The sequence below is a fragment of the Sandaracinobacteroides saxicola genome (genome assembly GCF_014117445.1).
Classification (GTDB): Bacteria; Pseudomonadota; Alphaproteobacteria; order Sphingomonadales; family Sphingomonadaceae; genus Sandaracinobacteroides_A; species Sandaracinobacteroides_A saxicola.
On the sequence record NZ_CP059851.1, the window covers coordinates 2,841,464 to 2,897,500 of the forward strand.

At 67.4% G+C, this 56,037-nt stretch carries 48 protein-coding genes (2 of these 48 only partly in view); 15 read left to right on the forward strand and 33 right to left on the reverse strand.

Features of this window, described 5'->3' with window-relative positions; genetic code table 11:
* Nucleotides 1–414, forward strand: the 3' portion of a protein-coding gene (locus H3309_RS14280; protein ID WP_182295431.1) for an FdhF/YdeP family oxidoreductase. Its footprint begins 1,806 nt before the window's first position; 414 of the gene's 2,220 nt are visible here — the last part of the coding sequence; its start codon lies beyond the left edge, outside the window; its stop codon occupies nucleotides 412–414.
* A gap of 58 nt (nucleotides 415–472) precedes the next feature.
* Here H3309_RS14280 and H3309_RS14285 read toward each other — a convergent pair whose 3' ends face one another.
* The 7 genes from H3309_RS14285 to H3309_RS14315 all read right to left on the reverse strand — a co-directional run bounded on the left by H3309_RS14285 (nucleotide 473) and on the right by H3309_RS14315 (nucleotide 6,007).
* Complete coding sequence (locus H3309_RS14285) at nucleotides 473–799, reverse strand: type II toxin-antitoxin system RelE/ParE family toxin (protein ID WP_182295433.1); 327 nt, start codon at nucleotides 797–799, stop codon at nucleotides 473–475.
* A complete protein-coding gene (locus H3309_RS14290; protein ID WP_182295435.1) occupies nucleotides 799–1,056 on the reverse strand; it encodes a type II toxin-antitoxin system Phd/YefM family antitoxin in 258 nt (85 codons plus the stop codon). Before H3309_RS14290 ends, H3309_RS14285 begins: the two co-directional genes overlap by 1 nt.
* Nucleotides 1,057–1,351: 295 nt before the next feature.
* Nucleotides 1,352–1,729 carry a hypothetical protein gene (locus H3309_RS14295; protein ID WP_182295437.1) on the reverse strand — a complete coding sequence of 126 codons (378 nt, stop codon included), beginning with the start codon at nucleotides 1,727–1,729 and terminating at the stop codon, nucleotides 1,352–1,354.
* A 104-nt stretch (nucleotides 1,730–1,833) separates the two neighbouring features.
* Complete coding sequence (locus H3309_RS14300; RefSeq protein ID WP_243453746.1) at nucleotides 1,834–2,631, reverse strand: sterol desaturase family protein; 798 nt, start codon at nucleotides 2,629–2,631, stop codon at nucleotides 1,834–1,836.
* 102 nt (nucleotides 2,632–2,733) lie between these two features.
* The gene (locus H3309_RS14305; RefSeq protein ID WP_182295439.1) at nucleotides 2,734–3,762 is read right to left on the reverse strand and encodes an AraC family transcriptional regulator; all 1,029 of its coding nucleotides are present in this window, start codon (nucleotides 3,760–3,762) and stop codon (nucleotides 2,734–2,736) included.
* Nucleotides 3,759–4,793, reverse strand: coding sequence for an SO2930 family diheme c-type cytochrome (locus H3309_RS14310; protein ID WP_182295440.1), 1,035 nt, complete (start codon nucleotides 4,791–4,793; stop codon nucleotides 3,759–3,761). The genes H3309_RS14305 and H3309_RS14310 overlap by 4 nt, the downstream gene beginning before the upstream one ends.
* Entirely contained in the window at nucleotides 4,790–6,007 is a 1,218-nt protein-coding gene (locus H3309_RS14315) for a parallel beta-helix domain-containing protein (RefSeq protein WP_243453747.1), read from the reverse strand. Before H3309_RS14315 ends, H3309_RS14310 begins: the two co-directional genes overlap by 4 nt.
* Nucleotides 6,008–6,106: 99 nt before the next feature.
* On the opposite strand from H3309_RS14315, the gene H3309_RS14320 reads away from it, so the two are divergent.
* Nucleotides 6,107–6,688 (forward strand): Uma2 family endonuclease, encoded by a 582-nt coding sequence (locus H3309_RS14320; RefSeq protein WP_182295441.1) that lies wholly within the window; start codon nucleotides 6,107–6,109, stop codon nucleotides 6,686–6,688.
* Here H3309_RS14320 and H3309_RS14325 read toward each other — a convergent pair.
* From H3309_RS14325 to H3309_RS14370, 10 genes are all read right to left on the reverse strand, one after another.
* Nucleotides 6,663–8,843, reverse strand: coding sequence for a ribonuclease R family protein (locus H3309_RS14325; RefSeq protein WP_182295442.1), 2,181 nt, complete (start codon nucleotides 8,841–8,843; stop codon nucleotides 6,663–6,665). The two genes, H3309_RS14320 and H3309_RS14325, sit on opposite strands and share 26 nt — an antisense overlap.
* Complete coding sequence (gene topA / locus H3309_RS14330) at nucleotides 8,840–11,374, reverse strand: type I DNA topoisomerase (RefSeq protein WP_182295443.1); 2,535 nt, start codon at nucleotides 11,372–11,374, stop codon at nucleotides 8,840–8,842. The genes H3309_RS14325 and topA overlap by 4 nt, the downstream gene beginning before the upstream one ends.
* A gap of 72 nt (nucleotides 11,375–11,446) precedes the next feature.
* Nucleotides 11,447–12,520, reverse strand: a complete 1,074-nt coding sequence (gene dprA, locus H3309_RS14335) for a DNA-processing protein DprA (RefSeq protein ID WP_182295444.1) — start codon at nucleotides 12,518–12,520, stop codon at nucleotides 11,447–11,449.
* A 95-nt stretch (nucleotides 12,521–12,615) separates the two neighbouring features.
* Entirely contained in the window at nucleotides 12,616–13,221 is a 606-nt protein-coding gene (gene plsY, locus H3309_RS14340) for a glycerol-3-phosphate 1-O-acyltransferase PlsY (protein ID WP_182295445.1), read from the reverse strand.
* On the reverse strand, nucleotides 13,218–13,574 hold the full coding sequence (locus H3309_RS14345) for a hypothetical protein (RefSeq protein WP_182295446.1): 357 nt from the start codon (nucleotides 13,572–13,574) through the stop codon (nucleotides 13,218–13,220). Before H3309_RS14345 ends, plsY begins: the two co-directional genes overlap by 4 nt.
* Entirely contained in the window at nucleotides 13,571–14,797 is a 1,227-nt protein-coding gene (locus tag H3309_RS14350; protein ID WP_182295448.1) for a class I SAM-dependent methyltransferase, read from the reverse strand. Before H3309_RS14350 ends, H3309_RS14345 begins: the two co-directional genes overlap by 4 nt.
* A gap of 38 nt (nucleotides 14,798–14,835) precedes the next feature.
* Nucleotides 14,836–15,879 carry a nitrilase-related carbon-nitrogen hydrolase gene (locus H3309_RS14355; RefSeq protein WP_243453748.1) on the reverse strand — a complete coding sequence of 348 codons (1,044 nt, stop codon included), beginning with the start codon at nucleotides 15,877–15,879 and terminating at the stop codon, nucleotides 14,836–14,838.
* Nucleotides 15,876–17,432 carry an FAD-binding oxidoreductase gene (locus H3309_RS14360; protein WP_182295450.1) on the reverse strand — a complete coding sequence of 519 codons (1,557 nt, stop codon included), beginning with the start codon at nucleotides 17,430–17,432 and terminating at the stop codon, nucleotides 15,876–15,878. The genes H3309_RS14355 and H3309_RS14360 overlap by 4 nt, the downstream gene beginning before the upstream one ends.
* Nucleotides 17,433–17,443: 11 nt before the next feature.
* On the reverse strand, nucleotides 17,444–18,673 hold the full coding sequence (locus H3309_RS14365) for an MFS transporter (RefSeq protein WP_182295452.1): 1,230 nt from the start codon (nucleotides 18,671–18,673) through the stop codon (nucleotides 17,444–17,446).
* Between the two features lie 83 nt (nucleotides 18,674–18,756).
* Nucleotides 18,757–21,264, reverse strand: a complete 2,508-nt coding sequence (locus H3309_RS14370) for a TonB-dependent receptor (RefSeq protein WP_182295454.1) — start codon at nucleotides 21,262–21,264, stop codon at nucleotides 18,757–18,759.
* Nucleotides 21,265–21,418: 154 nt separating this feature from the next.
* Between H3309_RS14370 and H3309_RS14375 the strand changes: the two genes are divergently transcribed.
* Together H3309_RS14375 and H3309_RS14380 are read left to right on the forward strand one after the other, a co-directional pair.
* On the forward strand, nucleotides 21,419–21,748 hold the full coding sequence (locus tag H3309_RS14375) for a DUF1330 domain-containing protein (protein ID WP_182295456.1): 330 nt from the start codon (nucleotides 21,419–21,421) through the stop codon (nucleotides 21,746–21,748).
* Nucleotides 21,749–21,751: 3 nt separating this feature from the next.
* Entirely contained in the window at nucleotides 21,752–22,426 is a 675-nt protein-coding gene (locus H3309_RS14380) for a hypothetical protein (RefSeq protein ID WP_182295458.1), read from the forward strand.
* A 4-nt stretch (nucleotides 22,427–22,430) separates the two neighbouring features.
* Here the strand turns inward: H3309_RS14380 and H3309_RS14385 are convergent, their stop codons facing one another.
* The gene (locus tag H3309_RS14385; protein WP_182295460.1) at nucleotides 22,431–23,264 is read right to left on the reverse strand and encodes a hypothetical protein; all 834 of its coding nucleotides are present in this window, start codon (nucleotides 23,262–23,264) and stop codon (nucleotides 22,431–22,433) included.
* Nucleotides 23,265–23,374: 110 nt separating this feature from the next.
* Here H3309_RS14385 and H3309_RS14390 point away from each other — a divergent pair, with 110 nt between their 5' ends.
* Both H3309_RS14390 and H3309_RS14395 read left to right on the forward strand, forming a co-directional pair.
* Nucleotides 23,375–24,901 carry a class I adenylate-forming enzyme family protein gene (locus H3309_RS14390; RefSeq protein ID WP_182295462.1) on the forward strand — a complete coding sequence of 509 codons (1,527 nt, stop codon included), beginning with the start codon at nucleotides 23,375–23,377 and terminating at the stop codon, nucleotides 24,899–24,901.
* 11 nt (nucleotides 24,902–24,912) lie between these two features.
* Nucleotides 24,913–26,592 (forward strand): N-acyl-D-amino-acid deacylase family protein, encoded by a 1,680-nt coding sequence (locus H3309_RS14395; protein ID WP_182295463.1) that lies wholly within the window; start codon nucleotides 24,913–24,915, stop codon nucleotides 26,590–26,592.
* On the opposite strand, the gene cysN is transcribed toward H3309_RS14395, so the two are convergent.
* From cysN to H3309_RS14420, 5 genes are all read right to left on the reverse strand, one after another.
* Nucleotides 26,589–28,484: a sulfate adenylyltransferase subunit CysN gene (gene cysN / locus H3309_RS14400; protein WP_182295465.1), complete on the reverse strand. Its 1,896-nt coding sequence runs from the start codon at nucleotides 28,482–28,484 to the stop codon at nucleotides 26,589–26,591. The genes H3309_RS14395 and cysN overlap by 4 nt on opposite strands.
* A complete protein-coding gene (gene cysD, locus H3309_RS14405; RefSeq protein WP_182295467.1) occupies nucleotides 28,484–29,377 on the reverse strand; it encodes a sulfate adenylyltransferase subunit CysD in 894 nt (297 codons plus the stop codon). Before cysD ends, cysN begins: the two co-directional genes overlap by 1 nt.
* 47 nt (nucleotides 29,378–29,424) lie before the next feature.
* A complete protein-coding gene (locus H3309_RS14410; protein ID WP_182295469.1) occupies nucleotides 29,425–32,565 on the reverse strand; it encodes an efflux RND transporter permease subunit in 3,141 nt (1,046 codons plus the stop codon).
* Nucleotides 32,562–33,701 (reverse strand): efflux RND transporter periplasmic adaptor subunit, encoded by a 1,140-nt coding sequence (locus H3309_RS14415; RefSeq protein ID WP_207791516.1) that lies wholly within the window; start codon nucleotides 33,699–33,701, stop codon nucleotides 32,562–32,564. Before H3309_RS14415 ends, H3309_RS14410 begins: the two co-directional genes overlap by 4 nt.
* A 150-nt stretch (nucleotides 33,702–33,851) precedes the next feature.
* Nucleotides 33,852–35,573, reverse strand: coding sequence for a class I adenylate-forming enzyme family protein (locus H3309_RS14420; protein ID WP_182295473.1), 1,722 nt, complete (start codon nucleotides 35,571–35,573; stop codon nucleotides 33,852–33,854).
* Nucleotides 35,574–35,724: 151 nt separating this feature from the next.
* Here H3309_RS14420 and H3309_RS14425 point away from each other — a divergent pair, with 151 nt between their 5' ends.
* Nucleotides 35,725–36,546 (forward strand): helix-turn-helix transcriptional regulator, encoded by an 822-nt coding sequence (locus H3309_RS14425; protein ID WP_182295474.1) that lies wholly within the window; start codon nucleotides 35,725–35,727, stop codon nucleotides 36,544–36,546.
* Here H3309_RS14425 and H3309_RS17400 read toward each other — a convergent pair.
* The 3 genes from H3309_RS17400 to H3309_RS14440 form a co-directional block, all read right to left on the reverse strand.
* Nucleotides 36,533–37,177: a PEPxxWA-CTERM sorting domain-containing protein gene (locus H3309_RS17400; RefSeq protein ID WP_243453749.1), complete on the reverse strand. Its 645-nt coding sequence runs from the start codon at nucleotides 37,175–37,177 to the stop codon at nucleotides 36,533–36,535. The genes H3309_RS14425 and H3309_RS17400 overlap by 14 nt on opposite strands.
* A gap of 108 nt (nucleotides 37,178–37,285) precedes the next feature.
* Nucleotides 37,286–38,425 carry an acyl-CoA dehydrogenase family protein gene (locus H3309_RS14435; RefSeq protein ID WP_182295476.1) on the reverse strand — a complete coding sequence of 380 codons (1,140 nt, stop codon included), beginning with the start codon at nucleotides 38,423–38,425 and terminating at the stop codon, nucleotides 37,286–37,288.
* Between the two features lie 36 nt (nucleotides 38,426–38,461).
* Complete coding sequence (locus H3309_RS14440) at nucleotides 38,462–39,646, reverse strand: acyl-CoA dehydrogenase family protein (RefSeq protein WP_182295478.1); 1,185 nt, start codon at nucleotides 39,644–39,646, stop codon at nucleotides 38,462–38,464.
* 76 nt (nucleotides 39,647–39,722) lie between these two features.
* Between H3309_RS14440 and lgt the strand changes: the two genes are divergently transcribed.
* From lgt to H3309_RS14455, 3 genes are read left to right on the forward strand one after another with little or no spacing between them, the layout of a single operon-like run.
* Nucleotides 39,723–40,556, forward strand: a complete 834-nt coding sequence (gene lgt, locus H3309_RS14445; protein ID WP_182295480.1) for a prolipoprotein diacylglyceryl transferase — start codon at nucleotides 39,723–39,725, stop codon at nucleotides 40,554–40,556.
* Nucleotides 40,553–41,563, forward strand: coding sequence for a class I SAM-dependent methyltransferase (locus H3309_RS14450; RefSeq protein ID WP_243453750.1), 1,011 nt, complete (start codon nucleotides 40,553–40,555; stop codon nucleotides 41,561–41,563). Before lgt ends, H3309_RS14450 begins: the two co-directional genes overlap by 4 nt.
* Nucleotides 41,560–42,327: an SDR family NAD(P)-dependent oxidoreductase gene (locus H3309_RS14455; protein WP_243453751.1), complete on the forward strand. Its 768-nt coding sequence runs from the start codon at nucleotides 41,560–41,562 to the stop codon at nucleotides 42,325–42,327. The genes H3309_RS14450 and H3309_RS14455 overlap by 4 nt, the downstream gene beginning before the upstream one ends.
* A 115-nt stretch (nucleotides 42,328–42,442) precedes the next feature.
* On the opposite strand, the gene H3309_RS14460 is transcribed toward H3309_RS14455, so the two are convergent.
* The 5 genes from H3309_RS14460 to leuA all read right to left on the reverse strand — a co-directional run bounded on the left by H3309_RS14460 (nucleotide 42,443) and on the right by leuA (nucleotide 48,575).
* Nucleotides 42,443–44,251 (reverse strand): ATP-dependent nuclease, encoded by a 1,809-nt coding sequence (locus H3309_RS14460; protein ID WP_182295482.1) that lies wholly within the window; start codon nucleotides 44,249–44,251, stop codon nucleotides 42,443–42,445.
* A 189-nt stretch (nucleotides 44,252–44,440) separates the two neighbouring features.
* Nucleotides 44,441–44,890 (reverse strand): PIN domain-containing protein, encoded by a 450-nt coding sequence (locus H3309_RS14465; RefSeq protein ID WP_243453938.1) that lies wholly within the window; start codon nucleotides 44,888–44,890, stop codon nucleotides 44,441–44,443.
* Nucleotides 44,891–44,892: 2 nt separating this feature from the next.
* The gene (locus tag H3309_RS14470; protein ID WP_182295486.1) at nucleotides 44,893–45,159 is read right to left on the reverse strand and encodes a hypothetical protein; all 267 of its coding nucleotides are present in this window, start codon (nucleotides 45,157–45,159) and stop codon (nucleotides 44,893–44,895) included.
* 571 nt (nucleotides 45,160–45,730) lie between these two features.
* Nucleotides 45,731–46,846, reverse strand: a complete 1,116-nt coding sequence (locus H3309_RS14475; RefSeq protein ID WP_182295488.1) for a patatin-like phospholipase family protein — start codon at nucleotides 46,844–46,846, stop codon at nucleotides 45,731–45,733.
* A gap of 76 nt (nucleotides 46,847–46,922) precedes the next feature.
* Nucleotides 46,923–48,575, reverse strand: a complete 1,653-nt coding sequence (gene leuA, locus H3309_RS14480) for a 2-isopropylmalate synthase (protein ID WP_182295490.1) — start codon at nucleotides 48,573–48,575, stop codon at nucleotides 46,923–46,925.
* 208 nt (nucleotides 48,576–48,783) lie between these two features.
* Here leuA and H3309_RS14485 point away from each other — a divergent pair, with 208 nt between their 5' ends.
* A complete protein-coding gene (locus H3309_RS14485; RefSeq protein ID WP_182295492.1) occupies nucleotides 48,784–50,013 on the forward strand; it encodes an aspartate kinase in 1,230 nt (409 codons plus the stop codon).
* A 9-nt stretch (nucleotides 50,014–50,022) separates the two neighbouring features.
* Here the strand turns inward: H3309_RS14485 and H3309_RS14490 are convergent, their stop codons facing one another.
* Nucleotides 50,023–50,409, reverse strand: a complete 387-nt coding sequence (locus H3309_RS14490) for a VOC family protein (RefSeq protein ID WP_207791517.1) — start codon at nucleotides 50,407–50,409, stop codon at nucleotides 50,023–50,025.
* Nucleotides 50,410–50,629: 220 nt separating this feature from the next.
* On the opposite strand from H3309_RS14490, the gene H3309_RS14495 reads away from it, so the two are divergent.
* Genes H3309_RS14495 through ptsP form a run of 4 tightly spaced genes read left to right on the forward strand, consistent with a single transcriptional unit; the run spans nucleotide 50,630 to nucleotide 54,590 of the window.
* Nucleotides 50,630–50,893, forward strand: coding sequence for an AbrB/MazE/SpoVT family DNA-binding domain-containing protein (locus tag H3309_RS14495; RefSeq protein ID WP_182295494.1), 264 nt, complete (start codon nucleotides 50,630–50,632; stop codon nucleotides 50,891–50,893).
* A gap of 21 nt (nucleotides 50,894–50,914) precedes the next feature.
* Nucleotides 50,915–51,307 carry a PIN domain-containing protein gene (locus tag H3309_RS14500; protein WP_182295496.1) on the forward strand — a complete coding sequence of 131 codons (393 nt, stop codon included), beginning with the start codon at nucleotides 50,915–50,917 and terminating at the stop codon, nucleotides 51,305–51,307.
* Entirely contained in the window at nucleotides 51,304–52,323 is a 1,020-nt protein-coding gene (locus H3309_RS14505; protein ID WP_182295505.1) for an NAD(P)H-dependent flavin oxidoreductase, read from the forward strand. The genes H3309_RS14500 and H3309_RS14505 overlap by 4 nt, the downstream gene beginning before the upstream one ends.
* On the forward strand, nucleotides 52,323–54,590 hold the full coding sequence (gene ptsP, locus H3309_RS14510; RefSeq protein ID WP_182295508.1) for a phosphoenolpyruvate--protein phosphotransferase: 2,268 nt from the start codon (nucleotides 52,323–52,325) through the stop codon (nucleotides 54,588–54,590). The genes H3309_RS14505 and ptsP overlap by 1 nt, the downstream gene beginning before the upstream one ends.
* Before the next feature lie 44 nt (nucleotides 54,591–54,634).
* Here ptsP and H3309_RS14515 read toward each other — a convergent pair whose 3' ends face one another.
* Nucleotides 54,635–56,037: the 3' portion of an Rne/Rng family ribonuclease gene (locus H3309_RS14515; RefSeq protein WP_243453752.1), read on the reverse strand. It continues 1,114 nt past the right edge of the window; only the last 1,403 of its 2,517 coding nucleotides appear in the window; its start codon lies beyond the right edge, outside the window; the stop codon is at nucleotides 54,635–54,637.

The window sequence follows — 56,037 nt, forward strand, 5'->3', positions numbered from 1 at the left end:
TGCCCACTCCCCTCCCCTTCAGGGGAGGGGCGACTCGCGCAGCGAGCGGGGGTGGGGCCGGGCCCGGAGGTGGGGCAGGGCGCAATCCCCCTCACCCTCGCCACCATCCGCTCCGAAGGCCAGTTCAACAGCATCATCTATGAACGCACCGACAGCTACCGCGGCCACGCCCCGCGCAACGCGCTCCTCATGCACCCCACCGACATCGCCGCCCACGGCCTGACGCCCGGCAGCACCGTCACGCTCGCCAGCCCCCACGGCCGCCTCCCCGGCCTGGTCATCCACCCCTTCGATGTCCACCCCGGCAACGTCCTCGCCTACTATCCCGAAGCCAACGCCCTCACCGCCACCACCACCGACCCCCGCAGCAAAACCCCCGCCTTCAAATCCGTCCCCGTCTGGATCGAACAATAATCCTCCCTTGGCAAAGCCGGAGGAGGTGGCACGAGCGCAGCGAGTGACGGAGGGGGCACTACCCGGTCAGCAGCCGCCGGCTCAGCAGCGTCCGCATGTCCCGCCGTCCATCGGCGATCAGCACCACGAAAACCACCTGGCCCTCAACCCGATAGATCAGCCGATAGGGGTGATGCAGCAACTGCCGATAGCGCCGGATGCCGAGCGTCAGCAATTCGGGCGGAAAGGCGCCCCGCTCCGGAAATTCCGCCAGCCGCTCGGCCAGCGCGCCGAGCGTTTCGATCAACCGATCAGCATCCTCCTCATCGCGCACCGAGGCCATCCAGTCCCGGATCGCCCGCAGATCGGCCTTGGCACCCGCGGTCAGCCGAACCTCGTGGCGCATCAGCGCGCCAATTCCGCCAATGCCTCCGCCAGCGGCTGCGTCCGCCCCGCCTCGATATCCTGCTCGCCCAGCGCGAGCAGCTTCAGCAACGCCAGAGTCTCCTGCGTTTCTTCCCAACTGCGGATGTCCTGCACCACCGCCCGCGCCTCGCCATTCTGCGTCACAATCAACGGCTCCCGATCCTCCGCCAGCCGTTTCAGCAATGTCGCGGCATCAGCCTTCAACCGGCTGATCGGCGTCACTTGGGAACTCAGCATTAACAACCTCCACCGAACCTTATTCGAACCGAATATAGATCGACCCGAACAGGCCCGCAATAACGCAAATGCTCAGGCACCCTCCCTCACCGGCTCCACCGATCCCCTCAGCAAGGCCTCGGCGTTCAACTCGGCGGCCGCGTCCATCGAATCGCAGGATGGGCCGTGTTGTGCCGATATCCAAATGTTGGCCAAACGCGCTTGAAAGCCGGTGAGCGAAGAGCACTCACCGGGCGATTTTATTGAGGGAGCTGACTGTTTGTCTTTGTTCAAATGGTTGGGAGTATCTGCGAATCTACTCGTCTCTAACCGGCATGGTTTTCAAAGCATTTCGGGCGCTTTCCCTTACAGCATCCCACCGAGGATCAGAATGCAAAGCACCACGTCGCCAGAAGTCAGCATTTTGCCTTCCGCTCCAAAGATCCAAGACCATGTCTAACCCCCTGAGTGCCTCAGCCTGTTCGGCAGACAGCTCGCCTGCAGCAACCATATGCTCAACTGCGATGTAATAATCATTAAACTCAAGGGCTAGTTCATCGCAATTATATTCCGACCTAGCTTTGTCTGCTGTGTCCGGAAACAGTGTTTTTTGCAGATATAAATCCTGCTCGGCTGCCGCCGCTGCAAGGCGAGCAGTAGCAGATCTTAATTGGGAATACCGCGTAGCCACCATCTGATGGTATCATAACATCGTTGCTTCAACCAGTTTGTATGTGACAGCTTAGAGGGATCGGAACTGCCCGCTCGCCGACAACCTCCAAGTCAGAAACTGACCCCTCACGCCGCCACCACCACCCCAACCCGCCGCCCCGTCCGCGCCGTCACCTCGCGGAAGATGGCGCGATAGTTCGGATGCTCCGTCCCCATCGCCCGGTCCCACCAGGTGAAATACAGCCCGAAATTGCTATTGAACCCGCCATTGTGGTGCAAATCATGGTGCGTCGTCGTGGCGAACAGGCCCCAGAACCAGTGGTCGGCGAACCCCTGCGGCAGCAGCTCGATGCCGCAATGGCCCCACACGTTGCGGATGATCATCACCCCCAGGAACATGAACAGCGCGATGAAGGGCGTGGGGATCAGCAGCACCCACAGCGTCACGAACAGCGCCTCCACCGCCGCCTCGGTCATGTTGAAGGCATAGGCGGCGAACGGCGTCGGCGTCACGCTGCGGTGGTGCAGCCGGTGAAAGGCCTTGAACAGGCGGCGGTCGTGCATCGCCCGGTGCACCCAGTAAAACCAGCTGTCGTGCGCCACCAGCAGCGCCAGCACGAACAGCGCCACCACCGGCCAGCCGGGAGTCGCCACCGGCGGCTTGCCGAACGCCACCATCACCGCCGGCGTGGCGACCGCCGCATACACCAGCAGGCTGCGCGCCGAGGCCGCAATCTCGCGCCGGTAATCCGCCCACCCCGCCGTGCGCGCCTGCAACACCCGCACCCGCCACGGCGTGCGCCGCACCAGCCACACCACCGCCGCCATCAGCAGCGTGGCCACCACATAGCGCCCGCCATCGAAGATCAGCGTGCCACGAAAACTGTGCAGGAAACTGGGAATCAGCGTGTCGAACGGGTCCATGGCGGTTGCTCCATCAGGCGGTTGATGCAGCATCCCTGCCCCGTGCGCAGAACCCCGACTGCGCGGCTTCCCGGTTTCGACCGGTCGATTTCGACAATTCAATCACCCCCGCGCGCGAAACTCGCTCGGCGTGCAGCCTTCCGCCTCGCGGAAGGCCCGGTTGAATGGCGCCAGGCTGCCGAACCCCGCGTCCATCGCGATGGTCAGGATCGGCACCTCCCGCTGCGACGGGTCAGAGAGCGCCGCCCGCGCCTCCGCCAGCCGATAGCCGTTCAGCCAGGCGTTGAAATTGCGCGCCCCCAGCCCCTGGTTGATCGCCCGCCGCAGCCGATATTCCGGCACCCCCAGCGCGGCGGCCACGCTCGCCATCGTCACACCCTCGTTGCGCCACAGCAGCTCCCGCCGCATCAGCGCGTCCAGCCGCGCCAACAGCGCGCTGTCATCCGCCACAACCGCCGGCTCGGCCGCGGGAGGCGGCGCCGCCAGCAGCGCCGGATCGCGCCACGCCAGCATCGCCGCAGAGAGCACCGCCACCAGCAGCAGCAGGCTGGCGGCGTTCATCACCCGCCACGCCACCGGCGCCGGCCAGCCATCCAGCGACAGCTCGCTCAGCACCACCCACAAAATCACCACGCCGATCGCGGAGACCAGCAGCAGCCGCATGCGCCGCCGCCCCTCCACCAGGTCCGCGTCGCGGCCGCGCAGCGCCGCCCACAGCCCCAGCGCCACCAGCAGCATCCCCAGCCCGTGCCACAGCACGCTGAAGACGTTGAACGGCGCCGGCGGCATCCAGGGGCAATAATTCGCCGACGCCCCGCCCACCATCAGCAGCGCCAGCACCGCGCCATGCCAGGGCCGCAGCCGGAAATCATCGTCGAACCAGCTCTGCGCGAACAGCCAGAACAGGCCCGGCGTCACCAGGCTGCCCAGATGGAAGGGCACCCGCCACCAGGCGTCCATCGCCTCGCCCGGCAGGCCGATCAGCACCACGTAACAGACGCCGCCCAGCGCCAGCGCCACCCCCAGCCGCGCCGTGGTGCCGCGCCCCCAGTCCCGCGCGAAATGCCAGGCGAGCAGCACCAGCAACGCGACCGCCGCCCCGCGCAGCGCCCCGTCCCAATAAAGCATCATTCGCTGCTCAGCCCGGCGATCCAGTCGCGGATCAGCGCCACCCCCGCCTCATGCACCACGCTCCGCCCCAGTTCCGGCATGGCGACCCCCGGCTCCACCGACTGCATCCGGTGCACCATGATGCTCGCCGCAGGATCGCCCGGCTTCACGTCGAAGCTCAGCCCGCCGCTCGCCTGCCCCGCCGCCACCGGCCGCTTGCCGATGCCCAGCGCCACCCGGTCCCGGTTTTCCCAATCCAGGAACAGCCCGCTGTTGCCCGCCGGCCCGCGGGCGTTGTGGCAATGGCCGCAATTGGCATCCAGATAGGCCCGCGCCCGCGCCGCCACCGGCGCCCTGCCGTCCCACGCCGGCACCCGCGGCACATCCGCCAGCGCCGGCATCCCCACCGGCTTCAGCCGCCGCAGCGTCGCGTCGTCCAGGTTGCGCGCCTTCGGCCCAATGGGGCCCAGCACGCCGTCCAGCGCATGGCAGCCCTTGCACTGGTTCATGTTCGGCACGGCGTAATCGATGGTTATCGCCTTTCCATCCACCATCGCCTCCACCGCCAGCCGCGCGCCCGCCTTCTTCAAGGCCGCATCCCCGCCCTCCCACACATAGGGCAAGGCCACCCAGCCGCTCGCCTTCCGGATCAGCAACCGCGTCTCGATCGTGCGATAACCAGCGGCGCCCCTCCCTGAAGCCCCTCCCCCGCGTGCGGGGGCGGTGTCAGCCGCAGGCTGACGAAGGAGGGCCGTATATCCGAACGATTTCACCAGCACCGCACCCACCGGAAACGCCAGCACGCCGCTGTCCCGCCACCCCACCCGCGTGCCCGGCGGCAGCCACAGGAAGCGCGCCTTCTCCGCATGGTCGCTGAACAGCGGCGTGGTCGGTGCATAGGGGATCAGCGCCGCATCCGGCCGGCCGTCGGCGTCGAACAGGCCATAGGCCGACAGTTTCGCCGCCGGCACATCCGCCAGCAGCGCCGCACCATTGACCTGCGCAACGCCCGGCGCGGCCAGCCACAGCAGCGCGAGCAGCAGCGCCTTCATCGCGTCGCGCGCAGTTCCACCGCCACCGGCGCCGGCTCGGGCGGCAGGCCGGCCGCCCGCAACTGCACCGGCGCCGGCCGGGCCGCCGCCATGTCGGCCGTCGCGCTCGGCAGGTTCAGCGTCAGCGCCGGCACATCGGAGCCGATCCGCACCACCTCCGTCACCGGCTTCCCATCCACCAGATAGGTTTGCGCCCCATCCCACAGCAGCGGTGGCAGCGTGCCCCCCACCGCCTTCGCCAGCTCGGCTCCGCCGGGAAAGGCCGGCGCGAAGCCGTTCCGCCGCAGCCGATTGCCGCGCACCACCACATCGCGCGGCAGCGGGTTGTAGCCGGCGCTGTCGAACGGCTTTTTATAGGCCACGATCATCACCGCGGCGCTGCCATTGCCTGAAATTTCGTTGTCGAACACGTGAACGTTGCGGTTCGCCATCACCATCACGCCCGTTCCCGTCGGCACTTCGGCCACCACATTTCCCGGCGCGGCAAAGTTCGGCGTGTCATTGTCGCTGATGCGATTGCCGAACACGCGCGTGGAATGACCGCCCATCTGCGGCAGGTTCGGCAGGTCGAACACCAGGATCCCACCGGCATTTTTACGCACGACATTGTGCGCCACATCGGCGAACATGCTGTTCTCGATCTCGATCCCGGCGACATTATATTCGGCGATATTGTCTTGGACGATGATGTCGCGCGACTGCCCCACATAAATGCCCGCGTCGGACGCGCCGCGCACCGTCACCCGCTCAATGAGGATGTTGCGCGACGCCACCGGATACACGCCATAGCCACCATTGGTCGCCTTCGGTCCGTCCGGCCACTCGACCGTCACGTCATGGACATGCACGCCGTTCACGCCTTTCCACTTGATGCCGTCGCCCTTGGCATCATGGATCGTCAGGTCGCGCACCACAGAGCCATCGGCGGTGATCAGCAGGCCCTCGGCGGCGCTTTTCTGCCCCTTGAAGGACAGGATCGTCTTCCCTTCCCCCACACCCGCCAGCGTCACATCCTTTACGTCCAGCGAAAGTCCGTCTGTGAAGGCATAGCGGCCCGCCGCGAGCAGCACCGTATCACCCGGCGCTGCCTCGATGAGCGCCGTCTGCACAGCCTCCGCCGCGCCCGGCCCCGGCGCCACCTGAATCGTCTTCGCCTGCCCCGCGCCCGCCAGCAGCGCCGCCCACAGCACCAATGATCTGCCCGCCATCATCATCGTCTCCCAGGCTCAGTAGAACCGGAAAGCGGCGCCGGCGCAACGGCCCTTGCCGCGCGCCGCGTTGGCACCCGGGCGCGGCAATGCTATGCTTCACCCATGAATGCGCCGTTCGCCCCGCCCGCGACGCACCAGCGGCTGCCGCTGACCGTGGATGACCTGCGCCTGCTGCACGACCATGGCGCGTTCAACGGGATCGAGAATCGGGTTGAATTGATCGGTGGGGACATTTTGCTGATGAATTCGATGCGCATGCCTCACGCCCACGCCGTCGGTGAATTGGGTTTCCGGCTGCGTCTGGCCATCGAGACGTTCGACCGATCTTTGCGGATGCTCGCAGGCGTTACTCTTGCCTTTCCGCCGCACGACGCGCCCGAGCCCGACCTTGTTCTCACCTGCGCCGCCATCCGCCGCGACTATCTGCCGGGTGCCGAGGCGCTGCTGGTCGTGGAAGTCGCCGACAGCAGCGCCGACTTCGACCGCAACGGCAAGGCCGTGCTCTACGCCACCCATGGCGTCCCGGAATATTGGGTGATCGACCTCGCCGCCGGCGCCTTCCTCCAGCACGCCGACCCCAGCGATGGCCGCTTCGCCCGCGTCGAACAGCAGCCGCTCGCCGGCGAAGCCCGCGCCTGGACGCTCCCCGACCTGGCGATCAGCCTCGACGGCCTGGCCGCTTGAGACCGCCCCGGTCGCCCCGCCCGCCCCTGCCATCCCGCCGCCGCCCGCCGCCCCGGGCATAGGGTTCGCGCGGCACCACGCCCGGCACCGCAAAGCGCAGCGCGCCGCTGACCGGGTTGGCGTCCGCCAGCGCTAGTTCCAGCCGCTGGCCGACACGATAGACGGTGCCGCTGTGCTGCCCGGTCAGCGTCCGTGCCGCCTCGTCGAAATCGAACCGCTCCTCCCCCAACGCCCCCATCGGCACCAGCCCGTCGCCACCGATGCCGTCGACGGTCGCGAAGAAGCCGAAATTCGTGACGCCGGTGATCCGCGCGCGCACGCTCGTTCCCACCGCGCCCGCCAGATGGCTGGCGACATAGCGGTCGAGCGTCTCGCGCTCGGCCTCCATCGCCCGCCGCTCGGTCAGGCTGACATGATCGCCGCTCACCGCGAAACGCGCGCCCTCGGCGTCCCCCAGCCCGCCCTCGCCCAGCCCGAACGCCCGCACCAGCCCCCGGTGCACCAGCAGGTCGGCATAGCGGCGGATGGGCGAGGTGAAATGCGCATAGCTCGCCAAGCTCAGCCCGAAATGGCCGCGGTTGTCCGGCGCATAATAGGCCTGGGTCTGGCTGCGCAGCACCTGCTCGGCGATCTCGGTCGCATCGTCCCGGTCCTTGGTGAGCGCCAGGAAGCGGTTGAACAGCGCCGGTTTCACCACCTGCCCCAGCGCCAGCTTCAGGCCGATCGTCGCCAGATACTCCTTCAGCGCCACCAGCTTTTCCCGCGAAGGCGCCTCATGGTCGCGGAACAGGCAGGGCAGCTTCTTCGCCTCCAGCGCCTTTGCTGCCGCCACATTGGCCGCGATCATCATGTCCTCGATCAGGCGATGCGCATCCAGCCGCTCCCGCACACGGATGCCGGCGATGTTGCCGGCCTCATCCAGCAGCACCTGCTTTTCCGGCAGGTCCAGCTCCAGCGGCTCCCGCGCCGCCCGCGCTTTCGCCAGCGCCCCCCACGCCCCCCACAGCGGCCGCAGCACGCCGTCGGTCAGCGGTGACGTCGCCCTGCCATCGATCGCCGCCTGAGCATCCTCGTAGGCGATGTTGGCGACAATGCGGATCACCGCCCGGCCGAACCGTGCCGAAATCACCGCCCCGTCCGCGCTGACCGCCATCTCGCACGCCAGCACGGCCCGGTCCTCGCCCTCCACCAGGCTGCACGCACCGGCGGACAGCGCCTCGGGCAGCATCGGCACCACACGGTCGGGGAAATAGACACTGTTGCCGCGGTTGTACGCCTCGCGGTCGAGCGCCGTCCCCGACCGCACGAACCAGCTCACATCGGCGATGGCGACGATCAGCCGCCAGCCGTCGCCATCGGCCTCCGCCCATACCGCGTCGTCATGGTCGCGCGCATCGGCCGGATCGATGGTGATCAGCGGCAGCGCCCGCAGGTCCTCGCGCGGCCCCAAGCCGGCGCGGGACGCCGCCTCCGCCTCCGCCAGCACCTCGTCCGAAAACACATGCGGGATGCCCTTCGCTGAAATCGCGATCAGGCTCAGGCTGCGCGGCGCGAACGGATCGCCCAGCCGCTCCACCACATGCGCGCTGGCGCGGGCGCCGCTGCCGCGCACCTCCGCCAGCAGCAGTTCACCCTCCGGGCCGTCATAGTCGCTCAGCGCGAAATCATGCCGGGCGCGCTTGTCCACCGGCGTCAGCCGCCAGGCCGCCCCCTCCCGCCGCGCCGTGCCCACGATCGTCAGCGCGCTCGCCGCCAGCTTCTTCATCGGGTGCGCGGTATAGCCGCCGCCCGTCCCCTCGATCCGCGCCAGCACCCGGTCGCCCAGCCCCAGCGCGCCGCGCCGTCCGCGCTCCACCACCCGCACCCTGGGCGGCGGCGTCGCATGCTCCCACTTCACCGGCACCGCGAAAATCCGCTCGCCCACCGCTTCCACCACCTGCAACACCGTCACCCGCGGCAGCCCGCCGCCGGCGTGCAGCTTGCGCCCCGGGCCACTCTCCAGCGCGCCGGCGTCGGCCAGCTCATCCAGCAGCGCCTTCAGCCCCTCCCGCGCCTCGCCATGCAGCCCGAACGCCCGGGCGATCTCCCGTTTCCCCACCGCGCCCGGCGCGCTCTCGATGAAGCGCAGGATCTCGGCGCGGGTGGGCAGGCTCATGGCGCCGCCTTCTTCTTCGCCGCGGCCTTCTTCGCCGCCGGCTTCTTTGCAGCCGCCTTCTTCACCGGCTTGCGCGCCTTTGCCGGCGCCGCCGCCGCCCGCGCCGCCAGCAGCGCCCGCGCCTCCTCCAGGCTCAGCGCCGCCGGATCGGCTCCCTTCGCCAGGCTGGCGTTGGTCGTGCCGTCGCTGACATAGGGGCCATAGCGCCCCGCCATCAGGCGGATGTCCGCGCCCGCCTCGGTCTGGCCCACCACGCGCAGCGGCTCCACCGGTGCCCGCCGCGCGAACCCCTTCGGCTCAGCCAGCTTGGCGACCGCCATGTTCATGCCGGTCTCGAACACCTCCGCCGTGCCGTTCAGCTTCGCATACTGCCCATCATGCGCCAGATAAGGACCGAAGCGGCCGATGCTCGCGGTGATCGGCTTGCCCGTCTCCGGATGCAGCCCCACCTCGCGCGGCAGGCTCAGCAGCTTCAGCGCCAGCGCCAGGTCAAGGCTGTCCTCCGCCACATCGCGCGGCAGGCTCGCCCGCTTCGGCTTCTCACCCTCGCCCAGCTGCACGAACCGCCCGAAGCGCCCGCTCTTCAGCGTCACCGGCAGCCCGGTCTCGGGGTCCTCCCCCAGCACCACATCGGCGGCATTCTCCGCCTGCGCGCCGCCGAACTGCCGCGTGTACCGGCACTCAGGGTAATTCGAACAGGCCACGAACGCGCCGAACTTCCCCGTCTTCAAACTCAGCCGCCCATCGCCGCAATTCGGGCAGGTCCTCGGGTCGCCCGCACCCGTTTCCGGAAACAGGTAGGGTGCCAGAAATTCGTCCAGCGCCGCGGTCACATCCGATGGCCGCTGCTCCAGCACCTCATCGGTCTTCGGCTTGAAATCCGCCCAAAAGGCCCGCATCACGTCCAGGAAGGCGCGGTCCCCCGCCGATACCTCATCCAGCTGCGTCTCCAGGCCCGCGGTGAAATCATAACTGACATAGCGCTCGAAAAACCGCTCCAGAAAGGCCGTCACCAGCCGTCCCTTCTCCTCAGCGAAGAAGCGGTTCTTCTCCAGCCGCACATAGGCGCGGTCCTTCAGCACCTGCAGGATGCTGGCGTAGGTGGAGGGCCGGCCGATCCCCAGCTCCTCCAGCCGCTTCACCAGGCTCGCCTCGCTGAACCGTGGCGGCGGCTCGGTGAAATGCTGGCTGGCGCTCGCCTCCACCAGCGTCGGCACCTCGCCCTGCACCAGCTTGGGCAGCCGGGCATCCTCCTCATCCTCGGGCTCGTCCCGCCCCTCGGCATAAAGCGCCAGGAATCCCGGAAACAGCACCACCGTGCCGCTCGCCCGCAAGCCCACCTGCCGGTCGGCGCTCAGCAGGTCCACGCTCGTCCGCTCGATCCGCGCCGACGCCATCTGGCTCGCCAGCGCCCGCTTCCACACCAGCTCATACAGCCGCGCCGCGTCGCCCGACAGGCCGATGCCCTTCGGACTGCGCGCAAACTCCGTCGGCCGGATCGCCTCATGCGCCTCCTGCGCATTCTTCGCCTTGGCGACATAGACCCGCGGCTTCTCCGGCAGATGCTCACGCCCGAACATCTCCATCACCACATCGCGCGCCGCGGCGATCGCCTCGCCCGCCATGCTGACACCGTCGGTGCGCATATAAGTGATATGGCCGTCCTCATAGAGCGACTGTGCCACCCGCATCGCCTGCTGCGCCCCCATCCCCAGCTTGCGGCTCGCCTCCTGCTGCAGCGTGCTGGTGGTGAACGGCGGCGCCGGATTGCGCACCCCGGCCTTGGTCTCCACCGCGCTGACGGTGAAGCGCCCCGCCGCCACATCCGCGCGCGCCGCCTCCGCCGTCGCCGCATCGGGCAGGTCGAACTTGTCCAGCTTCGCGCCGCGCCACAGCGTCAGCCGCGCAACAAAATCCCGCCCCGCCGCACTCTGCATGGCGGCCTTGACGCTCCAATATTCCTGCGCGCGGAACGCCTCGATCTCGCGCTCCCGGTCCACCACCAGCCGCAGCGCCACCGATTGCACCCGCCCCGCGCTCTTGGCACCGGGCAGCTTGCGCCACAGCACCGGCGACAGCGTGAACCCCACCAGATAGTCGAGCGCGCGCCGCGCCAGATAGGCATCCACCAGGTCCTGATCCACCTGCCGCGGCGCCTTCATCGCCTCGGTAACGGCACTCTTGGTGATGGCGTTGAATGTCACCCGCGCCAGCCCGCCCTTGGGCACCGCCCGCTTCGCCGCCAGCAGTTCCGCCAGGTGCCAGCTGATCGCCTCGCCCTCGCGGTCGGGGTCGGTGGCCAGGATCACCCGGTTGGATTGCTTCGCCGCGTCGGTGATCTCCTTCATCTGTTTGGTGCGGTCGGCGCTCACCTCCCAGCGCATGGCGAAATCGGCGTCGGGATCGACGCTGCCATCCTTCGGCGGCAGGTCGCGGACATGGCCGAAACTGGCCAGCACCTTATAGTCGCTGCCCAGATATTTGTTGATCGTCTTGGCCTTGGCCGGCGATTCCACGATCACCAGATCCATCGGATACCCTTCAACCGCCCGGAATGGAGCGCGCGCGGCGCTTAGCGGTCAACGCGAAACCCCGCAAGCCCGTCACACCAGGGATACCCGCCCGCCGGCATGCCGCGTCAGCACGCCTTCCAGCTCCAGGTCGACCAGCAGCACCTGAATGTCCGCCGCCGGCAGCCCCGATTGCCGCACCAGCTCATCCACCGGCACCGGCACCGGAGACAGCAGCTCGCGCAGCCGGTCCGCCGCGTCCGCGCCCGGTTCCGCGATCGGCCCGCCGAAATCGAACCCCGGTTGCTTCGGCTCCTGCAACCGCTCGCCGAACGGCCGCAGCGCCGCCACGATGTCGCCGGCATGCTCCACCAGCGTCGCGCCCTCCTTGATCAGCGCATTGCACCCCCGCGCCCGGGCATCCAGCGGACTGCCCGGCACCGCCAGCACGTCGCGCCCCAGCTCGCCCGCCAGCCGCGCGGTGATCAGGCTGCCGCTGCCCACCGCCGCCTCCACCACCACGGTCGCCTGCGCGATGCCGGCGATGATGCGGTTGCGGCGCGGGAAATGCCGCGCCATCGGCTGCGTCCCCGGCGGCATTTCGGCGAGCAGCAGGCCGCGCTCCGCCACCGCCGCCTGCAACGCGGCATTTTCCGGCGGATAGGCGATGTCGATCCCGCCGGCGATGGCAGCGATCGTCCCGCCGCCAAGGCTGCCCTCATGCGCCGCCGCGTCGATGCCGCGCGCCATGCCGCTCACCACCACGAAGCCGGCGTCGGCCAGGTCACGCGCCGCGGTCTTCGCCCACAGCTTCGCCGCCGCGCTGGCGTTGCGCGCCCCCACCATCGCCACCACGGGCCGCGCCGCCAGCACCGGATCGCCCAGCGCCGACAGCAGCGGCGGCGCATCCTCGCTCTCCGCCAGCAGCGGCGGATAATCGGGGTCACCCAGGAACAGCGCCCTTGCCCCCGCCGCGGCAATCGCCGCCAGCTCCGCTTCCGCCTCCGCAACGCTCGCGATCCGGCCGCCCCGGCGTGCCAGGTCAGGGAGCGCCTCCACCGCCGCCGCCGCGCTGCCGAAACGCCGCAACAGCATGCGGAAGCTCACCGGCCCCACATTCTCGCTGCGGATCAACCGCACGCGGGCGATGCGGTCGGCATCGCTCATGCCTTGGCCATGAGCGCCACCATGATCGCTCATGCCCTGACCATGAGCGCGGCCATGATCGCTCATGCTCTGACCATGAGCGCGGCCATGATCGCTCACGCTGCCTTCCTGCCGATCCTCGGCTCCGTGCCGCTGCGCAACCGCGCGATATTCTCCCGGTGCGTCCACAACACCCAGATGGCCATGATCAGCAACAGCGCCCCGGACCATGGCTGCCCCAGCGCGAACGCGGCGATCGCCGCCGCAAAGCCGCCCGCCATGCCGCCCAGCGAGGAAATGCGCGTTACCAGCGCCGCCCCCACCCAGGCCAGCGCGAAGGCCAGCCCCGCCAGCGGCAGCAGCGCCAGCGAAATCCCCAGCAGCGTCGCCACCCCCTTGCCACCCCGGAACCGCAGCCAGACCGAATAGAGATGCCCGATGAAGGCCCCCAGCCCGGCCACGCCGGCCAGCGTCTCGCCGCCGAACCGATGCCCCAGCCACACCGCCAACGCGCCCTTGCCGGCGTCCAGCAGCAGCGTCGCCGCCGCCAGCCCCTTGCGCCCGGTGCGCAGCACGTTCGTCGCGCCGATATTGCCGCTGCCGATGGTGCGCACGTCACCGGCACCGCCGGCCTTCGCCAGCAGGAAACCGAACGGGATCGACCCCAGCGCATAGCCCAAGAGCAGCGCCAAGCCGAAGCCGATCAGCCCCAGCGCCGTCATGAGTCGCGCAATTCCGCGCTCACCGTCTCAATCGGCGGCTCGATCTCGTCGAGCGCCTCCATGTCCTGCTGCACCCCGCGCAGGATGCGCGCGATATATTCGCGGTGCATCAGCCCGCGCTCATAGCCGGCGTCGGCGTCGGGCTTGTAGCCTTCCAGATCGGCGCGGCTAACCGTGCCCTTCGCATCCAGCAACCGCTCCAGGCTGTCCAGCCGCTCGCGGTTCACCGCCACCTCGCCTGCCAGTGCCATCACGATCGACAACAGGCGGTCCACCGCCGGGTCCTCGAAATAGGCCGGCCGCTTGCCCTTCGCCTTCTTTCCGGCCAGCGCGATATGATCCGGCTCGCTCATTCCGCCGCCATCCGCAACGACGCGCTGTTCTTCCAGGCGCCATAGGCATGCCACACCGCCGCCCGGCCGAAATCCTCGACCTCCTCTTCCCTGTGGCTGGGAAAGACCGAGGTATCCACCACCGCGCGCACCTTCGCCTCGAACAGGTCGGCATCGGCAAACCCCGCCCGCCGGAACACGGCCGGCAGGTCCAGCGCGTGCATCGCCGACCAGAAAGGCTCATTGTTGTTGAAGGCATCCCAGTCGCGCATGAACTGTTCGAACAGCGGCATGTCGTCGGTATAGGCCGGCTGCTCCAGATGAAACATCAGGCCGCCGTCGCTCAGCAGGCGATAACTCTCGTCGATGATGCGCGGCAGCGCCTTGCCGCTGGTCTCGTGCAGGAACATCGTCGTCTGCACCCAGTCGAAATGCCCGTCCGGAAAGCGGCCCAATTCCTCGGCATTGGCCTGCACGAAGCGGATGTTCCTGACCCCCATCGACTGCGCCCGGGCATGGCCATAGCGCAGCGACGGCGCCGCGGTGTCGATGGCAATGACTTCGCTGTCCGGAAACGCCACCGCCAGCGGCACGGCATTGTGGCCGATGGTGGTGCCGATATCCAGGATGCGCTTCGGCACCCAGCCCGGCCGTTCCCTGGCGATCCACTTCACCAGCGCCTGCCCGCCACCGTCGGACAGCGCGCCCAGCCCGCCGCCGGTCGTCACGAAAATCCCGCAGTCATAATTGGCGCCGGCGCTGACATCCCCCGGCACCACCTCGCCATGATAGCTGCCCGGCATGCAGTGGATGTCGACCGCCGCCTGGTAGCGCGGCACCGCCACGCCCGGGTCCAGCTCCAGCGTGTCGCGCCCCTCGTTCCACTGGCGCGCGCGGGCGTTCAGCTCGCCCAGCTGGCGGATCACCATGCTGCGGCCGTTCTGCTGCCGCATCTCCATGTTGTTGCGTTTCAGCGCACTCCAGAAGCGGTGATAGGGATCGGCATTCATCGCATGGCGGATCTCGAACCGGTCCTTCGGCTCGCGGCCATGCTCGGCACGGAAGGCCGGCAGCACGCGGCGCTCATAGGCCTTCGCATTGCCCGGCCCCAGCGCCATCGCCACATGCTTGTTCAGGTTGGCCAGGAAATTGAACCGCGCCCGCTCGTCATGGCTCGCCACGGGGAACACCCCATGCTGCGCCACATTATGGTAGGCGGGCGGAATATCGTCGCGCTTGCTCATCGTTCATCTCCGGCACGCCATTTCGGGCGAGTGGGGGTTCAAATCAACCCTGCTTTATCCAGCCGCTCGATCACCGTCGCCTGCACCCGCTTGAAATGCTCGCGGTCCGGTTGCCGGACGGCGCCTTCGTCGATCAGGCTGTCCGCCGGCTGCACGCTGCCGGCATAGGTTTCGGCGAACAGCTCCAGCCGCTGCCGGCTCAGGTAATTCTTCATCCCCGGCTTGCGCCGCGCCCGCCGCAGCGCGGCGAGGTCAAGGTCGGCGAACGCCGTCATCGTCTCGCCGCTGTTCGATTCGGCCAGCACATGGCCGTCATAATGCACGATGGCGCTGTTGCCGTCGGCACTCGCCAGCGGCAGCAGCGGATCGTCGATGCCCGCGGTATTGGCGCTCACCACATAGGCGATATTCTCGATGGCCCGCGCCCGCCGCGCGATCGCCTTGTGCGTCAGCATCGGACTGCCGATCTCGCTCGACGAATGCACGAACACCTCCGCCCCGCGCAGCGCCAGCGTGCGCGCGATCTCGGGATAGAGGATCTCCTCGCTGGCAATCGCCGCGATCCGCCCGATGCCCGTGTCCGCCACCGGAAACACGCCGTCCCGGCCATAGATGTCCAGATATTTCGACCAGACGTCGTGCGGCGTCACCGCATACATGCTGTTCAACCGGCGATAGCGCAGCACCACATCGCCAGCGGGATCGACCACGAAGCTGGTCTGGAAATAGAGCCCCGGAAAATGCCGGTCATTCTCATAGGCATTGCCCGCGATGAACAGCCCCAGCCGCTGCGCGTGGCGGCCCAGCCGCTCATATTCCGGCCCGCCGACATCGAACGCCGCGCGGGCGGAGAATGCCGCCACCCCGATCCGCCCCGGAAAGCTGGTGAACAGATATTCCGGCAGCACCACCAGCTTGAGCGCACTGCCGCCGAACTGCTCCACGAAAACCTTCGTCGCCGCGATCTGCCCCGCCACCCGGTCGATATGCGCCAGGATCTGCGTCCGCGCCGCCGCGTCGTCCGGCAGATGCTCGACCGTCTTGGCGGTCAGCTGCATCGCCAGCGCGGCATAGGCGGTCAAAGCCCCAGGCTCCCCGGGTTCATCGCGCCCTCCGGATCGACCGCCGCCTTCATCGCGTCGATGATCCGCCGCCCCGCCGGGGCCAGGCTGTCCGCCCACGGATAGGTCCGCCCGATCTGGAAATGGATCGCCTCATGCGCGGCCATGATGCCGATGACCTCCCGCCGCAGCGTCTCCACCAGCGCCCGCGCCTCCGGCGTCTCCGGGAACCCCGGCAGCTTCGCCAGATGCGCCGGCTCCACATAGGCGCGGTGGATGGCATCCACCGGCTGCGGCCAGAAGAACACCGGCTCGATCAGCAGCGCATTGCTGCCGACGGTGGCGAACATATAGCCCGCGCCCACCTCCAGCCGCTCCATCGCGTCCGCATGGCTTTCATACAGCGCGATCACCGCGTCGATCGCCGCCTTGCCCCGGCTGTGCGGCAAAATCCCGTGCACCGGCACCCAGCGCTCCCCCTTCGGCCCCAGCATGGAGTTCACATTGCCGAACGGATTCGCCCGCAAAATCTTCGGGATCGTATTCTCCACCACCGTCCCGCCAAACCGCGCGGCAATCGCATTCACCGCCGCCAGGTCGGCATCCGCCGCCGCCTGGCTGCGCCCCTCGCACCAGACATGCGCGCTGAACGGCACCTCGTCCAGGAAGCTGCGCCCGGCCGCCACCACCTTCGCCCCCTCCTTCAACCCCTTCCAGAAACTCCCCTGCTTCTTCATCATCCCCAGCAACGCCTTCGCGTCGCTCGCCAGGCTCTCCCGCTGCATGCGCTGCGCCTGCAAAAACGGGTCGAAGCCGCAGGTCTCGCTCGCCAGCCCCTCCCGCGCGATCTCGCTCAGCGCCGCCAGCAGCCCATCGGCATCGGGGAAGCTGTAACTGCCATAGGCATGCGCCGCCGCCTCCCGCACCAGCTTCAGCGTCAGCCGCGCCTTCACCCCGAACGCCCCGGCGTCCGCCGCGAACAGCCCGGTCAGGTCGGGCCCATAGGGCCGGAACGCCCGCGCGCCGGTGGTCAGCAGGCTGCCGTCCGCCAGCACCACGTCCATCGACAGCACCGAGTCCGCGATGGTGCCGTTGCGCGCGCCCCAGAACATGCCGTTCTGGCTCGCCCCGCCGCCCACCGTCGCGAACCGGCCCGACAGCGTGCCCCACACCGGCGGCCGCAGCCGCAGCGGCGCCAGCCGTTCGTGCAGCGCCGCCCAGGTCACCCCGGCCTCCACCGTCACCGTCATGTCGGTCTCATTGACCTCGATGATGCGGTTCAGCGCGCCGGTATCCACCAGCACCGCGCCCGCGTCCGCCGCCAGATAGCCGCCGGTATAGCTCATGCCGCCACCGCGCGGCACCAGCGCCAGCCCCTGCGCCCGCGCTGCCGCCACGCCCGCGCACAGCGCGTCAACGCTTGCCGGCCGGATCACCGCCAGCAGCGGCGCGCCCCGGCCGAACACATCCTGGCCATACAGCTCCAGCGTCGCCGCATCGGTCCGCACCGCATCGGCACCCACGGCGTCCACCAGCGCCGCCACCGGATCCGCCACCCGCAACACCGTCGCCATGTCCTGCCTCCTCACGCCGCCGCGGGCTTCAGCACCGGATAGCGCCCCAGCGCCGCGATCAACAGCCCGCCCACCAGGAACATGCCCGCCGCCACATACAGGATCGCGTCATAATTCCCGGTCACATCCCGCACCCTGCCATAGACCGCCGGCGAGATCGCCGCCGCGAATGCGAACGGCATGTAGAGCATGCCATAGATTTTCCCGTAGTGCGCCAGGCCGAAGTAACGGCTCGCCAGATAGGCGATCAGGTCGCTCTCCGCCCCCGCCGCGAACCCCAGCAGGAAGGCGCCCACCATCACCAGCGCGAAATCCGGCGTCTGCCCCGCCAGCAGCAGGCAGGAAACCGCCGGCAGCATCAGGATCGGCATGCAGATGATCGGCGACTGGAACCGGTCCAGCAGGAACCCGGTCACCAGCCGCCCCAACAGGATCGACAGCGCCACCAGCTGCATCACCTGCACCGCCTGCTCGCGCGCGAAACCGTGCATCTTCACGATCTCCGGCATGTTGATATGCGCGCCCCCATAAGCGAACGCGATCAGGATGATCGACAGCCACATCACCCAGAAGCGCCAGTTCTTCAGCGCCTCGCCCAGGGTCACGCCGGTCACCCGGCCGTCGCCCGTCACCTCCGGCGCCTCCGCGGGCGTCGGCTCGCGCAGCAGCAGCAGCCCCAGCGGCAGGCCCACCAGCAGCGGCAGCGCCGCGATCACCAGATGCGCCTGGCGCCAGCCGAACTCCGCGATCGCCCAGGTCACCAGCGGCGCGATCACCAGCGCCGACACGCTGGTGCCGATCAGCATCATGCCCAGCGCCAGGCCCCGGTGCTTCAGGAACCACTGGTTCACCAGCCGGCTGAAGGTCACCGGTGTCGAGCCGATCCCTACCAGCCCCACCAGCACCCAGCTGGCGTAGAAGGTCAGGATGTTGGCGCCGGTGAACACGAAGCTGGCGAACGCCAGCCCGAACAGGAACAGGGACAGCAGCGCCACCCGCTTCGCGCCATATCGGTCGGCCCAGAAGCCGAACAGCGGCGCCAGCAGCGCCCCCATGATGCCATAGATGCTGACCCCCAGCATGATCTGGCCGAAGCCCCAGCCATATTCCTTCGCCAGCTCCGGCGCGAAGAAACCGATGGTGTTGTAGGGAACCGGCGAGGCGCCGCAGGCAACGCCGATCGCGCAGCCCAGCAGCACCGTCCACCCGAGCGAAAATTCGCCCCGTTTCGCCTGCGCCATCGTCACCCCTTCACCAGAAAAACGGGCGGCCGGGATTGCCCCCGACCGCCCGACAGATTGTCAGATTGCGACATTCATCCCAATCAAAAGTTTCGCTTGGCCCGCACCATCCAGCTCCGCGGCGGGCTGATGTAGGTATAATTGACCAGGCTCGACTGCGCATAATATTTGTCGAAACAGTTGCTGCATTCCACCGCCACCGTCCAGTTGTTGTCATCGGTGCGCAGCGTCAGGCTGGCATTCACCTGCCAGAAGCCATTGGTCCGCGAACCCGTGATGAAATCGCCACTGAACGGATTGGTCGGGAACAGCGTGCCCGTCGCGGTGGACCGCACCTGCCCCGAATAGATGGTGGCGTTCGCGGTCCCGGTCTCCAGCCGCGAGCGATAGGCGGCGTTGACCGACGGCGTCACGATGATCCCGGCAGACGGCATCGCGAAGTCATAGCTCGCGCCCAGCGCCAGGCTCCAGTCCGGCGTCCTGACCGGAGTCGCGATGTTGCCGTTGGCGTCCACGATGCCCGCCGCGCAATCGGGCGCGTTCGATGCGCCGGCCGGCGCCAGCGGCACCCGCCCGGCCGCCAGCTGCGCCTTGCAGTCCGCCTGCTGCTGCCGCACCGACTTCACGCCATATCTGTTCGGCGCCAGCGACGGGTCGACCTTATACTTGTCGTCCTGATAGCCGACGTTGAGGAAGACATTCAGCCCCTCCACCGGCACCGCGGTGATTTCCAGCTCCAGCCCCTTGTTCTGATAATCGGCGAAGTTCTGCGTGATGAAGGTGACACTGCCGTCGCTGGGGTTCACGAACGCCGACGGCGTCTGCAACGCCTTGGTATCCAGCACGAATCCCGTCAGGTTCACCCGCAGCCGGCGGTCGAGCCACTCGGTCTTCGCGCCCACCTCATAGCTCCACACCACCTCCGGATCGAACGGCAGCAGCGTGTCGCGCCGCGTCCCGCGCGCGTTCCACCCGCCGGACTTGAAGCCGCGGGTCGCGCTGGCGAACAGCAGCACATCGTCGTTCGGCTTGAAGTTCAGCGCGAAACGCGGCGTCCACAGCTTGGTGCGCTGCGTCGTCGGGATCGCCACGCCGTTCGACGCCACCAGATTGTTGTTCAGGCAGCCGATCGGCAGCGGGTTGGCAGCGCAGCTCGCCCGGTTGTCCGAAATCTGGAACGTCTTCTTCTCGTCGGTGTAGCGGATGCCCGCGGTCAGCTTCAGCTGCTCGGTCACATTCAGGTCGAACTGGGCATAGCCCGCCTTCGCCGTCGTGTTGTTGTTGAGCGTCCGGTCGGCGAGCAGCAGCGGGAAGCCCCGCGGCGGCGCCGCGAACGGCAGGGTGAAGACATCGGCGAAGTCGGTCGTGTTCTTCTCATCATAGAAATAGCCACCGACGACATAGTCCACGAAATCACCGAACAGCTTGCCGTTCAGCTTGATTTCCTGCGTCACCTGCTTGTGCTTGCCGTCGTTCAGGATGGCGAAGCCGCCCAGCGTATAGCCGGTCACCGCCGGATTCGGGTTGGCGATGTTCGGCAGCCCGCGCCCATCGGCGAAATCCAGCGCGAACTTCTGCCGCATGTCGATCACGCCGGTGATCAGGTTCAACGTGTGCTGCTCGCCGCGATACTCGATGTTGGAGGTATAGAGCATCGTGTCGGTCTTGTTGCCCAGCCCGAAACCCGCCTTACGCCCCGTCACGCCCAGCCCGACATAGGGGCTGGGGCTCGCCGCGGTATAGTTCTGCACCATGCCCGTGGTCAGGAAACGCCCGCCGCTGTTCGCCGTGTTGCGCGGGTCGTCCGGCCAGTTCAGCAGATTCTCCCCATCGTTGCGCATATAGGCGACCGCGGCGTTCCAGGTCAGCCCCTCGGTGATCTTCAACTGCACCGCGCCACGCAGCCCGGCCATGTCATTGTCGTTGGTATGTTCCTTGGTGGTGCTGTTATAGGCATAGCCCCGGTCGTCGGCGTAGTAGCCGCTGATCTTGAACTGCACCATCTCCGACATCGGCAGGTCGACGCTGCCGCGCAGCAGCACCTTGTCATAGCTGCCATAGCCGGCTTCCAGATAGCCGCCCAGCGTGTCGGACGGCTTCTTCAGGATGGCGTTCACCGCGCCACCCGTGGTGTTGCGGCCGAACAGCGTCCCCTGCGGCCCCCGCAGCACCTCGATCCGCTCCAGATCGAAGAAGCTGAAATTATTGGCATTCTGCCGCGACATATAGACATCGTCGATATAGGTGCCGACCGGCGGGTCGAAGGTCGCGATGGTCTCGGTATTGCCCAGGCCACGGATGTAATAGGCGTTCGCCGAACCCAGCCCGGTGTTGTTCGACCCGAACATGTTGGGCACATAGCTGATCAGGTTCAGCGTCTGGGTGATGCCCTTCGCCTCCAGGCTGGCGGCGCTGAAGGCGCTCACCGCGATCGGCACATCCTGCACGGCCTCGTTGCGCCGCTGCGCGGTCACAACGATATCCTCCAGTCCCGTGTCGGGCGCGGCAGCCTGCGTGGCCGGCGGCGTCTGCGCCTGCGCCGCCCCGGTGGCGAGCAGCATGGCGGTGGAAAGCAGCAGCGTGCGTGTCATCTCGATCTCCCTGACCAGTGCGGAGTGCCCAGCCCTTGATGGCTCTGCCTTAACGGCTTTTGTCCGGACAACTTTGACAGCTTTGCCCCTTGCCGCAATAGTGCATCAGCGCAACACTGTCAGAAAAAGCGGCATCGGCCGGCGGAGACACAGCATGGACAGCGACGGCCCGCACTATCTCCTCGTCAGCGCGAAGGTCAGCGACCGCGCCAAGATGGGCGCCTACGCCAAGGCACTCGCCGACAGCGGGCTTTATGCGCGCCACGGCGGCTTCTACCGCTTCATCGGGCAGCCGTGCGCCGACATGGAAAGCTGGGACGGCAGCAGCATCGTCTGCGCCGAATTCCCCAGCCGCTCTGCAGCGGAGGCCTTCTGGCACAGCGCGGAGTATCAGAACGACATCAAGCCGCTGCGCGACGGCGCCGGCACCTTCCATGTCGCCCTCTTCCCCGCCGCCCCCACCAAAGCCACCGTGAAAGCCTGACGCATGGACTGGAGCGCCCTCTACCCCACTCTGGTCTATGTCCATGTCCTGCTGTTCGTGTTCTGGCTCGGCGCCGACCTCGGCGTCTTCCTGCTCGGCCAGCATTTCCGCCGGCGGGATTACAGCATCCAGGAACGGCTCACCGTCCTGAAGCTGCTCGTCATCAACGACATGGGCCCGCGCACCGCTTGGGCGCTGATGGTGCCAAGCTCGCTCTTCCTGCTGAAGGCCGGTGGTCACTGGCCCGACATCCCGGACTGGCTGCTGGTCGCCAGCCTGGTCATCGGCCTGTCATGGCTCACCCTCGTGTGGGACGCCTTCCTGCACGACCAGACCCCGCGCGCCGCCTGCGACCGCAAGATCGAAAACATCCTCAAATATCTCCTTACCGGCTTCTACCTGACGCTCGGCACCGTCAGCATCCTGCACGGCGAGCCGCTCGCCGGCTTCATCGCCTGGAAGGCGCTGCTGTTCGGCGCCATCTTCGTCGCCGCCATCATGATCGACGTCTGGTTCAAACCGGTCGGCCCGCTGCTGGTCGCCCTCGTCCAGAACGGCTCCAGCGACGAAACCGAAATCCCGCTGCGCCGCCAGATGGACCGCACCAGGATCTGGGTGTTCGCCACCTATGTGCTCCTTGTCGTCACCAGTTACCTGGGAGTGACAAAGCCCTTCTAAAGGTTCAGCCTTGGTTCCTGGCATAGCAGCGCGCGCAGGCGTCGGTGCCCTGCCCGCTGGCATGGCGCGCCTGCAACTGCCAGCGGTTCACCCCGTTGGCGTCCTGCGCCGGCACGATGGTCACCCGTTCGCCACCACCGTTGAAGGTGCCACTGACCGAGGTGAAATAGCAAAAAGCCTCGGTCAGCGGTGCCATCATCACATTCTGGTTCGGCACAGACTGATATTCACCCGCCTGCGCTGCGGTGCCAACGCCATTGGGCCCGATGAACCGCGCCGTTTTCCCGCTGCTCGGCTTGCCGACAAAGAAGCTGTAGACACCGGCGCCAAGCTGCTTCTGGCAGCTGTTCAGCAGCAAGGTCGACGGTCCGAACGCATCCCCCGACTGCGCGATGGTGACCCGTTCACCCAGCCCCTTGAACGCGCCCGTCACCATCGTCAGCACGGTCACCGCATCCCCCCACCAGGCATTGCGCGGCGTGGTGTTGACGCAACCGGAACCGGGATTGTCCGCCGTCGCGCTGATTTCCTCGCTCGCCCAGCGCACCGCCCCCGGCGCAGCCTTGATCTCGCTGCGCGCGAAACAGCGCGCCCAGGCCGTCACATCAATCTGCTGCGAAGCCCCACCCAACTCCCACTTGCCGTTCATCACCCGCAGGCGGACACGCTCGCCATAGCCGCGAAACTTGCCGCTGACATTGGTCAGATAGCAGAAATTCGCCGGCGCCGGCGGCAGCGACGTCACCGGCTGCCCCTGTGACCACATGAAGACCTGATCCGCCGTCACCGGCGCCGCCAGCAGCGATCCGGCCACCATCATCGTCAATCCTCGTTTCATGCGAAGCCTCCCTGTTGCGCCGACAATCTGCAAAGCTGCCGCACACTTGCCAAGCCGGAATCATCGGCAAGGGGGGTGACAAGGCGACACCTCCACGGCAGCGTAACCGCATGACCGACCCCACCACGCACGCCGCCCAGGATTTCGCCTGGATGCCCGACCTGATCGCCGCCAACGCCGCGGCGCGCGCGCACGCCCCCGCCGTCACCGTCGACGACACCACCTGGACCTGGTCCACCCTCGCCGCCCGCAGCAACGCCGTCGCGTCCGCACTGCAACGCGATGGCCATGCCCCTGGCGACGCCGTCAGCATCTGCGCGCTCTCCCACCCCAACTATGTCGCGCTCTGGCTCGGCGCGCTACGCGCCGGCGTCGCCGTCGCCCCGCTGCCGCCCAGCGCCACACCGTCCCAGATCGCCGCCATGGTCGCCGATTGCGGCGCAAAGCTGCTGTTCCTCGACGCCGCCTCCGAATCCGCCCTCGCCGGCGAAACCATGCACGCCGCGCATCTCAGGCTGGATACCGATGCCTTCGACGCATGGCTGTCCGATGATGCCCCGCAACCCGTTCACATCAAGCCCAAAATGCCCTTCAACATCATCTACAGCAGCGGCACGACCGGCGTGCCCAAGGGCATCATCCATTCGCAGGCGATGCGCTGGCAGCATCTGAAAGCCGGCCCCGCGCTCGGCTACACGCCCGACGCCGTCACCCTGCTGGCGACGCCGCTCTATTCCAACACCACCCTCGTCGCCTTCCTCCCGGCGCTGGCCTGGGGCGGCCATGTCGTCCTCATGCCGAAGTTCGACACCGCCGCCTATCTGGCGCTCGCCGAATCCACCCGCGCCACCCACAGCATGCTCGTCCCCGTGCAATATCGCCGCCTCATGGCCCATCCCGCCTTCGATGCGCACGACCTCAGCAGCTTCCAGCTGAAATTCGCCACCTCCGCCCCCTTCCCGGCGGCGCTGAAGGCCGATGTGCTGCGCCGCTGGCCCGGTGGCCTGATCGAATATTATGGCATGACCGAGGGTGGCGGCGGTACCGTCCTCGTCGCGCACAACCACCCTGAAAAGCTGCACACCGTCGGCCATCCCATCCCCGGTCACGACATCATGCTGATCGGCGAGGACGGCGAACCCGTCCCCACCGGCGAGGTCGGGGAGATCGTCGGCACCAGCCCGGCCATCATGAACGGCTATGCCAACCGACCCGAAGCCACCGCCCAGACCTTCTGGACCGGCCCCGACGGCCGCACCTGGGTGAAGACCGGCGACATGGGGCGCTTCGACGCCGACGGCTTCCTGCAACTGATGGACCGGGCCAAGGACATGATCATCAGCGGCGGCTTCAACATCTATCCGAGCGACCTCGAAGCCATCCTCAGCCGCCACGCCGCCGTGGTCGAGGTCGCGGTCATCGGCGTGCCCTCCGACGCCTGGGGCGAAACCCCCGTCGCCATCGCCGTGCTCCGCCCCGGCACCACGCCCGATGCGCTGAAAGACTGGGCCAACGCCCAACTCGGCAAGACCCAGCGCCTTGCCGCCGTGGTGGCGACCGACGAACTCCCCCGCAGCGCCATCGGCAAGGTGCTGAAACGCGAACTGCGCGACCGCTGGACCCTGCCCGTTCCCTGAAGGATGCCGTGATGAAATCCGCCCTGTTCGCCCTGCCGCTGTTCGCCCTTCTCGGCACGGCGCCACTGCCACCGCTCGATACCGTCATCGCCAACGGCCTGATTTACGACGGCAGCGGTGGCGAACCCTGGCGCGGCTGGGTCGGCATTCGCGGCGACAGCATCGTGGCGCTGGGCCGAAACGCCGTTCCACCGGCGAAACGCCGCATCGACGCGCGCGGCCAGGCGGTCGCGCCCGGCTTCATCAACATGCTCAGCTGGGCGACCGAATCGCTGCTGGTCAACCCCACCGCCGACAGCGACCTGGTGCAGGGCGTCACCCTGGAGGTGATGGGCGAGGGCTGGTCGATGGGGCCGCTGACCCCGGCGATGAAGGCCGAGGCGCTGAAACAGCAGGGCGACATCAAATATCCGATTTCGTGGACCACCCTGCGGCAATATCAGGATCATGTCATCGCGCGCGGCAGCGCGGTCAACATCGCCAGCTTCGTCGGCGCCACCACGGTGCGCATCCACGAGCTGGGGGAGGCCGACGTGCAGCCCACCCCCGAACAGCTCGACCGCATGCGCGCGCTGGTGCGCTCTGCCATGAACGAGGGCGCGATGGGGCTGGGCAGCAGCCTCATCTATGCACCCGCCAGCTATGCCAAGACCCCCGAGCTGATCGCGCTCGCCACCGAAAGCGCCCGATGCGGCGGTCTCTACATCAGCCACATGCGCAGCGAGGGCGACCGGCTGCTGGAGGCGGTGGACGAGCTGGTCGAGATCGCCCGCGCCAGCGGCGGCCCCGCGGAAATCTATCACCTGAAAGCCGCCGGCAAGGCGAACTGGGGCAAGCTGGACGCCGTCATCGCCCGGGTGGAAGCCGCCCGCGCCGCCGGCACGCGCATCAGCGCCAACATGTACACCTACACCGCCGGCGCCACCGGCCTGGACGCCGCCATGCCCACCTGGGTGCAGGACGGCGGGCATGACGCCTGGGTCAGGCGCCTGAAAGACCCCGCAATCCGCGCGCGGGTGGTCGCCGAGATGAAGGCGCCCGGCAAGGACTGGGAGAATCTGCTGTTCGGCGCCGGCTCCGCGGACAATGTGCTGTTCCTGGAGTTCCGCAACCCGGCGCTGAAACCGCTCACCGGCAAGACCCTGGCCGAGGTGGCGCGAATGCGCGGCACAAGCCCCGAGGAGACCGCGATCGACCTCGTCATCGAGGACGACAGCCGCGTCGGCACCGCCTATTTCCTGATGAGCGAAGCCAATGTCGCGCGCCAGACCGCGCTGCCCTGGATGAGCTTCGGCAGCGACGAGGCGGCGCCGAAACCCGCCGGCGTCTTCCTGAAGTCGAACAGCCACCCGCGCGCCTATGGCAATGTGGCGCGCCTGCTCGGCCGCTATGTCCGCGACCAGCGCACCACCAGCCTCGCCGACGCCATCCGCCGCCTCACCAGCCTGCCCGCGTCCAACCTCGGCCTCACCGACCGTGGCCGACTGGCGCCGGGCATGAAGGCGGACGTCGTCATCTTCGACCCCGCCAAGGTGAGCGACCCCGCCACCTATGCCAAGCCGGCGCAACTGGCGACCGGCGTGGACATCGTGCTGGTCAACGGCACCGTTTCACTGATGAACGGCAAACCCACCGCCGCAACGCCGGGCCGCGTCGTCACTGGCCCCGGCTTGGGAAAGTGCCCCGCCTAACCGAGCAACCGCTCCACGATCAGCTCCGCTGCCTCCTCCGCGCTCATCGCCGTCGTGTCGATGCGGATTTCCGGTGCCAGCGGCGCCTCATAGGGGCTGTCGATCCCGGTGAAATTGGCGAGCTCGCCGCGCCGCGCCTTGGCATACAGCCCCTTCACGTCGCGCCGCTCCGCCTCGGCCAGCGGCGTGTCGACATGCACCTCGATGAACTCGCCCGCCGGCAGCATCGCCCGCACCATGTCGCGCTCGGCGCGGAACGGGCTGATGAAGGCGGTGATCACGATAAGGCCGGCATCCGCCATCAGCCGCGCCACCTCGCCCACCCGGCGGATATTCTCGATCCGGTCGGCCTCGGTGAAGCCCAGGTCCTTGTTCAGCCCGTGCCGCACATTGTCGCCGTCCAGCAGGAAGGTATGGCGGTTCATCCGGTGCAGGCGCTTTTCCACCAGATTGGCGATCGTCGATTTCCCGGCGCCCGAAAGCCCGGTGAACCACAGTACCGCCGGCGCCTGGTTCTTCAGCCTCGCGCGCGCCTCACGGCTGATGTCCATCGCCTGCCAATGGACATTCTGCGCGCGTCTCAACGCAAAGCTCAGCATGCCCGCCGCCACGGTCGCATTGCTGCGCTTGTCGATCAGGATGAAGCCGCCCAGCGTGCGATTGTCGCCATAGGCCTCGAACACCAGCGGCGCGTCGGTCGCCACCACGGCGACGCCGATGCCGTTCAGCTCCAGCGTCTTCGCCGCCAGCCGCTCCAGCGTATTCACATTTATCGCATATTTCGGTGCCTGCACCGTCGCCGATACCGTCTGCGTCGCCAGCTTCAACCAGTATGACCGCCCCGGCACCAGCGCCTCGTCCGCCATCCACACCAGCGTCGCCTCGAACGCATTCGCCGCCGCCGGCGGGTCATCGGCGGCCGCGATCACGCAGCCGCGCGAACAATCCACCTCGTCCGCCAGGCACAGCGTCACCGCCTGCCCCGCCACCGCCGCCGCCAGGTCATCGTCCGCGGTCGCGATCCGCGCCACGGTTGAGCCATGCCCGCCCGGCAGCACCCGCACCCGGTCGCCCACCGCCACCCGCCCGCGCGCGATCAGCCCGCTGAACCCGCGAAACCCGGCATCCGGCCGGTTCACCCACTGCACCGGCAGCCGGAACGGCCCAGCGGCGTCGCGGTCGGCATCCACCTCCACCGCCTCCAGATGCCCGATCAGGCTCGGCCCGCGATACCAGGGCATGGCCGCGGACGCCGCCACGATATTGTCGCCATGCACCCCGGACATCGGAATGGCGGTGAACGCCGCCATTCCCAGGCTGTCGGCAAAGGCGCGATAATCCGCCACGATCCGCTCGAACACCGCCTGGTCATAACCCACCAGGTCCATCTTGTTCACCGCCAGCACCACATGGCGGATGCCCAGCAGCTGCACCAGAAAGCTGTGCCGCCGCGTCTGCGTCAGCACGCCCTTGCGCGCATCCACCAGGATCACGGCGAGGTCGGCGGTGGAGGCGCCGGTCACCATGTTGCGGGTATATTGCTCATGCCCCGGCGTGTCGGCGACGATGAACTTCCGCCGCTCCGTGGAAAAGAAGCGATAGGCGACATCGATGGTGATGCCCTGCTCGCGTTCCGCCGCCAGGCCATCGACCAGCAGCGCGAAGTCGATCTCCACCCCCCGCGTCCCCACCCGCGCGCTGTCCGCCGCCAGCGCCGCCAGCTGGTCGGCGAAGATCGTCCGGCTGTCGTACAGCAGGCGTCCGATCAGCGTCGATTTGCCATCGTCCACGCTGCCGCAGGTGATGAAGCGCAGCAGCGATTTTTCCGCATGCGCCGCCAGATAGCCGTCGATGTCGGCGGCGATCCGCGCGTCGGGCTGATACACACTCATCAGAAATAACCCTCGCGCTTCTTCCGCTCCATGCTGGCGGCGCCGTCATGGTCCACCGCGCGCCCTTCCCGCTCCGACGCGGTGGACAGCAGCATTTCCTGCACCACATCGGCCAGCTCGACCGCCCGGCTTTCGACCGCACCCGACAGCGGCCAGCACCCCAGCGTGCGGAACCGCACCCAGCGCTCCGTCACTACCTCGCCCTCGCGAAACCGCATCCGGTCGTCATCCACCACCAGGATCATGCCATCGCGCTCCACCGTCGGGCGCGGCGCGGCGCGGTACAGCGGCACCAGCGGGATCTCCTCCCGCCGGATGTAGTGCCAGATGTCCAGCTCGGTCCAGTTGGACAGCGGGAACACCCGGATGGTCTCGCCGCGCGCCTTGCGGCCATTGTACAGGTTCCACAGCTCGGGCCGTTGCGCCTTCGGCTCCCAGACATGGCCGGGCCGGCGGAAGCTGAACACCCGCTCCTTGGCGCGCGCCTTCTCCTCGTCCCGCCGGGCGCCGCCGAACGCCACGTCGAAGCCGTGCGCGTCCAGCGCCGCCTTCAGCGGCTCGGTCAGCATGGTGTTGGCATAGAGCGTCGCGCCGGTATCGAAGGGGTTCACCGCCCCCGGCTCGCGGTTCTGCGCCACGATCAGCTTCAGGCCATGTTTCGCCACCATCGCGTCACGATGATCGAGCAGCGCGCGGAAATCCCAGCCGGAGGCGACATGCAGGAAGGGAAAGGGTGGCGGCGCCGGCCAGAAGGCCTTCACCGCCAGGTGCAGCATCACCGAACTGTCCTTCCCCACCGAATAGAGAAAGACCGGATTCTCCGCCTCCGCCACCACTTCGCGGAAGATATGGATGCTCTCGGCCTCCAGCCGGTCGAGGTGGGTCAGGGTCATGGCGCTGCTCTAACGACCGCCCCGGCGGGGAGCGCAATAGTTTTTCTTTAGGCCGGGTTCGGCTCCGCGCCGCGCGCGCGCCGCGCCTGCAACCGGCGCGCCACGATGTAGAACAGCGGCGTGAACACCAGCCCGAACAGCGTCACGCCGATCATCCCGCTGAACACCGCCGTCCCCAGCGCCTGCCGCATCTCGAACCCCGGCCCGCTGGCGATCACCAGCGGCACCGTGCCCAGAATGAAGGCCAGGCTGGTCATCAGGATCGGCCGCAGCCGGATGCGTGCCGCCTCCACCGCGGCCTCCACCGCGTCGGCGCCGCGTTCCTCCGCCTCTTTCGCGAACTCCACGATCAGGATGGCATTTTTCGCCGCCAGCCCCACCAGCACCACCAGCCCGATCTGCACGAGGATGTTGAGGTCGATGCCGCGCAGCGTCACGCCGACCAGCGCCGCCAGGATGCACATCGGCACGATCAGCAGGATGACCAGCGGCAGCACCAGCGATTCATAATTGGCCGCCAGCACCAGGAACACCAGCAGCACGCACAGCGGGAAGATGTACAGCGCGGCATTGCCCTGTGTCGTTTCCTGATAGCTGAGGTCGGTCCATTCGAAGCCCATGCCCTGCGGCAGCACCTTGGCGGCGATCGCCTGCATGGTCATGAGCGCGCGCGTGCTGGACACGCCCGGCGCGGTGTTGCCGGTGATCTCGGCTGCCGGATAGAGGTTGTAGCGCGGCACCCGGTCCGGGCCTGTGACGTCGCGGAAGCTCACCAGCGTCCCCAGCGGCACGATGGCGCCCGTGGTGGAGCGGGTGGTCAGCCGGGCGATGTCGTCGCGCGTCAGCCGGAAATTCTGGTCGGCCTGCGCCGTCACCCGGTAGGTACGGCTGAACAGGTTGAAATCATTGACATAGGCCGACCCGAGATAGACCTCCAGCGTGCTGAACAGCTCCGACAGCGGCACCTGCAGGATCTGCGCCCGCGTCCGGTCGACATCGACATAAAGCTGCGGCGTGCCATTTTCGAACGGGCTGAACACGCCCACCAGCGCCGGCTGCTGGCTGGCCGCGCCCACCATCGTCCAGGTCGCGCGGTTCAGCTCCGCCGTCCCCAGCCCGGCGCGGTCCTGGATGCGCATCGAAAAGCCGCCCGAGGTGCCCAGCCCCGGCACCGGCGGCGGTTGCAGCACGATGATGAAGGCATCCTGGATCGCCCCCAGCCGCCGCGTCAGGTCGGCGGCGATGCCCGCGGCGTCCAGCCCCGGCCGCTCCTCCATGGGTTTGAGGCCGATGAAGGTCGCGCCGGTGTTCGGCGCCTGCGTCCGCGTCGCGCCGGAAAAGCCCGCGAAACTCACGCGATAGGCGGCACCCGGCGTGGACGCGATGATCGCCTCCGCCCGTTTCATCACCGCATCCGTCCGCGCCAGGCTGCTGCCCGGCGGCAACTGGTAGGCGGCGATCAGATAGCCCTGGTCCTGCGCCGGGATGAAGCCGCCCGGCGTCCGCACCAGCATGAAGACGGTCAGCCCGATCAGCACGACATAGGCGACCAGGAACAGCGGCGTGCGCGCCGCGCTGAACCGCACCAGCCCGGCATAGCGGTCGGACAGCCGCTCGAACCCGCGGTTGAAACCGGCGAAGAAGCGCGCGACCGGGCCTGCCCGGCCGTCATGCGCCGGCGCGTGCGGTTTCAGCAGCAGCCGCGCCAGCGCCGGCGACAGGGTGAAACTGTTCAGCACGCTGATCGCGGTGGCGACCGCGATGGTGATCGCGAACTGGCGGAAGAACTGCCCGGTGATGCCGGAGAGGAACGCCGTCGGCACGAACACCGCCGCCAGCACCAGGCCGATCGAGATCAGCGCGCCACCGACCTCATCCATCGTCTTGCGCGCCGCGTCGCGCGGGCTCAACCCCTCGGCCAGGTTGCGCTCGACATTCTCCACCACGACGATGGCATCGTCCACCACGATGCCGATCGCCAGCACCAGCCCGAACAGCGTCAAATTGTTGATGGAAAAGCCCAGCGCCGACATCACCGCGAAGGTGCCCACCAAGGACACCGGGATGGTCAGGATCGGGATCAAGGATGCGCGCCAGGTCTGCAGGAACAGCAGCACGACGACGACCACCAAAATCACCGCCTCGAAGATGGTCGTCACCACCTCGTCCACCGACTGCCGGATATATTGGGTGGGGTTATAGACCACCCGATATTCGAGGCCTTTGGGAAAGTCTTTCGACAGCTGCTCCAGCGTCTTCAGGACCGAATCCGCCGTCGCCAGCGCGTTGGCGCCCGGCCGCTGCGACAGCAGCAGCGCCACCGCCGGCTGGCCATCCAGATAGGAATTGGTGGAATAATCGGACGCGCCCAGCTCCACCCGCGCCACATCCTTCAGCCGGGTGAAACGGCCGTCGGCGCCCGTCGCCACCACGATATCCTCGAAATCGCGCGGATCGGTCAGGCGGCCCTGCAAGGTCAGGTTGATCTGGAACCCCTCCGGCGAGGTCAGCGGCGGCGCCCCCAGCGCGCCCCCCGCCACCTGCACATTCTGCTGCCGCAGCGCCGCCACCACTTGCCCCGGCGTCAGCCCCAGGGTCGCGATCTTCTGCGGGTCCAGCCAGATGCGCATGGCATATTCGCGCGCGCCGAAGGCCTGAATGTCGCCCACGCCGTCCAGCCGCGCCAGCACGTCGCGCACCTGCAATAGCGCATAGTTGGTGATGTAGATCTGGTCGCGGCTGCGGTCCGGCGACACCAGGTGCACCACCATCATGATGTCCGGCGAGACCTTGCGCGTCACCACGCCGAAGCGGCGCACATCCTCCGGCAGCCGCGGCGTCGCCAGCGCCACGCGGTTCTGCACCAGCACCTGCGCGGTATCCAGGTTGGTGCCCGGCTTGAAGGTGACGGTCAGCGCCATGCGGCCATTGCCCGTCGACTGCGAGTACATGTAGAGCATGTTCTCGACGCCGTTCACCTCCTGCTCGATCGGCGCCGCCACGGTATCGGCGATCACCTGCGCGCTGGCGCCGGGCAGCTGCGCGCTGACCTGGATGGTCGGCGGCGCGATCTCGGGATATTGGCTGACCGGCAACGCCAGATAGGCGATGGCGCCCACCAGCAGGATCAGCACGCTCAGCACCCCGGCGAAGATCGGCCGGTCGATGAAGAAATGGCCGATCTTCATGACGCGGTCTTGCCGGGCACGCGCGTCGCCGCCATCTCGGCCTGGATGGTGGTCATCTTCGGCTGCACCTGCAAGCCCGGCCGCAACCGGACGAGGCCGTTGATCACCACCGTCTCATCGCCCTTCAGCCCGGTGCGGATCACTCGCAGGCCATCGATCAGCGGCCCCAGCGTCACCGGGCGCGGATTGATCGCGCCGTCGCTGCCCACCACGAACACCACCTTCGCCGTCTGGTCGCTGCCGATGGCGGTCTCCGGCAGCAGCACGGCGCGATATTCGCCCGAGCCCAGCAGCTGCATCCGCCCAAACATGCCCGGCACGAAGATCGCGCCCGGATTGTCGAACACCGCGCGACCGCGCATCGTCCCCGATTGCGGATCGATGCGGTTGTCCACGAAATCCATCCGCCCCCTGTGCGGCCAGCCCTCCTCGCCATCCAGCCGCAGCCGCACCGGGTTGGCCGCGTCCCTGCTGCTCGGCCGGTCGCCGGCCGCCGCCATGCGGGTATATTTCAGATAGGCCGCCTCATCGGCATCGAACACGAAGCGGATGGGGTTCAGGCTGGCGATGGTGGTCAGCAGCGTGCCCCCCGCGCCCCCGCCGGTCACCAGATTGCCGATGCTGACGGTGCGGGCACTGGTGCGGCCGCCCACCGGCGCGCGCACCTCGGTGAAGCTCAGGTTCAGCCGGGCGTCCGCCAGCGCCGCGCGCGCGCTGGTCACCGCCGCGGTGGCGCTCACCAGCTCCTGCCGCCGCTGGTCGAGCGTGCGGCCGGGGATGAAGCCCTTCGGAAACAGCTCCTCGGCACGCCCCAGTTCGGTCCTGGCGAACGCCAGCTGCGCCGTGGTGTCGGCCACCCGCGCCTCCGCCTGCGCCACCGCCACCCGGAACGGCCGCTGGTCGATCACGAACAACAGGTCGCCGGCCTTCACCGTATCGCCGTCGCGATAGGCGATGCGCTCCAGCTGCCCGCTCACCCGCGCCCGCACCTCCACGAAATTGATCGCCTCGAACCGCCCGGCATATTCGTCCCAGTCCTGCACGGTGCGGATCACCGGCTTCGCGGCATCGACCGGCAGCTTGAACGGCGGCGGCGCGTCGGGCTGCCCGCACGCCGCCAGCATCACCACAAACATCAGGGGAACAATCGACTTCACGGCCATGGGTCAAACCCTTCAGTTGACCGGCCTCGCCCAACGCCCGCAACCGGACGCAGCCCCGCGACTCCGATAGGGCAAGCCTAGCAGAGCCTTTAACGCATTGCAGCATTCAACATTTGGCGGGCGTCATGCCCGGCCGGCATGCTCCGCACGATAGGCGGCACGAAGCGAAACCTTGTCGATCTTGCCGCTGCCCAGCTTCGGCAGCGGATCGCTCACCAGCCACAGCCGCGCCGGCACCTTGAAGGCGGCGAGGTCGCGCTTCAGCTGCTCGCACAGCGCGTCCGCGGTCAGCGCCTCGCCCGGCTTCAGATAGACGACGGCGCCCACGATCTCGCCCAGCCGCTCGTCCGGCAGCCCGAACACGCTCGCTTCGGCCACCGAGGGATGGCTGTAGATCGCCTCCTCCACCTCCACCGCGCTGATATTCTCCCCGCCGCGGATGATGATGTCCTTCTTGCGGTCGACGATATAGAGATAGCCGTCCTCGTCGAACCGCCCCAGGTCGCCGGTGCGGAACCAGCCGTCCGCGCTGAACGCCGCCGCCGTCGCTTCCGGCTTGTTCCAGTATCCGCGCACATTCGCCGCGGAGCGGATGCACACCTCCCCCACATGCCCGGTCGCCGCCGGCAGGCCGTCCTCCCCGGCGATGATGATCTCGACGAGCGGCTTCGACGCCCGCCCGGTGGAGGACGGCTTCAGCCGGTAATTGTCGCGGATGTTGCCCGCGCCCACGCCGTTGGTTTCCGTCAACCCATAGCCGATCGCCGGCGACTTCCCCGGAAAGGCCTCCGCCAGCCGCTCGACATGCTCCGCCGGCCGCGGCGCGCCCCCCCCGGCGATATCCACCAGCGAGGACAGGTCATATTTGTCGCGCTCCGGATGCTGCATCAGCTCCAGCGACATCGTCGGCACGCCGACGAAATAGGTCGCGCGTTCCTTCTCGATCAGCTTCAGCGCCTCGCCCGCATCCCATTTGTGCATGATCACCAGCTTGCGGCCGATGGCGATCGAGACCAGCAGCACCGGCACGCTACCGGTGATGTGGAACAAGGGCACGTTCAGCAGCATCACCTGCTGCGGCGGCAGCGTCACGCCGGCGGCCTGCGCCAGGTTCAGCATGGCAAGGCCCATCACCAGATAGTTCATCGCGCCCGACACCACCGACCGATGCGTCGCCACCGCACCCTTCGGCGCGCCGGTGGAGCCGCTGGTGTACATGATGGTCGCGTCATCCTCCGGATGGAGCGGCGGCAGATACCAGGGCGCCGCCGGCGAGGCCGCCAGCTCCTCCTCCAGCGTCACCACCCCCAGCTCATGCGCCACCGTGGCGCTGGTGCGCACCGCGATCACCGGCAGCGCCATGCCGGGAATCTTCACGATCCGCCGCGCCCGCTCCTCGTCGGCGATCACCACCCGCGTGCCGCTGTCCTTCAGGCCATAGGCGATTTCCTCGCTGGTCCACCAGGCGTTCATCGGCACCACGATGGCGCCGATCTGGATCGCGCCCACGAACGCCGAAATCCATTCCGGGAAATTGCGCATGGCAATCGTCACCCGGTCGCCCTTCGCCACGCCATGCCGGTGCTGCAGCATCGCCGCGATCCGCACCGCCTGCCGGCTGATGTCCCCGAACGTCAGCCGCTCCTCGCCCAGCACCACGAATTCCTTGTCGGCATTGCTGCCCAGGAAGAAGGCCAGATATTCGCGCAAGCTGGGCGGCGCATTCTCGAACACCGGCAGCTCCACGCCCCGGATGGTCGCCTTCCCCACCGCCAGCTGCCCCCCCGGCGCAGTGATGGCGGCAACGGCTGCATCAACGGCATGATCAAGCGGCGTCAAAGCCATGAACGTCCCTCCCCGAAAGGCGCCTTCGCGGCGCATGTTTCACCGCCGCTACATGGCCGCGAACCGCGCCTGCTTCAACTGTTTTGAACAGCTCGCCGGCGATTGCAGCGGCGCGCGCGCGGCGATAGACTTCCGCCATGCAGGTTGGCGCATGAGCTTTTCCCTCCTCCTGCGCCGCTGGCGCCGCGCCCGCGGCCTCAGCCAGCTCGCCCTCGCGGGCGAGGCCGGCATCAGCGCGCGCCACCTCTCCTTCCTGGAAACCGGCCGCGCCCGCCCCAGCGCCGAGATGGCTATGCAGCTCGGCGCCACACTCGACCTGCCGCTCCGCGCCCGCAACGAGCTGCTGGTCGCCGCGGGCTTTGCCCCCACCTTCCGGGAGACCGTCGATCTTGACGCTCCCCACAATAGCGCGGTCGCCGAAGCGCTGCGCTTTCTGCTGAAAGCCCACCACCCCAACCCCGCCATCGTGATGAACCGGCGCTGGGACATCTTGATGGCGAACCGCGCCGCCAGCCGCTTCAGTCGCTTCTTCATCGGCCAGGCGGCGTCGATTTCCGACCATCGCCGGCTGGGCAACGCCGCGCACCTCTATCTCGCGCCCGACCTGTTCGCGCCCAGCATCCTCGACTGGGGCGATGTCGCGCGCAGCACGCTGGCCAATGTGCGGCGCGATGCGGCGACCGACCCGTCGGCGGGCGGCCCCGCCGACTTGCTGGGCGAACTGCTCGCCTACCCCGCGGTGGCGGCGATGGGGCGTGGCGCCGCGCCGACCGACCCGCCGCCGTTGCTCGCCACGCGGCTGGCCCATGACGGCGTCACGATCAGCTATGCGACGCTGCTGACCAGCTTTGGCACGGCGGCCGACGTGTTCGCGGAGGAATTGCGCATCAAGACCTTCATGCCGCTGGACGCGGCGACACGCGACTTCTTCGCCCGCATCGCCGCGCGCGAAAGCGACCTTATCGCGGCATGAGCGAGCGGCGGCGGCGCCGCAGCGTGCTGCCCACCAGCCCGAAACCCGCGATCATCAGCGCCCAGGTGCCGGGCTCCGGAATCGGCGCGACCGTGGGTGCCGTCGTATAGCGGATCTGGTCGATGCCGAACACCGTCCGGCTGTAGAGATTGACCGTCAGCCCGCCCGCGAAGCTGACGCCGGGGCTGACCAGCAGATGCCCGGTCGCCGGCGGGGTGATGACCCCGCTGGACCAGAGGAGGTCGTTCGCGTCGCTGAACACCCGCACCTCGGTCGTGAACATGAAATCGGCCCGGCTGCTCGCGATCCGGAAGCTGTCGATCGTCAGCGTCACGGTCGGGTCCAGGCGCAGAAGCCGGAACTGCAGGAAGGACTGGTCGTCCCGCGCATAGCCCGCAAGATCGCCATGGCCGATGTCCTGATAGCGAAGTCCGACGATGCGGCTGCCCGTGGCGGGAAAGCCGGTCGAGAAGCTTTCGAACCGCGTGTCCACCTGCGCCGTGCCGCCGAACCCGTCACGCACGAAAGCGGGAAAGGCGGGATCACGCGCGCTGCGGTCGAAATCGACGACGGTGGTCAGGGCGGCGGCGGGCGCGGCGGCAAGAAGCGCCGCGAAAAGCATGAAACGCATGGACTGTCCCCGTTGGCAACCGGCGAAGCGGCCGGCACGAACAGGATGCCGCGCACGACCGCCGGCTGCCAATTACGCCCGAGGTAAGCGACCCCGGGCGTGCCGCCCTCAATAGTTCATCAGGCGGGCCAGCCGGTCGCCATGAAAGGCGCTGTCCCCAAAGGTCTCGTTCGCCGCCCGGGCGCGCTTCATGAAGAATCCGATGTCGAAATCATCGGTCATGCCGATGCCGCCGTGCATCTGCACCGCCTCGTTGGTGGCCAGCTTCGCCACCTCGCCCACCTTCGCCTTGGCCAGGCTGACAAACACCGGCGCCCGCACATCGCCGTCGTCCAGCGCCTGCAAGGCGCGCAGCGAGACGGAGCGCGCCAGCTCCACCTCGCAGAACAGGTGCGCGGCGCGGTGCTGCAACGCCTGGAAACTGCCGATCTTCACCCCGAACTGCTCGCGCTGCTTCAGATAGTCGACGGTCATCGCAAAGCTGGTGTGCGACACCCCCAGCATCTCGGCGGCCAGGCACGCCCGCCCGGCATCCAGCGCCGCCGTCAGCAGCGCATAGCCGCCGCCGACCTCGCCGATCACATCGGCGCCATCGACCTGCACACCCTCCAGCACCACGCTCGCGCTGTTGCGGCTGTCCACCATCGACCGCCGCTCGACCCGCACGCCCGCCGCCTTTGGATCGACCAGGAACAGCGTGATGCCGGCCTTGTCCGCCACCTCGCCGCCGGTCCGCGCCGCCACGATCAGCCGGTCCGCCACATGCCCGTCCAGCACATGCGCCTTCTTGCCCGTCAGGCGGAACCCGTTGCCGCTCGGCTCGGCGCGCGTCTCCACATGGCTCGGCGCATGCCGCGCCCGCTCGTCGCTCGCCAGCGCCAGCAGCAGCTCGCCCGTGGCGAGCTTCGGCAGCAGCGCCGCCTTCTGCTCCTCGCTGCCCCCCTTCACCAGCACCGCGGCGGACAGGACCGAGGTCGCCAGGAAGGGCGACAGCGACAGGTTCTTGCCGATCGCCTCCTGGATCAGCCCGGCCGCCACCCAGCCCAGCCCGGCACCGCCATAAGCCTCCGGCACCGCCACGCCGGCAAAGCCCATCTCCGCCATCTTCGCCCACAGCCCGCGATCGAAGCCGGTCGCATCCTTGGCATCCCGCAACCGCCGCAATTCCGCGACCGGCGCATGGTCGGCGAAAAACCCCTCCGCCGCCTCGCGGATCATCGCCTGTTCGTCGTTCAACACCAGCGCCATTCGGCGTCTCCTCCCCTCATGATGGCTCCGCCGGCGTCACGCGCCGGGAAGCTCCAGCACGCGCTTCGCAATGATGTTCAACTGAACCTCGCTCGTGCCCCCCTCGATGCTGTTCGCCCGGCTGCGCAGCCAGCTCTTCGCCAGATCGCCATCGCCGCGCTCCTCGCCCTCCCACAGCAGGCCATCGCTGCCCTTGATGCTCATCAGCAGCTGCTGGCGATTCTTGTTCAGCTCCGTCCCATAATATTTCAGCATCGATGACAGCGCGCCCACGCCCTGCCCGGCCTTGGCCTCGTCCTTCACCCGCTCCATCGTCAGCCCGAACGCCCAGGCGTCCATCTCGTGCCGCACGATGTCGGCGCGCAGCAGCGGCTCGGCCTTCAGCCCGTCCTCGCCCAGCGCCTTCTTCGCCATCGCGCTCATCCCGTCGCGGCCGGTCGAGCCCATGTCCATCCCGCCGATCATCTCGCGCTCATGCGTCAGCAGATATTTGGCGATGTCCCAGCCCTTGCCGCGTTCCCCCACCAGGTTCGCCGCCGGCACCCGCACATCGTCGAAAAAGGTCTGGCAAAAGGGCGAATAACCCGAAATCAGCTTGATCGGGCTGGTGCTCACCCCCGGCGAGGCCATGTCGAACAGCAGGAAGCTGATCCCCAGATGCTTCGGCTTGTCCGGATCGGTGCGCACCAGGCAGAAAATCCAGTCGGCGCGGTCGGCATAGCTGGTCCACACCTTTTGGCCGTTGACGATATACTCATCGCCGTCCAGCACGGCGCTCGTCCGCAGGCTCGCCAGATCGCTCCCCGCCCCCGGCTCGCTATAGCCCTGGCACCAGCGGATCTCCCCGCGCGCGATGCCGGGGATATGCGCCAGCTTCTGCTCGTGGCTGCCATATTTCAGCAGCGCCGGCCCCAGCATCCAGATGCCGAAACTGCTCAGCGGCGGCCGCGCACTGATGCGCCGCATCTCCTGCGCCAACACCTTGGCCTCGTCCTTCGAAAGCCCGCCGCCGCCATACTCACGCGGCCACTCCGGCACCGTCCAGCCCTTCGCCGCCATCCGCTCCAGCCACAGCTTCTGCGCCTCGCTCTTGAAGCGGAATTTGCGCCCGCCCCAGCAGACATCGCTGTCGCTCTTCACCGGCTCGCGCATCTCCGCCGGGCAATTTGCCTCCAGCCAGGCCCGCGTCTCCGCGCGGAACGTCTCCAGGGCGTCGCTCATCCCACCATCTCCCATGGCCTTCCCGGTCTCCCAACCGTAAGAAGGCCCCCTATCCTGTCAGAACGGGCATGTGGCAATGATTCTCGACTTTTTCCAGCACCCTGTCGAATGGGCTAGCCTCAACATCTCCCCCATCGCCCTCTCTGTGGGCCCGCTCGACCTGCGCTGGTACAGCCTCGCCTACATCGCCGGCATCGTCTTCGCCTGGTGGGCGCTGGCGCGGATGATCCGCCGCCGCTCCGCGCCCCCGATGACCAGCCAGAACCTCGATGAGCTGATCAGCTGGGCGACGCTGGGCGTCATCGCCGGCGGCCGCCTCGGCTATGTCCTGTTCTACAATCCCCGCCAATATCTCGCCGACCCGCTGGAAATCCTGAAACTGTGGGATGGCGGCATGAGCTTCCATGGCGGCGCGCTCGGCGTCATGCTCGCCATCTTCCTCTATTGCCGCAAGCACGGCCTCGATGCCTGGCGCGTGCTCGATTACGCCGCCGTCGTCCAGCCGATGGGCCAGCTGCTCGGCCGCCTCGCCAATTTCATCAACGGCGAACTGCCCGGCAAACCCACCGACGGCAGCTGGGGCATCATCTTCGAACCCGGCGGGCTGCCCGCCCACCCCAGCACCCTCTACGCCGCCGCCAGCGAGGGCCTGTTCCTGCTGCTGCTGATGAGCGCGCTGTTCTGGTTCACCCGCGCCCGTCTGCGCCCCGGCCTGCTCGCCGGCATCTGGGTGGGCAGCTACGGCCTGCTGCGGCTCTGGCTTGAAACCTTCCGCGCCCCCGATCCGCAGCTGACCGACTTCGCCGAGCGCACCGGGCTGCACATGGGCCAATGGCTCTGCCTGCCGATGATCGCCGCCGGCCTGTGGCTCATCTGGCGCGCCCGCCGCCGCGCGGCACTCGTGGCGTGATCCGCTTCGCCGGCACGCTGCCGCTCGCCCGCGTCATGGCGCTCGCGGCAGACGCCTATTACGCCACCCGCGAACCCTTCGGCGCCGCGGGCGATTTCGTCACCGCGCCGGAAATATCGCAAATGTTCGGCGAGCTGCTCGGTGCCTGGGCCGCCGACCTGTGGCAGCGCGCCGGTTCGCCACCACGCCTCATCCTCGCCGAACTCGGCCCCGGCCGCGGCACGCTGATGGCCGATGCGCTGCGCGCCACCCGCGCCATCCCCGGCTTCACCCCCGCCATCCACTTGGTCGAACGCTCCCCCCGCCTGCGCGCCGTCCAGCGCGAGAAACTCCCCCACGCCACCTGGCACGACCGGCTCGACACCCTCCCCACCAACGCGCCGCTGATCCTCTTCGCCAACGAATTCTTCGATGCCCTTCCCATCACCCAGATCGAGCGCACCGCCACCGCCTGGCAGCTGCGCGGCGTGATGATGGACGGAGACACGGCCCGCTTCACCACCCTGCCCGAAGACGCCACCGCCTTCGTCCCCGAACCCCTGCGCGCCGCCGCCCCCGGTGCCATCTACGAACGCAGCTTCGCCGGCGAGAGCCTCGCCGCCGCCATCGGCAAACGCCTTACCGCCCAGGGCGGCGCGGCGCTCCTCATCGATTACGGCCACAGCGGCCCGGCGCTCGGCGACACGCTGCAGGCCATCCACAACGGCGCCTTCGCCGATCCACTTACCGCGCTGGGCGAAGCCGACCTCAGCGCCCATGTCGATTTCACCGCCCTCGCCACCGCCGCGCGCGTCACGGCCCACGGCCCCACCGATCAGGGCGCCTTCCTCCACCGCCTCGGCATCGCCGCCCGCGCCGAAACCCTGAAGGCCGGCAAACCCCTGGCCGTGAAGGCAGAGGTCGAGGCGGCGCTGGCCCGCCTCACCCACCTCAGCGCCATGGGCCGCCTGTTCAAGGCGATGGCGCTCACCGCCCCCGGCTGGCCCACGCCCGCCGGCTTCGCATGAAAGCCGCCCCCATGGATCCCTTGTTCGACTTCACCGGTCAGGTCGTGCTTATCACCGGCGGCAGCCGCGGCCTGGGCGCCGCCATGGCCCGCGCCTTTGCGGAACGCGGCGCCGACCTCATCATCGCCAGCCGCAAACTCGACGCCTGCGAAACCCTCGCCGCCGAACTCCGCACCAACAGCCGCCGCGCGCTGGCCGTCGCCGCCCACTGCGGCCGCTGGGCGGACATCGACGCGCTGGTCGAGACCGCCTACGCCGAATTCGGCCGCGTCGACATCCTGGTCAACAACGCCGGCATGTCCCCCGCCTGCCCCAGCCACCAGGTCAGCGAGGCGCTGTTCGACAGCATCCTCAACCTCAATTTCAAGGGCCCCTTCCGCCTCGCCAGCCAGATCGCCCACCGCATGAGCACCGGAAACGACAAGGCCGGCGGCGGCGCCATCCTCAACATCAGCTCGGTCGCCGCCACCCAGGCGATCCCCGGCGTCGTCCCCTACGGCGGCGCCAAGGCCGCGCTCGAATCCATGACCCGCGGCCTCGCCCGCGAATATGCGCCGAAGGTGCGCGTCAACGCCATTGCCGCCGGCCCCTTCCTTACCGACATCGCGCAAGCCTGGACGCCCGAGGCCCGCCAACACCAACCCGTCGCCCTCGCCCGCCCCGGCTTGCCGCACGAGATCATCACCGCCGCCCTCACCCTCACCAGCCCCGCCAGCACCTACACCACCGGCGCCCTCCTGCGGGTGGATGGCGGGCCGCGTTAGCGAACATCAGCAACAATCCGTGGCGGTTGCCAAGCTGTAGAGAAGACGATGCAGTTGCTGTTGTGCGCGACTGCTCACGTCACCCATCATGAGCTTGCGATTGCGCAACGCACCCTCACTTGATGACAGCGCTCACAAGCCCTCTAACATACTCGACCAGCTCCTTTAGTTGATCGGGCGAGTTTTTATGAACGAGCTGCAGAAGCGTTAACGTGTCGCGCTTTTTATTAAATGTGACGCGCTGGTCGGAAAGTTCTGCGCACGTTTCCGCAATCAGCTTGGCGGCGTCGACCCGAGACTGCCACACGGCATCATTGATGTCGCCCGACCACTCGGGAATTTTGAAGTGTTCCGACGCAGCAAGTGATTTCAGACAAGCCGCCACCTGTTGGACTGCCGGCTCATCTGTCGGCTCAAGTTCTTTGTCTCGTACGAAGGTAGCAATCGACTCAGGATCGATCAGGTAGCATTCGATATGCCGCCGAGGGAGGAAATGAAGCTTGCCGTCGGAATCACGCTGCATCTGTTCTTTGTCGGCGTCTGAGAGCGTTTCGCTATCGAAGCTGAATGCCGCGCTAACAACCAGCGGCACTGCGGCCTCAGTCAACCGCCGGTAAATCTGATAGATCAACTCTTTTTCACGACGTTTCGTCATGAAATCGCCAGTTGCCATAACCGAGGTAAAAGCCGTTCCACGCGGAAGCGCTTCGCCGTCAGCAATAGAGTATATGTAGGGAAAACAAAGCTCCTCGGTTGGACCTTCAACCCAAACTACTTGATCAGCCGCGAAGACATCTGCCATTGAGACGCCGAGATGATCCGCCACCTCTCTGAATGCATCTACCTTGTCCATTTCGATGCTCGTTACTGAAGATTCATAACCAAGCCGTTTTATCATAATTAAAGTCTTTGGATTGCTGAAGCCAATGACTTCGGGGGCATGGGTCGAAATAATATACTGATGGTGCAAATAATCTGTCTGTAGAACACGAAGTAGAGCTTTGACAGCAGCCGGATGTAAAAAACTGTTTATTTCATCAATAATAATGATAGCATTTTCAACAGTCATAACTGCTAACAGAATAGCAATTACCTGCGCCACACCGGTGCCGCTTTGCAGCAAAGGAAAGCTCAGCTCCATACGCTCCATGGACTCCGTCGGCCAGATACGGACTTCGCTCTCACCTTGGGGTGTTGGGCGCACGCTGACATTGCCGACCGTGGGGAAAATTTCACGTAGATGAGCAACAAGTCGGTGAAAAACATCTCCACGCTCACCCCCTAGCGTTTGAAGTACAGACGGAAGGTTAGCAGCATTTGGAGAAAGGCGTGAGCTATGGATAAAACTCGATCGGCCCACATTCATACGTTCAGCAGAAAAGCTGAACATTATTCGCTGCCATAATTGATAAACTATCGATGGCAGCCCATCTCCGCCATTTTGTATGCTGCCAGGTTCAACCTTTCCTCCTCGGGCATGCAATTGAATACAAATCTCCTGCAGATTGGGATTATGTTGAAAATCACGGTGCGATGGATAAGAGGAAGAGAACACCACGCCAGGATAGTGATCGATATGCATCCTCAATAGCATACGCTCAAGCATATTCGTAGCGTAGACGGCATAAACTTCTCCATCTGGCACTGGCATGGTGCTTGAGCCAGTTCGCAGAATTTGGTCGCGAAGCTCGCTTCCACTTACATCAATCACCAGCTGAACATGGGGCATAGGAAGCTGCGAGTCTTCCCATCGTTCAGGGGTTCGATGCCGATCATCAGCTAAATCCGGCTGCAATGCGCGAAGTAGCGCACTTTTGCCAGCATTGTTCTGGCCAACGATTAGATTAATGCCGTCCGTGAATTTGATCTCGCCTGAGTCATTGAAAGACTGAAAGCCGAGGATGCGCATACTATGCAGTTTCATAATACCTCCAAAGTAACCTTAGCGGCTGAAATCGGCTGTGGGCTAGAGGTTATCTCGATCTAGTGGCGTCGCCAGCATCAAAAACATGAGTGGTAGAACGAAAAGGTGGAGCGAAGCATCCGATGCGATTAGATCGAGATTTGCTCAAACTAACCGGAAAGCATCGGGAAGAGATGGCGATGACACTCGCTATCGACCCCCCACGAACCCCGCCGGCGTCTCCACCCGCAGCCCGGGAAACAGCGCCGCCATAGGCCCCGCGTTCCACGTCACGATCGCCGGAATGCGCGCCAGCACCGCGCTCTGCCCGATCAGCCAGTCATGCAGCCGCGCGCCGACATTCCCCTGCCCGGCATAGAGCCTCACCCCGTCCAGGCCCCCCGCCGCGGACAGCCCGACCAGCCGTGTCGCCGCCGCCACCGCCTCCAGCGCCGCCCAGGCATCCTGCGCATCCCAGCCGAACGGCGCGCGCGTCCCGCGCTTCGTCAGCGTCACATAAGTCTCGGCGTAACTGTGCGCCGCCACCGCGAAGCTGTTGGCGGGATAACGCTCGAACAGCGCCACCGACGCCGCATGATCCTCGTGCATGGCGGCAACGCTGGCGACGATCACATTGCTGTCCAGCAGCGCCAGCGGCACCGTCAATCCCCGCGCTCCCCCAGCCGCGCCGCCAGGATCGCGGCGTCCGTCTCCGCGCGCGACACGCGCCGGCCATCGGTCATCACCAGCAACAGCCCCTTGCGCACCAGCCGGCCATGCGCCGGCTCAACGACCGGCGGCACATAGGCCCGCAAGGCCTCCTCCACAATCTGCGTCGCCGTCATCCCGGTCCGCCGCACCAGGCTGCTCACCCGGTCCCGCACGAACGCCGAGCGGATGTTGATCTGCGCGGATTGCGAACGTGCCATCCCCATCAACTAACCCAAATCACCCGCCGTGTCTAGCCACCGCTGACGTCTGTCTAGCAAGCTGAACGGCACACCACGCACAAAAAGCCTTGCAATCCGGATCCTTCCATGATAACCATGTTGGTCAATCACGAGTCGCCGTTTTCCGAAAGATGCGCGCGACAGCGGATGGAACGGGGCGCGCATCGCGAGCAGTATGGCGCCCCAATCTGCCACAGGCCACGGCGGGGCAAACCAGCCAAAAACAGCCCGAAATCGCTAACCCGTTGATTCAGGCTGTCACTTTTTTCGACAAACCTTCCATATTTCCTGCCTGCAACAAACTGACATCGTCACCCCGGGCTTGACCCGGGGCCCATTCGGCACTCGATCCGGCTAACACCCCCTGCGCGGCCAAGCCGCGCGAAACGGGCAGCGGCGCGGGTGGAGAGAGCGATAAGAACAACAGGAAAAAAGAAAGAACGCGGCAAAGCCGCGTGTCGGACGTGTCGGTTGGCCAACGGCCAACCGCACGCCGGCCAGGCTTGCGCGAGTCTCGAAATAGCGCCGCTATTTCTCGCCGCGCCGCGCCTCACCGCCGCCGCATCGGAATCCGCTCCACCTCCACCAGCCGCGGCGGCTCCATTTCCCAGCGCCCCGCCTTCCCCGCCGCGCGGCCGGCCTCGAACAGCCGCGCCATCTCCGCCGGATCGAACTCCAGCGGATCGGTTTCCTTCACCGTGTCGGGGATGTAGCTGAGGTTGAAGGTCGCCCCGCCGTTCCGCGCCGTGGCATAGACCTGGTACAGCTTGCGCTCCAGCATGATGCGCAGCATCTCCGAAATCGTCCGCGCCATCAGCTTGTTGATGTTCGCGCCCACCTTGCCCGAGGGGTTGTAGAGCGGCATCGCGCTGTTCACCACCACCCAGACATTCTTCGTCGGCACGTCATTGTCGATCATGAAGGGCTTGAACAGCACCGGCGCCTTGGTGCCGCCATCCACATGGGTGTCCGGCGTGCCGTCGTCGGCGGTCAGATACACCGGCCGGAACACGCCGGGGATCGCCGCGCTCGCCGCCAGCACAGCGCGATAGACATCCACCTTGCCCGGTTCGCTGGAGGAAGCGATCCGCCCCATGTCCCACGGCACCAGCACGCCCTTGTCCAGGTCGACCGTCGCCACATACAGCCGCCGCCCCTTGCGATGCTCGGCCGCCACCTTCTCCACCACCTCGGGCGTGATCGTCCGCTTCAGCTCATTCTCCAGCGGCGTCCGGTCATAGACCGCGCCCCGCAGCGCCCCCAGCAGCCCCTTGTTGCGATAGATGTCCTTGTCGGTCACCTTGGTGTAGAGGTCACCCAGCTCGTCGTCATAGTCCGGCCCCAGGAACGCCAGCGTCGCCATCAGCGCGCCCGTCGACACCCCCGTCACGATGTCGAAATTCGGCCGCCGCCCGGATTCGCTCCAGCCACGCAACACGCCGGCGCCCCAGGCCCCGTCCGACCCGCCGCCCGACAGCAGCAGGATGTCCTGCGTCTTGTCCCCCCGCACCGTCGCCGAACGCAGCGCGCCGTCGGCCTTCTCGTCGATGGTATAAAGGGCGACCTGCGCGGACTTCGCGATCCGCACATCGCCGATCCCGCTGTCCGGCCGCGTCGCACACCCCGCCAGCACCAACGCCGCCGCCACCGCCAAATACCGCCGCATCACTCCTTCCTCCTTGCGGACAAGTCTATCCACCGATTTTCCTGGCCACAAGCGCGGAGCCTGTTTGAGAAATTGCTCAGGCCCGGTTCGCGGCGCCCAGCACCGCCCGCACGCTCGCCGTCGCCACATCGGGATCGATGCCCACGCCCCACACCGTGCGGCCGTCCGCCAGCCGGCACTCGACATAGGCCGCCGCCTGCGCATCACTCGCCGTCCCCAGCGTGTGCTCGACATAATCGACCACCTCAAGCGCCACACCCTGCGCCGCCAGCGCGCTCGTCACCGAACTGATGAGGCCATTGCCCGTCCCGGTCACCGCCGTCGCGGCGCCGTCGATCACCAGCGTGCCGACGAACCGCCGCGTGCCGTCGGGGCCCCGTGTCTCCTCATAATCCCCCAGCTCGAACCGGCCGCGGCCCAGATAGGCCGCCTCGAACGCGCCCCAGATGTCGGCGGCGTTCAGCTCGCGGCTGGTCGCGTCCGCCAGCCGCTGCACATGCCGGCTGAAATCCGCCTGCATCCGCTTCGGCAGCTTCAGCCCCTTGTCCTGCTCCAGTACCCAGGCGACACCCCCCTTGCCGGACTGGCTGTTCACCCGGATCACCGCTTCATAGCCACGGCCCAGATCCTCGGGATCGATCGGCAGATAGGGCACGTCCCATACCGGGCTGTTCTGCGTCGCCCGTGCCGCGAATCCCTTTTTGATGGCATCCTGGTGGCTGCCGCTGAACGCCGTGAACACCAGGTCCCCGACATAGGGCTGGCGCGGATGGGTGGCGATGTTGGTGCAATATTCCACCGTCTTCACCACCTCGTCGATGTTCGAGAAATCGAGGCCGGGATCGACCCCCTGCGTGTACATGTTGAGCGCGACGGTGACGAGGTCGACATTGCCCGTCCGCTCGCCATTGCCCAGCAGGCAGCCCTCCACCCGGTCGGCGCCTGCCATCAGGCCCAGCTCCGTCGCCGCCACGCCGGTGCCTCGGTCGTTGTGCGCATGCAGGCTGATGATCACCGCCTCCCGGTTCGGGATGTGCCGGCCGAACCATTCGATCTGGTCGGCATAGACGTTCGGCGTCGCGCATTCGACCGTCGCCGGCAGGTTGAAGATGATCGGCTTCTCCGGTGTCGGTTGCAGGACGTCCATGACGGCCGCGCACACCTCCAGGCTGAAATCCAGCTCCGCCGTGCTGAAGGTTTCCGGCGAATATTCGAACCGCCAGTCGGTGCCGGGTCGCTTGGCGGCTTCATCCCGCAGGATCTTCGCCCCCTCGATGGCGATCGCCTTAATCTCGTGCCGCTCCATGCCGAACACGATCCGCCGCCACGCCGGGCTGACCGCATTGTACAGGTGCACGATCGCCGTCCGCGCCCCTTCCAGGCTGCGGAAACTGGTCTCGATCAGATCGCGCCGCGCCTGCGTCAGCACCTGCACCGTCACATCGTCGGGAATGCGTGCCGATCGCACCAGCCCGCTGATGAAATCAAACTCCGTGGCGCCAGCGCTGGGAAAGCCGACCTCGATCTCCTTCACCCCGATCTTCACCAGCAGGTCGAAAAACCGCGCCTTCTTTTCGGAATCCATCGGGTCGATCAGCGCCTGGTTGCCATCGCGCATGTCGGTCGACAGCCAGATCGGCTTCCGGGTGATGACCTTCGACGGCCATTGCCGGTCGGGCAGGGCGATCGGCGGAAACGGGCGGTATTTGGCGGACGGGTCGCGCAACATGACGGTGCCTCTGTGCAATCGTGGATGGTTCCGGTGGAAAATCCCTCAGGCCGCGTTGTGCGCCTCGGGCGCACGGCTGCTCGCGCCTAAGGGCGCGTAAGTCGAAGAAGGGCGAAACCAGTCACATCTCCGCCCTAACCCGCAGCGTTGCGCGATGGCAACCCCCCGCCTATCAGGCTGCGACAAAGCAGGAGGGCAAAACGCGACAATGGGCGTGATCGTGATGAAATTCGGCGGGACCTCGATGGCGGGCATCGAACGCATCCGCAATGTGGCGGCACGGGTGAAGCGCGAGGTCGAGGCCGGCCACGCCGTGGCGGTGGTGGTCTCGGCGATGGCGGGCGAAACCGACCGGCTGGTCAATTTCTGCAAGGAGGCCTCGCCGCTCGCCGATCCGGCGGAATATGATGTGGTGGTCGCGTCGGGCGAACAGGTCACCTCCGGCCTGCTCGCCATCGCGCTTCAGGCGGCCGGGCTGAAGGCGCGCAGCTGGCTCGGCTGGCAGTTGCCGATCGCCACCAGCCCGGCCCATTCCACGGCGCGGATCGGCAGCATCGATACCGGCGCCGTGCTGACCGCCATGCAGGGCGGCGAAGTGGCGGTGATTCCCGGCTTCCAGGGCATGACCGCCGACAGGCGCGTCACCACGCTCGGCCGCGGCGGCAGCGACACCTCCGCCGTCGCCGTCGCCGCCGCGCTGAAGGCCGACCGCTGCGACATCTACACCGATGTCGAGGGGGTCTATACGACCGATCCCCGCATCGTGCCGCGCGCCCGCAAGCTGGGGAAGATCACCTATGAGGAAATGCTCGAACTGGCGAGCGTGGGCGCCAAGGTGCTGCAGACCCGCAGCGTCGAACTGGCAATGAAAGAGAAGGTGCGCGTGCAGGTGCTGTCGAGTTTCAGCGACGAGCCGGGCACGCTGGTGGTGGATGAGGATGAGATCGTGGAACAGGAACTGATCGCGGGCGTCGCCTATAACCGCAACGAGGCCAAGGTCACCGTGGTGAAGGTGCCCGACCTGCCGGGCAAGGTCAGCGCCATCTTCGGGCCATTGGCTGAGGCGAACATCAACGTCGACATGATCATCCAGTCGATCGCGACCGAGGCGAAGGACGGCACCTCGACCACCGACGTCACCTTCACCGTGCCGCAAACCGAACTCACCCGCGCCCGCGCCATCCTGGAACGGGAGGCCGGCACCATCGGCCACGAACGCATCCTGGCCGACGATGGCGTGTGCAAGGTGACGGTGGTGGGTGTCGGCATGAAGAGCCACGCCGGCGTCGCCGTCACCATGTTCAAGGCGCTCGCCAGCCGCGGCATCAACATCCAGGCGATCACCACCAGCGAGATCAAGGTCAGCGTTCTCATTGCCGAGGAATATCTGGAACTTGCCGTGCGCGTGCTGCACACGGCCTACGGGCTGGATGCGTGACCCTCGCGCTCAGTCAATCTGATTGAGCGCGATCCGGTTGCCCTCGCTGTCCTCGATCTCGGCCACATATCCCGCTCCCGGCACCGCCTTCTTGGCATACAGCACCGCCGCCCCGCGCGCCGTCGCGCGCGCCAGCACCGCGTCGATATCCGCGACATCGAAATACAGGATCGCCCCGGTTTTCGACGGCACATAGACATCGCCCTTCGCCAGCGCGCCACTCGCCCCCGGTTGCCCGTCGGCGCGCGGGAAAAATGCCATGTCATGGCCATCGACCACCCGACGGCTCAGTCGCACGCCGAACACCGCCTGGTAGAAGGCCACCGCGCGATCCATGTCGGTCACGGGAATCTCGAAATGAAACACCGGGTTCGCCGCCATGGCCGTCTCCTTCATCTCGCCATCCTTCCGCCATGCGGTCGCTCCTTCATCGCAACCCGCAAGCAGCAATGCGCCTGCAAGCGCCAGGACCGCCGTCCGCGCTCGCTTTGGCTGCGGGAATCGGGGGTACCATCGCGTCATCTCCACCATCCATTCCCGATCACTGTCACCACACCATGAAGGATTCGCGGTCCCAATCTTGACCCCAGCATAATACATACCGTATATCTACGCCATGGAAGCCATCCGCACCAACGCCTTTCAGACCGGCAACAGCGTCGCGGTGCGTCTGCCAAAGTCGCTGGGTGTGCGGCCGGGGGACATGTTCGAAGTGTCCAGGAATGGCCCCTTCATCAACCTGCATGCCGTCGCGGACCCGGAGCATGAACGGGCGGAGATTGCCGCGCTCGTCGCCGAGTTGCGTGCGCTTGGTCCGATGGAAGATGCCGACCCGGAAGATGGCCGGATCGAGCTCCCGGACCGTCCGGGCCTCTCCTAAGTCCAGTCTGGCCGCGCCCGTTTGCCCTATCTGCTCGAAACCAGCGCGGCGATCCATCTGCGCGACAACCACGCCGGCATCGTCAGCTTGTTGGCGGAATTGAACCAACGCCCCGTGCTGTCGGTCCTGTCACGGGCGGAGTTGGAGGGGGGCGTGTTTGCCCGACCCCATCTTGCCGCCCAGCGACAGCGCGGACTCGCGGCCCTTTTGCGTCGACTGCCCGAAATCGATTTCACGCGGGCGATGGCCGCGCGCTATGGCCGCATCGTTGCCGCGGCGGGCTTCAGTCGGCGCAAGGCCATCGACCGAATGATCGCGGCGACGGCACTGGAGGCAGGATGCGCGCTGATCACCGCCAATCCGCACGATTTCTCCGACATTCCCGACCTTGACCTGATAGCTTGGACCCCATGAGCCCCACCCCCCACCTCGACTTGCTCACCGCCAAAGGCCGCGCCTTCCTGGGTACCCGCCACGCCATCATGGCGGGCGCGATGACCTGGGTCAGCGAACGCCACCTTGTTTCCGCCATTTCCAACGCCGGCGGCTTCGGCGTGCTGGCCTGCGGCGGCATGCCCCCGGCGCTGCTGGCGGCCGAGATCGAGGCCACCCGGACTCTCACAACCCGGCCGTTCGGCGTCAACCTGATTACGCTGCACCCGCAGCTGTTGGACCTGATCGCGGTCTGCGCCGAGGCGCGCGTCAGCCATGTCGTGCTCGCCGGCGGCCTGCCGCCCGGCGCCGCCATCGAGGCGATCAAGGCCTTTGGCGCGAAGCTGCTCTGCTTCGCGCCCGGACTTCCCATCGCGAAAAAACTGCTGCGATCCGGTGTCGATGCGCTGGTGATCGAAGGCAGCGAGGCCGGCGGCCACATCGGTCCGGTCAGCCTCGCCGTGCTGGCGCAGGAAATCCTGCCGGCGCTGCCCGACGCCACCATTTTCGCCGCCGGCGGTATCGGCCATGGCAGCGCCATCGCCGCGCTGACCGACATGGGCGCCAGCGGCGTGCAACTGGGCACGCGCTTCGCCGCGGCGAGCGAATCCATCGCCCACCCCCAGTTCAAGCGCGCCTTCATCCGCGGCAACGCCCGCGACGCGGTCGCCAGCGTGCAATATGATCCACGCCTGCCCGTCATCCCCGTACGCGCGCTGAAGAATGCCGGCACCGAAGCCTTCATGGCGAAACAGCGCGAAGTGTCGGAAAAGCTCTCGGCAGGCCTGGTGGAACCGGCCATGGCGCAGCTGGAGATCGAGCATTACTGGGCCGGCGCGCTGCGCCGCGCGGTGTTGGACGGCGACATCGAAACCGGCAGCCTGATGGCTGGGCAATCGGTCGGCATGGTCACGGCCGAGGAGCCGGTGGCCACCATCATCGACCGGCTGGTGGCCGAGGCCGAAAGCGCGCTGTCCTCCCGGCGGGCGGCGGCCTGATGGCGATTTCCGGCGCCCGCGAAATCCTGCGCCGCCTGCACGATGTGATGGCGGCGCGCACGGGCGCGCAGGCGAAGCTGAACCAGGTGGTCGGTATCATCGCCGAGCAGCTGGGCAGCGAGGTCGCCTCCATCTACCTGCGGCGGGACGGCATGCTGGAGCTGTTCGCCACGCGCGGGCTGAAGCAGGAGGCGGTGCATGTCACCCGGCTGGCGTTGGGGCAGGGCCTGGTGGGCACCATCGCCGCCGGACGCGAGGCACTGAACCTGGCGGAGGCCCGCAACCATCCCAATTTCGCCTATCGTCCGGAAACCGGCGAGGACCTGTTCCACAGCTTTGCCGGCGTGCCGATCATCCGGCGCGAGCTGGCCGTGGGCGTGCTGTGCGTGCAGCATGTCGAACCGCGCGAATATGCCGAGGTGGAGATCGAGGCGCTGCAGACCGTGGCGATGGTACTGGCCGAGCTGATCGCCGCCGCCGGCCTGGTGGACGATGCCGCCGCGGCCGCCGCCCCGAACCATCGCGGCAACGGCCAGATCCGGCTGTCGGGCCTGAAACTGGTGGAAGGTCTGGCGCGCGGCCAGGCGGTGTTCCACCAGCCGCGCATCGTCATCGAGAACAGCATCGCCGACGATGTCGAGGTGGAGCGCGCCCGGCTGAAATCGGCCTTCGCCCGGATGCGCGAACAGATCGACGCCATGATGTCGACGGCCGAATTCACCGGCCCCGGCGACCATGACGAGATCCTCGATACCTATAAGATGTTCGCCTATGACGAAGGCTGGGCACGACGCATCAACGCCGCCATCGACAGCGGGCTGACCGCGGAGGCCGCCATCGAAACAGTCGCGCAGGCGCAGCGCATCCGCATGTCGGGCGCCACCGACCCCTATCTGCGCGAGCGCCTGCATGACCTGGAGGACCTGTCCAACCGCCTGATCCGCATCGTCAGCGGCAAGCTGGGCACCGCGGCGCAGGCCGGCCTGCCGGGCGATACCATCCTGATCGCCCGAAACCTGGGGCCGGCGGAGCTGCTGGAGTATGACCGCCGCTTCCTGAAAGGCGTGGCGCTGGAGGAAGGCAGCCTGACCGCGCATGTCACCATCGTGGCGCGCGCCATGGGCATTCCGGTGCTGGGCCGGGTGCGCGACCTGCGCGCGCATGTGGCCGAAGGCGATGCGCTGCTGCTCGATGGCGGCGCCGGCGGACTGTTCGTGCGGCCATCCGCCCCGGTCGTCAAAAGCTTCCAGGCACAGGTGGCGCTGAAAACGAAACGCCAGGCAGCCTTTGCGAAGCTGAAGGAGCTGCCGGCGATCACCAAGGACGGCATCCGCATCGCCCTGATGATGAACGCCGGCCTGCGTTCCGATCTGCCGGCGCTCAACCTGACCAATGCCGATGGCATCGGGCTGTTCCGTACCGAGTTCCAGTTCATGGTTTCGGCCACGCTGCCGCGCCGCGAACGCCAGATCGCGCTCTATCGCGATGTGCTGGCCGCGGCGAAGGACCGCCCCGTGGTGTTCCGCACCGTCGACATCGGTGGCGACAAGGCCGTGCCCTACATGCGCGATCCCGATGCGGAGGACGAGAACCCGGCGATGGGCTGGCGCGCGCTGCGCCTGGCGCTGGAGCGCGAAGGCCTGCTGATGGCGCAGGCCCGCGCGCTGCTGGAGGCGGCGGCGGGCAAGACGCTGAACTTGATGTTCCCGATGGTCAGCGAGCCTTGGGAGTTCGAGGCTGCGCGCGCGCTGGTGGAGAAAGCCCGCGTGCGGCTGCAAAAGCTGGGGAAGCCACATGCAACGGCCGTGCGCTATGGCGCCATGCTGGAGGTGCCGGCGCTGGCGGAAGTGCTCGACGAACTGCTGCCGATGGTCGATTTCATCTCCATCGGCACCAATGACCTCACGCAATTCCTGCTGGCGGCGGATCGCGGCAATCCCAAGCTCGCCGACCGTTATGACTGGCTGAGCCGCGCCGTCCTGCGCTTTCTGGCGCGCGTGGCAGCGCAGGCGCGGGAGGCGGGCACGCCCGTGACGGTCTGTGGTGAAATGGGCGGACGGCCGTTGGAGGCGCTGGCGCTGCTGGGGCTGGGGATCGACCGCTTCTCGATCACCCCGGCGGCCATCGGCCCGGTGAAAGCGATGATCCGCAGCACCGACCTTGGCGCGTTGCGCCTGGCGATGAAGGGCTGGCTGAGCGAGCCCGGCACGGACATCCGTGCCCGCCTGACCCGCTGGGCGACGACCGAGATGGTCGACCTGATGTAGAAAAGGGGCGGCTTTCGCCGCCCCTCCCATCCCGTTGCCGCCGATCAGTTGCCGAACGTCCGCTGCCACCAGCCACGGCGGGGCGGCCCTTCGGGCTGCGGTTCGGGCGCGGGCGGCTCGGCAACCGCCACGTCGGCCGCGACCGGCTCGGCAACGGCAGCCATTTCGGCGGCAACCGGTTCGGCTTCCGCCATGGCCGGTTCCGCAGGCTCCGCCGTTTCAACCTTGGGCTTGCGCGCCCGGCTGCGTTTGGGCTTGGCCACGGCTTCCTCCGCCACCGCTTCGGGTGCCACAACCTCCGGCACCGTCGCTTCGGCTTCCACGGCCGGGGCCGCCGCCTCGGCTGGTGGCAGATCATCGGCCTTGGCCTTGCGCGTGCGACGGCGCTTCGGCTTCTCGGCGGGTTCGGCGGCAACCTCGTCAACGGTGACCGGCATGGGCTCGACCACCGCTACGGCCGCTACAGCTTCAGCAGCGTCTTCCATGCCCTCGTCCGTGCCATCACCGTCGGCGCCATCCATGGGTGCGGCTTCACCATCCTCGCGCCGGCCACCACGCCGGCGACGGCGCCGGCGACGGCGCGGCTCGCGATCGGCCATGCCCTCCTCATCGGCGGGTCGCTCCGCCGCGTCGCTTTCGCCATCGTCGGATGCGGGCGCCTCCTGCCCCTCCTCCTCGGCCGGTCGCGGCGCATCGCGATCGCGCCCGCCACGCCGCCGCCGGCGCCGACCACCGCGGCGATCGTCGCGGTCATCGCGCCGGCGCTCCTCCCGCTCGGAATCGTCGCGTTCCTCGCCCTCGTCCTCATCACCCTCCTCAGGCACGTCGTCCTCGTCATCCTCGACGATGCCGACCGGCGCCGGCAGCCGGTCGGACCGCGGCGCCTGGGCCGGCGGCGGACCACTGCTGTCCACCACCATGCGGCTGCCGATCAGGCTTTCGTCGGGCACCACCTCGATGGTGATGCCATAGCGGCTTTCCAGCTCGACGATCTCCTCACGCTTTCGGTTGAGGATATAGATCGCCACCGGCCGGTCGGCGCGCAGCCGGAAATGCGTTGCCCGGCCCTTGACGATCTCCTCCTCCAGCATGCGCAGCGCCAGCAGGGCGGCCGACGACGGCGAACGCACCAGACCGGTGCCGTCGCACATCGGGCAGCTGTGGGTGCTCGCCTCCAGCACGCCGGTGCGCAGCCGCTGCCGGCTCATCTCCATCAGGCCAAAGGCGCTGATGCGGCCCACCTGGATGCGCGCCCGGTCGTTCTTCAACGCATCCTTCAGCGCGCGTTCGACCTTGCGGTTGTTGCTGTGGTGATCCATGTCGATGAAATCGATCACCACCAGACCGGCCATGTCGCGCAGCCGCAGCTGGCGCGCCACTTCCTCGGCGGCCTCGATGTTGGTCTTCAGCGCGGTTTCCTCGATGTTATACTCGCGCGTCGACCGGC

Bases quoted from the DNA above. Each gene is read 5' to 3' on its own strand.
- H3309_RS14285 (WP_182295433.1), bottom strand. From the start codon at position 799: ATGCGCCACGAGGTTCGGCTGACCGCGGGTGCCAAGGCCGATCTGCGG.
- H3309_RS14290 (WP_182295435.1), bottom strand. From the start codon at position 1,056: ATGCTGAGTTCCCAAGTGACGCCGATCAGCCGGTTGAAGGCTGATGCC.
- H3309_RS14295 (WP_182295437.1), bottom strand. From the start codon at position 1,729: ATGGTGGCTACGCGGTATTCCCAATTAAGATCTGCTACTGCTCGCCTT.
- H3309_RS14300 (WP_243453746.1), bottom strand. From the start codon at position 2,631: ATGGACCCGTTCGACACGCTGATTCCCAGTTTCCTGCACAGTTTTCGT.
- H3309_RS14305 (WP_182295439.1), bottom strand. From the start codon at position 3,762: ATGATGCTTTATTGGGACGGGGCGCTGCGCGGGGCGGCGGTCGCGTTG.
- H3309_RS14310 (WP_182295440.1), bottom strand. From the start codon at position 4,793: ATGAAGGCGCTGCTGCTCGCGCTGCTGTGGCTGGCCGCGCCGGGCGTT.
- H3309_RS14315 (WP_243453747.1), bottom strand. From the start codon at position 6,007: ATGATGATGGCGGGCAGATCATTGGTGCTGTGGGCGGCGCTGCTGGCG.
- H3309_RS14320 (WP_182295441.1), top strand. From the start codon at position 6,107: ATGAATGCGCCGTTCGCCCCGCCCGCGACGCACCAGCGGCTGCCGCTG.
- H3309_RS14325 (WP_182295442.1), bottom strand. From the start codon at position 8,843: ATGAGCCTGCCCACCCGCGCCGAGATCCTGCGCTTCATCGAGAGCGCG.
- topA (WP_182295443.1), bottom strand. From the start codon at position 11,374: ATGGATCTGGTGATCGTGGAATCGCCGGCCAAGGCCAAGACGATCAAC.
- dprA (WP_182295444.1), bottom strand. From the start codon at position 12,520: ATGAGCGATGCCGACCGCATCGCCCGCGTGCGGTTGATCCGCAGCGAG.
- plsY (WP_182295445.1), bottom strand. From the start codon at position 13,221: ATGACGGCGCTGGGGCTGATCGGCTTCGGCTTGGCGCTGCTCTTGGGC.
- H3309_RS14345 (WP_182295446.1), bottom strand. From the start codon at position 13,574: ATGAGCGAGCCGGATCATATCGCGCTGGCCGGAAAGAAGGCGAAGGGC.
- H3309_RS14350 (WP_182295448.1), bottom strand. From the start codon at position 14,797: ATGAGCAAGCGCGACGATATTCCGCCCGCCTACCATAATGTGGCGCAG.
- H3309_RS14360 (WP_182295450.1), bottom strand. From the start codon at position 17,432: ATGGCGACGGTGTTGCGGGTGGCGGATCCGGTGGCGGCGCTGGTGGAC.
- H3309_RS14365 (WP_182295452.1), bottom strand. From the start codon at position 18,673: ATGGCGCAGGCGAAACGGGGCGAATTTTCGCTCGGGTGGACGGTGCTG.
- H3309_RS14370 (WP_182295454.1), bottom strand. From the start codon at position 21,264: ATGACACGCACGCTGCTGCTTTCCACCGCCATGCTGCTCGCCACCGGG.
- H3309_RS14375 (WP_182295456.1), top strand. From the start codon at position 21,419: ATGGACAGCGACGGCCCGCACTATCTCCTCGTCAGCGCGAAGGTCAGC.
- H3309_RS14380 (WP_182295458.1), top strand. From the start codon at position 21,752: ATGGACTGGAGCGCCCTCTACCCCACTCTGGTCTATGTCCATGTCCTG.
- H3309_RS14385 (WP_182295460.1), bottom strand. From the start codon at position 23,264: ATGAAACGAGGATTGACGATGATGGTGGCCGGATCGCTGCTGGCGGCG.
- H3309_RS14390 (WP_182295462.1), top strand. From the start codon at position 23,375: ATGACCGACCCCACCACGCACGCCGCCCAGGATTTCGCCTGGATGCCC.
- H3309_RS14395 (WP_182295463.1), top strand. From the start codon at position 24,913: ATGAAATCCGCCCTGTTCGCCCTGCCGCTGTTCGCCCTTCTCGGCACG.
- cysN (WP_182295465.1), bottom strand. From the start codon at position 28,484: ATGAGTGTGTATCAGCCCGACGCGCGGATCGCCGCCGACATCGACGGC.
- cysD (WP_182295467.1), bottom strand. From the start codon at position 29,377: ATGACCCTGACCCACCTCGACCGGCTGGAGGCCGAGAGCATCCATATC.
- H3309_RS14410 (WP_182295469.1), bottom strand. From the start codon at position 32,565: ATGAAGATCGGCCATTTCTTCATCGACCGGCCGATCTTCGCCGGGGTG.
- H3309_RS14415 (WP_207791516.1), bottom strand. From the start codon at position 33,701: ATGTTTGTGGTGATGCTGGCGGCGTGCGGGCAGCCCGACGCGCCGCCG.
- H3309_RS14420 (WP_182295473.1), bottom strand. From the start codon at position 35,573: ATGGCTTTGACGCCGCTTGATCATGCCGTTGATGCAGCCGTTGCCGCC.
- H3309_RS14425 (WP_182295474.1), top strand. From the start codon at position 35,725: ATGAGCTTTTCCCTCCTCCTGCGCCGCTGGCGCCGCGCCCGCGGCCTC.
- H3309_RS17400 (WP_243453749.1), bottom strand. From the start codon at position 37,177: ATGCGTTTCATGCTTTTCGCGGCGCTTCTTGCCGCCGCGCCCGCCGCC.
- H3309_RS14435 (WP_182295476.1), bottom strand. From the start codon at position 38,425: ATGGCGCTGGTGTTGAACGACGAACAGGCGATGATCCGCGAGGCGGCG.
- H3309_RS14440 (WP_182295478.1), bottom strand. From the start codon at position 39,646: ATGAGCGACGCCCTGGAGACGTTCCGCGCGGAGACGCGGGCCTGGCTG.
- lgt (WP_182295480.1), top strand. From the start codon at position 39,723: ATGATTCTCGACTTTTTCCAGCACCCTGTCGAATGGGCTAGCCTCAAC.
- H3309_RS14455 (WP_243453751.1), top strand. From the start codon at position 41,560: ATGAAAGCCGCCCCCATGGATCCCTTGTTCGACTTCACCGGTCAGGTC.
- H3309_RS14460 (WP_182295482.1), bottom strand. From the start codon at position 44,251: ATGAAACTGCATAGTATGCGCATCCTCGGCTTTCAGTCTTTCAATGAC.
- H3309_RS14470 (WP_182295486.1), bottom strand. From the start codon at position 45,159: ATGGCACGTTCGCAATCCGCGCAGATCAACATCCGCTCGGCGTTCGTG.
- H3309_RS14475 (WP_182295488.1), bottom strand. From the start codon at position 46,846: ATGCGGCGGTATTTGGCGGTGGCGGCGGCGTTGGTGCTGGCGGGGTGT.
- leuA (WP_182295490.1), bottom strand. From the start codon at position 48,575: ATGTTGCGCGACCCGTCCGCCAAATACCGCCCGTTTCCGCCGATCGCC.
- H3309_RS14485 (WP_182295492.1), top strand. From the start codon at position 48,784: ATGGGCGTGATCGTGATGAAATTCGGCGGGACCTCGATGGCGGGCATC.
- H3309_RS14490 (WP_207791517.1), bottom strand. From the start codon at position 50,409: ATGAAGGAGACGGCCATGGCGGCGAACCCGGTGTTTCATTTCGAGATT.
- H3309_RS14495 (WP_182295494.1), top strand. From the start codon at position 50,630: ATGGAAGCCATCCGCACCAACGCCTTTCAGACCGGCAACAGCGTCGCG.
- H3309_RS14505 (WP_182295505.1), top strand. From the start codon at position 51,304: ATGAGCCCCACCCCCCACCTCGACTTGCTCACCGCCAAAGGCCGCGCC.
- ptsP (WP_182295508.1), top strand. From the start codon at position 52,323: ATGGCGATTTCCGGCGCCCGCGAAATCCTGCGCCGCCTGCACGATGTG.